The organism is Clostridium thermopalmarium DSM 5974 (genome assembly GCF_002995795.1).
GTDB lineage: Bacteria > Bacillota > Clostridia > Clostridiales > Clostridiaceae > Clostridium_H > Clostridium_H thermopalmarium.
In genome coordinates, this window is sequence record NZ_PVXN01000010.1 from 1 (window position 1) to 57,671 (window position 57,671).

Here is a 57,671-nt window from a genome sequence, read left to right on the forward strand (position 1 = left end):
AGATTAGATTTCCCATAGTTTAACTAGTAAGATCCCTGGAAGACTACCAGGTTGATAGGTCAGAGGTGTAAGTGCAGTAATGCATTAAGCTGACTGATACTAATAGATCGAGGACTTGATCAAATAAAATACACTGTGCAATTTTGAGAGAACAAATTTCTCTTAAAATAATATCTGGTGGTTATAGCTTGAAGGTAACACCCGTTCCCATTCCGAACACGAAGGTTAAGCTTCAAAGCGCCGATGGTACTGCACTGGAGACGGTGTGGAAGAGTAGGTCGCTGCCAGGTAAGAACAAAGCACTAAGAAATTTCTTAGTGCTTTTTTATGTTATATTATATTTACAAATCCCTTTCCTTGTACTTCTGAGGTGTCAGTAATAGATATAAAGGCATTTTCATCAATTCCTCGAATTAGTTGTTTGATTTTTGGCAGCTGTGCTGGAGAAACAATACAATATATTATATTTATTTTTTCTTTTGTATAAGCACCTTCACCGTATAGTATAGTAACTCCTCGATGAAGCTTATTCATTACAGCAGAAGATACATCTTCTGCTTTTTTTGTAACTATTATAAGCATTTTTTGTCTGCTAAATCCTTTAAGAACCTTATCGATTACAGAAGAAGATAGGTACATGACTATAAGAGTGTATAATCCTACTTCAAGTCCAAAAAATATAGCTCCAATAGAAATAATAATAAGGTTTACAACAAAGCTTGCTGTGCCGATGTCCATGTTATACTGTTTTTTGGCTATCATACTTATTATATCTATACCACCAGTAGAGCCGTGATTTGAAAAGACAAGTCCTATTCCTAAGCCGCTTAGAATTCCTCCATAGATACAATATAGTAATCTGTTTATTTCAGATGAAGAAGAAAATACTCTTGTTAGAGGAGATGTAAGCATGATACCAAATGAAAGAACTAATGTTCCTATAATAGTAAACACTGTAAACTTTTTGTTTATTTTTAACATGCTTAAAATAAGAAGAGGAATATTAAGCAGGAGTAATGATAAACCTACAGGAATGTTAAATAGGTAGTGAAGAATAAGGCTTACTCCAGATAAACCTCCGCTAAGTAATTTACTTGGTATTATAAAAAGATTAACACCTATAGCATTTATAAAACTGCCAAGAGTTATCATTAAGCTTTTTTTAATAAACTCTGTTTTAGACATACCTAAAAAATCCATGTTTATACTAATCCTCCCGCTAAAAATCTAATGTTTAGTATTCCCATCAAGCAAAACTTAATTCTATTTTGAATAATATGAAAGGATTAGAGAAAATATAATAAAGAAAAATAAATTGTTAAAAAAGATAGGAGAAGCTCCATGGTGAAATTGACTTCAATTCACTATATATATGTGATAATCATTATATGTATAATTACAGCGATTATTAAAAAAAGAGATGTATCTCTGATTTGTATTTTAGGTACAGGAATAATTGGACTTGTGGCAACGGGGAATCCATTGAAGGCTATAGTGATTATATATACAGCTATAATTGTTTCTGGAAGAGAGTTTATAGACATTATACTTATTATTTCATTAGTCAATGCTATGTCAAAGGCTTTAAGCGATATAGGAGCAGATGAAATTATGATTTCTCCTATAAAAAAGCTTATGTTCAATAAAGCAATAGCTTTTATTATACTTGGAATAACTATGATGATAATATCTTGGTTTGTTTGGCCAACAGCAGCTGTGGTATTTATAGGAGCGATAATGGTTCCCGCTGCAATAAAAGTGGGTCTTCCTAGAATTTGGGCAGCTGTTGTATTGTGCTTATTTGGAAAGGGAGCGGCTCTATCTAGTGATTTTTTTATACAAGGAGCTCCAGCTATAACTGCAAAGAGTGCTGGAATAAAGGATATATCGGGGATAGTTAAGGCTAGCATACCATTTTGGGTTGCCATGTGTGTATTTTCTGCTTCAACTGCTTTTATACTTATGAAAAAAGATGAAAAGTTATTCTTAAAAAGAGAGGAAGCATATGAGGCAGCTTTTACAGAAGATAAACTTGTTAAGGGAGCTAAAGTTATTTCAATTTTGACTGTAATTATGTTCATGCTTAATATAGTTTTTATGCTCATATTTAATATAAAAGGAGAAGAAGCAACAGCTTTAATTGGAGGAACATCCGTATTGATTCTAATACTTTCAGCTATAACTAAATTTGGGTTTTCTAAAGCCCTTGGAGAATTTACAGGGTATATAAGAGATGGTTTTATGGCTGGAATGAAGATTTTTGCACCTATAATCATAATAGGAGCATTCTTCTTTCTAGGAAGTGAAGAAACTGCTCAGAAAATATTGGGATCAGAAGCTACTGGACTATTGACAGACATAAGCATATATGTTTCTTCTAAAATAAAATTATCAAGAATTAGTGCAATAGCCATGCAGGGACTTATAAGTACTTTAGTAGGAGTAAGTGGTTCAGGCTTTGGTGGAATTCCACTGGTTGGAACTTTGGCAAGGGCCTTTTCAACATCAGTAGGTGTAGACATAAAAAGAATAGCAGCCTTTGGTCAAGTTATAACAGTATGGATTGGTGGAGGAACTATAATTCCTTGGAGTGTAGTTCCCGTTGCAGCTATATGTGAAGTAACACCTATTGAACTTGCTAAAAAGAATTTAATACCTGTAACTGTGGGAGTAGTAGCTACATTTATAGTTGGAATGCTTTGGGTCTGAAATTTAAGCTTAGCAATGAAAAAAGGATATATAATCTAGGAGGTGAAAGCTTTGAATAATGAGGTTACAGGAAAAAAATTAAATTTACTTCTTTTTAGTGGAGAATATGATAAAGCCTTAGCAGCTTTAACTATAGCAAATGCTGCAAGGGAGATTGGAGTAGAAGTTACTATGTTTTGCGCTTTTTGGGGTTTATTCCTACTAAGAGATCCAGAAAAAATGACATTAGAGGATAAAACAGCCTATGAAAAAATGTTTCACACCATAACACCAAAGGGACCAGAGCAGCTTCCGCTATCTAAAATGAATATAGCAGGTGTAGGTAAAGCCATGCTTGAAGATATGATGGAAGATTCAAAAACTCCACCACTTATTGCATTTTTAAAAGGTGCAATAAAAAATGGAGTTAAATTTTATGGCTGCAAAATGTCCATTGAGGTTATGGGATTTAAAGAAGAAGAGTTTATTCCTGAAATGAAAATAATGACTGCAAAAGACTACTTAAAAGATGCACTGAATTCAGATATGCAGTTATTTGTTTAAAACAGAATTGAAGTATTTTAAGCGTAAAATACTTTTAAGTGGAGAAAAAGGAAGTTTAGAGAGTTTATAATAATATATTGATTAGGTATTTAAACATCACTTATGGAATTTGCATTGTAGAAAGTATTGAACAAACAATAGAAGCTTTCCTAAATGCAAATCCATAAGTGATGTTATATATCTTGAAGGAGCTTATTTAGCTTATCTGGATAGTTTGTTGTTATTCCATCTACTTCAAAATCTATAAATCGTTTCATAAATTTCCCATCATCAATAGTATATGGGACTATTTCTATTTTAGCTTTTTTTATTCTTTTTATAATCTTAGAGCTATTTACTGCAAGGAAATAGGGATGAAGAGCTTCAGCACCTAAAAATTTTGCATATTTTTCTGGGTGAACAAGTCCAGTCATATATAAAAGCCCTATTTTTATCTTTTTAGAAATTTTCTTTATCTTCATCAAAGAATAATGATTAAAACTAGAAACTGTAACTCTATTATTCATATTATATTTATTTATCAAATCTACAGTTTTTTTTTCAATATTCTCATACTGAACAATATTATTCTTTAATTCAAGATCTAGTTTAAGTTCGTTATGAGATGCAAATTGAAAAAGCTCCTCTAAAGTAGGCACTTTCAACCCTTCGAACTCCTTAGAAAAATAAGAACCAGCATCTAATTTTAAAAGCTCTTTGTAGGTATAATCTTTTACAAAGCCAGTTCCGTTTGTAGTTCTATCCACTCTTTCATCATGAATCAACACCAGGACGCCATCTTTGGTCATGTGAATGTCGGTTTCTATACCTGTTGCACCGAGAGAAACTGCTTTTTCAAAAGCCAGCATAGTGTTCTCAGGGAAATATCCACTAGCACCTCTATGGGCATAATTTATTATCATAAATAAGCTCCTCCTTTTATGACTTATTAAATTTGGCATAAGGTGTGATAGAAGACAGAATTCTGTTCATATTGAATATATATTATAGAATTATATATTATAGAATATCTTTAAATGACACTGTTATAGAAAGGATTTTAATAAATGTTAAAATTAGTAAGGTGCAAATATGATAAATATTAAAAAACTAAAATATGAATTTAATAATAATTATTTAAAATTAAAATCATCTTATAGAAGAAAGTTTAAGTATAGTTTGTCTAAGTAATACAAACAATATTAAAGAAGAGTTGTATACAAGATAATATTAGTTAGTAATACAAAAATAAGAGTCATTAGAGGTGATATAATGAACGAAAATCTAAGGAATATTAGAATAGAAAATGGTGAGACAGAGGAGAATATTGCAGAGCTTTTAAATATACCAGTTTCAGAATATATAGATAAAGAAAAAGGAATTATATCAACAACTAATGGAGAAAAGAAAATACTAGCAGAATATTATGGTGTTGATATTAATAAATTAATTTGATAAAGAGGCTTATTCGGGCCAATATATGCTCTGAATAAGCTTTTTTTTATAATAAATTCGTTCATAGAGGGAAAAATAAATTAGTAGTAACTATTTTAGAGGTGATGGATATGAAAAAAAAGATATTACCTGAACTATTAACATTAGTCTTTATTTTTTATTCAGCGATTGGACTAACTGGGTGCCGCCTTTTAAGCATTATATATAGAAAAGAGCCTATAAATAAAGAAAATACTGTATTTACATTAGAAACAACTCAGGCTAATGGATGGGGCTCAGGTGCTGCAAATCAAGATGATAATTTAACCTTCGAAAAGATGTTGAGATATGCTATTGAAGATGAATATATTAAGAGGACCAGATATGAGTTGATCTCAGAAAAATTTAAAATAGATGAGCCTTTTTATAGTATGGCAAAGTGTGAAACAGGGAATATATTAGCTCTTATAACCTTATTTTCTAAGCATAACATACCTGTTCCTCAAGATAAGTCTTTAGAATATATAAAGACTCCTAAAACCATTGAAGATGCATATAATCTATCTATAAAAGGTGAGGAAAATAATATCATTATGTATGAAAAATTTCTTAAAGATGAATCTTTAGATGAAGATGCAAAAGCAATATTTTCGAAGCTTAGAGATATATCAAAAGAAAATCTAAATAAATTAAGCAAAAGAGAAAATAACTAAATCTATATATACAATACTAATGAAGAAAGGGTGCTTCTCATGAGTACAAGATTATTTATTATTGCTGTAATTCCTGGAATAGCCTTAGCTCTTGCAGCTTATTTAACAGATAGATATGACAGAGAACCTATTAGCCTACTTATGAAGGTGTTTATTTTAGGATGCTTATCAGTAATTCCAGCGGCAATTGTAGAGAATTTTTTAATGTCCTTTAATATTTTTAGATGGCTTTTAGGACCAGCTTATCAAGCTTTTATAGTTGCTGGCTTGACAGAGGAATTTTTTAAAAGAGAAGTAGTTTTAAGGACTGCCTTTAGAAGCCATGCTTTTGATGAAAAATTAGATGGAATAATATATGCAGCCTTTTCAGCTTTAGGATTTGCTACAGTAGAAAATATAATATATGTAGTTTTTAGATTTACTACCAATCCTCATATAGGGATATACAGAGGAGTATTTTCTGTGCCTGCTCATATGTTATTTGCAGTAACCATGGGATATTATTTATCTTTAGCAAAGTTTTCACAAAAAGATATAACTAATAGACATTATCTAAGAAGATCCTGGTTGATTCCAGCAATTCTACATGGAACTTTTAACTTTATTTTAATGTCAAATTTGCCTAGGCTAATGACGCTATTTATACCTTTTGTAGTATATTTATGGGCCATAAATTTAAGAAAGCTTAATAGATTTTATTTAGAATCCAGAGATTTGTTTAAAGTAGAGTATAGTAAAAGGAAAAAAGTTTGACAAAAGAAATTACAATAAATACTATAACAATTATTTTAGTTCTAAAGATATGATTATGCTTATAAAAATATTACAGTAAGTATTTTTGGGGAGAGGCTTTTAGTGGTAGATAATAGAGCCATTATACCTTTGTATGCTAATGAAAATTTGTTAAACAACTTATTTACTGTAGTGGTTCAACAATTTGCTCAAATAAGAACTGTAAGTATTAGAAATCAGCAGACTTTAAGAATTACAACACCATTAGCTAATGTTGTTAAAGGATCTTATATTCAGGGAACATGTGACATAGAATTAATAAATGAATTTGCAAATCAAAGGACAGAAGAAAGAGTTTCGAAGATAATAGTAGTATTTCTTGAAACTAGAGGAATACTAGAAAAGAATAATTTATTAAAAAGGCTGGATAGTAGTGATGATATAAATAAACTACAGGAAAATGACTATGTAGAGTTTAAGTGTATATTAAATAAAAGTCCTCAGATTAAACAAATGGAAGATATTATAAGGTATATGGAAATGGAACATACTTTTTGTCCTAATAATACATCTATTAATTCAGAAATCTTATCTAGAATGAAAAATAGCCTAGAGGCGTGGAAAAATTCGAATAGCTTAAAATTTATTACAGAAGGTCTTGCTGGGACTAACACAAGAGCAATAGTTCCACTGCAATTAAAATATATGCACGACAGTTTAGATGATATTTATAATAATTATGTTACTGTAATGGGAAAAGTAGTAAAAGGCAAAGATAGAGTAAATAAAAATGTAGACTTATCCAGCCACACATACTACGATTTTTTAGACGATATTCATTTTAAAGAGTTTAAGGAGAAGTTTTTAAAAAATGCTCCTATTGATGGAATGTATAGAAATGAATTTGTAAATAATAGCGACTCTTTTATAGAAGTACTGCCAATTGCTATGTATATTTAAGAAATAAATTGTGACAATTCTTAATATTGAACATTCCATATGAGATTTGTATTTAGGAAAGCTTCACTACGCAAAGAAACTCTAATATTTCTGATTTTAAAACCCTTAAACTTTCTAACCTCGCTGTTGCTCAAATAATAGAAGGTTCTTTACGGTGTTTTAAATCTATAAATAAAGAGCTTTTAATGTAGTTCAACGCCTTCTACAATGCAAATCTCATATTCCGGTTCAATATTGAAAAGATTATCCATATTTATTGAACAAAAGTGTTTTTGTAAAAGTAAATACACATACAGACAAAAATAATATTAGATTTACAATCATTAGCGTTTATTTAAACTTGAGATTCAGGTGCACTTAAAAAATGGATTTATAATTACAGTAACTGATAAATTCTTATGTTAGAAGGTTGATTTTTTGAAATTATATAAGACGTACTGGTACAAGCATGGGTACTGTGAAGATCGAAGTAGAAGATCCAAGAGAACTTGTAGATATTAAAACAGCTTTAAAGCAGTATAGAAAACAGTTAGATAAAAAAACCAAACAAATTATGTTATAGAACAAAAATATAAAATTGATAAATTAATAAAAAAATTGGAATTTCAAAATTCATTAGAACTAGAATAAAACTATAAAGATTAGAGAGTGTCTGGATAGATTAAGATTTGACAGATACTCTTTTTGTTTTATAGAAGATATAGTAACCTGGTTTGGATTAACTTACATTTTATAAAAAAATAAAAATGTGTTATAATCTCTATGCAATATATATCATCTGAGGTGTATTAATATGAAAACATGGGACAAGCAAAAGTTTATTATAAAGCATGGAATTTTAGAGTGGGGAATACCTGTTGCCATAATGTATGCTTTTATAATAACTTTGCATGAAAAAGACTTAAATAAAATAATGCTTATATCAAACTACTTTTTAACTAATATATTAATATCCTCTATAGGTTTTTCCATAGGAGGATATTTTTTGGGCTATTTTATGTGGAGAAGACACAAGAAGAATTCAAATAAGATGGAGTAATTATTTAGTTTAGTGTTGATATGGGGGTGGAGGAGAACAAATGAACAATAAGAAAAAGATTTTCAAGAGACTATCTATTGTAGTTTCTATAGTTTCAATTTTTTTCTTCGCAACTATATTAACAGAAGCTAGTGGTATAAAAAGTGAACAAACTATTTATGTAAATAAAGATATTGATAAAGAAGTAACAGAAGATTTTTCTACTGAATCTAATGATAAATCAATTGTAATGGACAAGCTAATAGTCCTACCAGAAGAAAAATACGATAAATTAGAAGCAGAAAAGATGATAGATAGATTAAAAAAGATACCTTATCCTATATTAGAAGAATTATTCCAAAATGATGTTAAAATAATACTTTCTAATACCAATATTACAGATGTAGATGAATATGCACATTTAAAAGGGGTAACGCCAAGAGGATGGGAAAATACAGGAAAGACCTGGGACGATGTGCCAGGGGCAGGAGGAAAACCTGTTGTAGCAAGAATAGGGTACAGCGATCCAGGGGAGGCACACGGTGCTATTAATTTAGAACTTCACGAGACTGCCCATGCTATAGATGCTTATGTCTTCCATAATATATCTTCAAGCGAAAACTATAAGAATATATGGAATCAAGAGGTTTATAACTTATTTGGAAATGATCCTTACTTTGTAAACTATCCAGAAGAATATTTCGCAGAAACCTTCGCTATGTATTATTTAGATGAAGAACAAAACCAAATATTAAAGGAAAAAGCACCTTTGACTTATGAGTTTATTAAAAATCTACAAAGTTAAAGTGAAGCTTTCCTAAGATAAACTTTCCATGCGTAATTTTGCATATAAGAAAATTGATTTGCAATTTTATCATAGTACGTAACTAATGTTACTATATTAATTTTGAAGTTGTGGTATGATTTAGAAAAGGTTATTTAAAAAGAAATTGCTGAGTAGATATTTCAAACATAACAAATACTAATACAAATAGATTTTTGGCAGTGATAAATTGCAATAAAATAAATTATGAAATGGAAAGGAGAAATAAAGATGGATGCTATAGATATAATGGTTCAGGAACACAGCAATATTGAAAGAATGTTGAAGGTTATAAGAAAGATGTGCATTAAGGTGTTAAACCATGAGGAAATAAACTATAATGACTTTTATAAGGTAATAGATTTTGTAAGAAATTATGCAGACAAACATCATCATAGCAAAGAGGAAACTATTCTTTTCACTAAACTATCTCAGGGAGAAGGCAATCATATAGGAAAGATTTCTGTGGAAGGAATGCTAGTTGAACATGATCTTGGAAGACTATTTATGATGAATTTAGAAAATGCCCTTAAAAAATTTGAAGAAGGAGATAAGGACTCAAGAGTTGATATTATATCTAATTCTATAGGATATGCAGATTTACTAAAGAGGCACATATTTAAAGAAAACAATGCATTGTATAAGTTTGCTAGAAAAAATCTATCAGAGGAAGATTTAAAAGAGATTAATGAAAAGTCTAATGAGGTAGAAAAAATTGCACTAGATAAAAAGATTCAGGAAAAATATCTTAATATTCTAGAAGAATTAGAAAGGAGCATCTAGCATTGGGTTTTTATGAAGAATTTAGTAAGTACTATGATATAGTTTTTCCTTTAGGAGAGGCTCAACTGAAGTTTATAAATAAGAGAGCAAAGGGTAAAAAGAAGATCCTTGATTTAGCTGCAGGCACAGGTAATTATTCTATAGCTTTAGCTAAGGAAGGATATGATGTAACAGCTGTAGATTTAGATAGTGAAATGATAAAAAAGATAGATGAAAAGGCTAATAAGGAAGAAATTAAAGTAAAAGCTATAGCTATGGACATGAAGGAAATTGATAAAATAAATAGCAAATTTGATTTGATATTTTGCATAGGAAACTCCTTAGTACATCTAGACAATAAAGATGAAATAAAAGGTGTTATAAATAAACTATACAATCTTTTAAATGAGGATGGAGTATTAATTATACAGATAATAAATTATGATAGAATAATACAAAACAATATAAAGGGTCTTCCTACTATAGATAGAGAGGAAGAAGGGGTTAAGTTTATAAGAGATTATGAACAGAAGAATGGTAAAATTCTATTTAAGACTAAGCTCATGATTAGCAAAGAAGAGAAAGTATATGAAAATTGTGTAGAACTATATCCTCTTTTAGCCGAAGATTTAAAGGACATATTGATATCTTCTGGATTTAAAAACGTAGAGCTTTTCGGAGGATTTAATGAAGCAGAATATAATATAGATTCCATGGCAGCAGTAGCTGTTGGAAAAAGAAATTAGAGGGAAAATTGCACATCAATTTTCCTTTTTTGTTATAAATAATTGTAACATATATGCAACTTTTTAATATTATGATATTAGGCAAAAGATAAGTCACTAGATTTACAAAACACCAATGAAGAGGGACATGCACTATACGAGGAAAACTTTAGGATAAATATGGTTTATATACAGAGAGGAAGGTGATAATGTGAGATACGCTGATGACTTAAAAAAAGCTTGTAATCGTAATGAAAACGATAGAGATGTAGCTGTTATTACACTTTCTTATAATATCGCAACTAATGAGGTTACTGACTTTGATCTTTATCCAAGTGCACCATTTGAAGCTACTCAATGCGATATTGAAGTTGGTCAAGATCTTGCTGATGTAGTTGCTTGCCTACTTCGAAATGGATTTGAGCTTGTTTCTAATGTAGCAGCTACTGCAGGAACTACTACAACCGTTACAGCTTTAGGACACTACACTTTTGTAAAAAGATAGACAAGCTATAAAGCTTTAACTTTGATATAGAGTTTGGCATAAGCTATATTCTTATGCCAAACTCTTATTTTTTGATTAAGTTAAGTTTTTTAATGATATTCTTATGATTTTTGTTTTTTAGATTTTCTGAGGTAACAATAAATATACAAAAATAAGAAAATATATACATTAACAAATATACTATTGAAATTTAATTTAAAGTCTATTATGATATAATTACAATATGTTAACGTGAACAATACTTAAAATTCGAAAAATTAGCAAATAGCTTATTGTTTTCAGTAAAGAGTGCATTTATAATAAATAATTAAAACTTATTATAAATAAAATGCATTTCATAGCTATAAAAAGACAAAAAAGTGTTTATATATTCAACAAAATTCTACAAAACAATAAATAAATTTAAATAGCAATATTGACATACTAGTATACCAATGATACAATAATTATTGTTAACGTTAACAATTCGTCGGTCTAAGCCGTGACCGAATAGGAATGTGAGTTTTTCTAATAATATGATTATGCAAGGCAAGAAGGAGGAAAAGTTATGTTGAAATCTATAAAAAAGGGTATTGCTCTTCTATTGTCTTCAGCTTTAGTTTTTGCTTTAGCTGGATGTGGTGGGGCTGCTGGTGGAAAGAGAATTATCCGTATATCTCACTCACAATTAGAAACCCATCCTCAACATTTAGGATTAGTAGAATTTGAAAAATATGTAGAATCAAAATTAGGAGATAAATACGATGTTCAGATTTTCCCTAATGAATTATTAGGAAGTTCTGTAAAAGCGATAGAATTAGTACAAACAGGAGCAATTGACTTTGCTATTGCAAGTACAGGTAACCTTGAAACTTTCGATAACATTTATCAGGTATTTAGTATTCCTTATCTATTTGATAGCGTAGAGGCTTATCATAAAGTCATGGAAGATAAAGAATTAATGAACAGTATATATAAATCTACAGCAGCAGCTGGTTTTGAAGCAGTTACGTGGTTTGACGCTGGTACAAGAAACTTTTATGCTAAAACTCCTATAAAAACTCCAGAGGACTTAAAAGGTAAAAAAATACGTGTTCAACAAAGTCCTACTAATGTAAAAATGATGCAAGCTTTTGGAGCTGCAGCAGCACCTATGAGTTTTGGTGAAGTGTACACAGCTATACAATCAGGAGTCATTGATGGAGCTGAAAACAACGAATTAGCATTAACTAATAACAAACATGGAGAAGTTGCTAAGTACTACACTTATAATCAACACCAAATGGTTCCGGACTTATTAATAGGAAATCTTAAATTTTTAAATGACTTATCACCTGAAGAAAGACAGGTTTTTGATGAAGCAGCTGAATTAGCAACAAAGGTTGAACGTGAACAATGGAGTGTTGCTACAGATAAAACTATTCAACAGGCAAAAGAAATGGGAGTTCAATTTATAGAAACTGATGTACAAGCATTTAAGCAAAAGGTATTCCATTACATGAAGAATTATTAACAGCAAATCCAAAGCTAAAACCTATATATGATAGCATTCAAAAAGTGAATGATGAAGTAAAGGAGATGAAGTAATATGCAAAGTCTCAAAAATGGATTAAATAAGGTACTAGAAGTAATTTGTATAGTTTTATTTGCATTCATAACTATCGTAGGAACATACCAAATTGTAGCAAGATACGTATTTAATGCACCAAGCACAATTTCTGAGGAATTATTAACATACTCATTCACATGGATGTCATTTCTGGCTGCGGCATTAGTTTTTGGTAAACGTGAACACATGAGAATGGAATTTATTGCAGACAAGTTTAAAGGAAAAGCTGGAATAATGTTAAGTATTATTTCTGAGATAATAGTTTTAGTTTTCGCACTTTTAATACTTGTTTATGGTGGAAGTGCAATTACAAAACTTACAGTATTACAAGTTACAGCATCATTGGGAATTTCAATGTCATATATATACGCTATAGTTCCAATAAGCGGGGTTATAGTATTAATCTATAACGTTATTAATATAATTCAATTTGTTTCACAACTAAATGGAGAATCTAAATAAAAGAGGGGGAGCATATTATGAGCATAGCACTAACATCGGGGCTAATAATAGCTGTAGTTTTAGTTATATTATTGCTTGCAGGTATTCCTATTTCAATTGCATTAGGTGTATCTTCATTATTAGCCATATTACCAACATTAAATTTTAATGCTGCCGTTTTGACAGCTGCACAAAGAACTTTTTCAGGAATATCTGTGTTTACATTAATAGCAATACCGTTTTTCATTCTAGCTGGTAACATAATGAATAAGGGTGGAATAGCTGTACGTTTAATAAACTTTGCAAAAGTTTTATCAGGTAGAGTGCCAGGTGCAATGATGCACACAAACTCAGTTGCAAACATGATGTTTGGAGCTATTTCAGGATCAGGTGTTGCAGCAGCATCAGCTATGGGGACTATTATAGGACCTATTGCAGAACAAGATGGATATGAACGTGATGATATGGCTACTATAAACATAGCCACTGCACCAACAGGATTATTAATACCTCCAAGTAATGTGTTAATCACATATTCTCTAGTAAGTGGTGGAACTTCAGTAGCAGCTTTATTCATGGGAGGATATATTCCAGGAATCCTTTGGGGCCTTGGATGTATGGTAATTGGCTTCTATATAGCACGTAAAAAAGGGTATGTAAGTAAGGAACGTGTTACTGCAAAAGTAGCATTAAAGACAACTCTTGATGCTATTCCAAGTTTATTGCTTATTGTAATAGTTATAGGTGGAATTACAGCTGGTATATTTACAGCTACAGAAGGTTCAGTAGTAGCAGTTGTTTACAGCTTGATATTATCTTTATTCTTCTATAAGACTATAACACTTAAAGAACTATATACTATATTCAAGGAAAGTGCTGAATCTACAGGATTAATAGTATTCTTAATAGGTGTATCAAGTATCATGGCTTGGGTTATGGCGTTCACTGGAATACCTGCTGCGGTTTCAAATGCATTATTAAGTGTTAGCAACAATAAATATGTAATATTATTAATCATCAATATAGTATTACTATTCATAGGAACTTTCATGGATACTACACCTGCAATCCTTATATTTACACCTATATTCTTACCAATATGCCAAGGATTTGGAATGTCAGCAATTCAATTTGGTATAATGATAACATTTAACTTATGTATAGGTACAATCACATCTCCAGTAGGAAACATCTTATTCGTTGGTGTTAAGGTTGCAAAGACTAAGATTGAAAATGTAATTAGTAAGTTAATACCTTACTATGTAGCAATAATCATTGTATTATTACTTACAACTTATGTACCAGCACTTTCTATGTGGCTACCTACATTGATGGGATACAGTAAGTAATAACTTAATAGCAAAATATCAGATAAAAATAAAATAATATTCCCTGTAGTATACTTTAAAAATATTCTACAGGGAATATTACAATAGCGGTATAGGAGGAAAATCTTATGAAAATGACATTAAGATGGTTTGGAAAAGACCATGATTCAGTTACTCTTGAACAGATAAAGCAAATTCCTGGTGTTACAGGAGTTATTACAACATTATATGATATTCCAGCAGGCGAAGTATGGCCTATGGAGAGAATTTTAGAATTAAAGAAAGAAGTAGAAGAAAGCGGCTTAAAGATAGAAGGAATAGAAAGCGTAAACATTCATGACTCTATTAAAATAGGATCACCTGATAGAGAACAATACATTGAAAATTACATTGAAACTTTAGAAAACTTAGGTAAAGCTGGTATTAACATAGTTTGCTATAACTTTATGCCTGTATTTGACTGGACTCGTTCAGATCTTGCTAAAAAAAGAGAAGATGGTTCTACTGTTTTATCTTATGACCAAGATCTAATAGACAAAATTGATCCTGAAAAAATGTTTGCTCAAATTGATAGTGAGAGTAATGGATTTGTAATGCCAGGTTGGGAACCAGAGAGATTAGCAAAGGTAAAGGAATTATTCGAAAAATATAAAGATGTTGATAATGAAAAATTATTTGACAATCTTGTATATTTCTTAAATAGAATTCGTCCAGTTTGTGAAAAGTATGGTATAAAAATGGCCATACACCCAGATGATCCAGCATGGCCTGTATTTAATCTTCCAAGAATTATAAACAATAAAGAAAATATATTAAAACTTTTAAATGCAGTAGATGGAGAATTTAATGGACTTACTCTATGCACAGGTTCATTAGGATCAAATCCTAAAAATGACCTTTGTGATATAATCCGCTCTGCAAAGGGAAGAATCCATTTTGCTCATGTACGTAACATAATTCATCTTGCACCAGGTAAATTTGATGAAGCTGCACATTTATCAAAAGATGGTTCTTTAGATATGTATGAAATAATGAAAGCTTTATATGAAATTGGATTTGATGGACCAGTACGTCCTGACCATGGTCGTGCTATTTGGGGTGAAGTTGCAATGCCTGGATATGGATTATATGACCGCGCATTAGGTGCTACTTATCTAAATGGATTAATAGAGGCTATTGAAAAGTCAAGTAAAGAAAAATAAAGTATTGAAAATATATACAAGGAGGAGAATCCCTTGAAGCTTAGACAAGAAGAATTAAAGAATGTAGAAGTTTGGGAAAAGGCTGGCTTTGAATTACCTAAATTCAATAGAGAAGAAATGATAAAAAACACTAAAGAAAATCCTGAATGGATACACTTTGGTGCAGGAAATATATTTCGTGCTTTCCCAGCAGCTGTTTGCCAAGAACTATTAAATAAAGGAATATTAAATACAGGTATAATAGTTGCTGAAGGATATGATTATGAAATAATCGAAAAAAGCTATAAAAAATTTGATGATTTAAGTGTTTTAGTAACTTTAAAAGCTAATGGAAGCTTAGAAAAAAAAGTAATAGGAAGCATGGCAGAATCTTTAACTGTTGATACAAGCAATTCACATGACTGGAATAGGTTGAAAGAGATTTTTAGAAGTAAGAGTCTAAAAATGGTATCTTTTACTATTACAGAAAAAGGATACAGTCTAGTAGATGCAAAGGGAGAATTTTTAAAAGATGTAGCTAATGATTTTACTAAGGAGACTTCTGCTGCAATAAGCTATAATGGACAACTGCTCTCATAATGGTACTAAACTTCAAAATGCTGTTACTACATTCGCAGAAAATTGGGTAAATAATAAAATAGTAGAACCTGAATTCTTAACTTATGTTAAAGAAGACATATCTTATCCTTGGTCTATGATAGACAAAATTACACCAAGACCTGCTGAATCTGTTATAAAGATGTTAAATGAAGTGGGATTTGAAGACACAGAAGCAGTTGTAACATCAAAGAACACATATGTTGCGCCATTTGTTAATGCGGAAGAATCTCAGTATCTAGTTATTGAAGACAACTTTAAGAATGGTCGTCTTCCACTTGACAAAGGTGGTATTATTTATACAGATAGAGATACTGTAGACAAAGTAGAAAAGATGAAGGTTTGCACTTGCCTAAATCCTCTTCACACGGCATTAGCTGTTTATGGATGCTTGTTATCTTACTCTAAGATTTCAGATGAAATGAAGGATAAGGAGCTTGTAACTCTAATAGAAAACATCGGATATAAAGAAGGATTACCTGTTGTTGTAGATCCAGGCATTATATCACCTAAGGACTTTATTGATCAAGTATTGCAGGTGCGTTTGCCAAATCCATTTATGCCTGATACACCACAAAGAATTGCAAGTGATACTTCACAAAAGCTAGGAATACGTTTTGGAGAAACTATAAAAGCATATGTTAAAGATCCTAATTTAGATGTTAATTCATTAAACTTTATACCTCTTGTTATAGCAGGATGGTGTCGTTACCTAATGGGTATAGATGATAATGGAGATACATTTGAATTAAGTCCAGATCCATTGCTTTCGGTATTAATTCCAATAATGAATGATGTAAAGTTAAGCGAAAATAATGATATCCACAAACCTTTAAGCAAAATCTTATCTAATAAATCAATCTTTGGTGTTGATTTATATGAGGTAGGTTTAGGAGAAAAAGTTGAAGCTTACTTCAAAGAGCTAAATAGTGGAAAAGGTGCAGTTCGTTCAACTCTACAAAAGCATTGCACTCTTTAAATTTAATGCCATATATGATAAAATAAAAAAAGTAATTAACTGCATTAATGCAGTTAATTATTTTTACAATAAGAATATAGTATGGAGAAGGATATGCAAATTACACAACGATTAGAAAAGGAAACTGCAAGAGAATATGCTTATAGAATAATAAAAGATAATATAATATCATTGGAACTACCGCCGGGAAGTAAGGTAAGTGAGAGTATGTTATCAGTAGAGCTTGGAGTTAGCCGAATGCCAGTTCATGAAGCCCTTATTATACTGAATGAAGAAGGATTAGTAGAAGTGTATCCTCAAAGAGGAAGCTTTATTTCATTAATTGACAGCGAACTGGTGGATGAAGTGAGGTTTTTTCGGCTTGTCCTTGAAAAAGCTATTGTGGAATTAGCCTGTGATATTGCAACAAAAGAAGATTTGTTGCCAATAAAAGAAAATTTAAAGTTGCAAGAATTATACTCAGAAGGAAATCTATTAGCAAAAAACTTATGTCTTGATAACGAATTTCATAGGTTGCTGTTTGTAATTTGTAAAAAGGAAAATATATATAGAAGACTGAGAAAAATGACTCCGCATTTTGACAGAGCAAGAAACTTGAGCCTTACAGTAACTGGAGGCAAAAAGAGTATTTCTGAGCATAAAGCTATAGTTGATGCTATCGAGAAAAAAGATAAGAAATTAGCAGAAAAATATATAGTTGAGCATCTTTCTCGTTATAAGGTAGATGAGAAATTATTAAAAGAGAAATATCCGCAATATTTTAAAGAAAATCCTCATTTGTAATATATACATATGAGGATTTTCTTTAATATAAAGGGCTTTTGTGTTGATTTTATAAATTAACCTATTTCTTTTAAAAATCTAAGGGCATTTTTGTAGAATAATTTTTCTATATAATCCTCAGAAAAATTATTGTGTTTTAGAGCATCTATTAATTTATTAGTCTGACCTATATTTTCTATTTCGAGAATAGAGTCTATTCCGTCAAAGTCTGAACCGATACACAACACTTCTATGCCGCCTATATTTACAATATGCTTTATATGAGCCAGCATATTCTCAATCTTACTAAAATTACCACTACCTAAGAATTCTCCATAAAAGTTTAATCCTATAACACCACCCTTAGAAGCTAAAAGCCTTATCATATCATCTGTAAGGTTTCTTGGATGATTAGTTATAGCTCTTGCATTGGAATGAGAAGCTATAAATGGAGCTTTTGAATATTTAGCTACATCATAAAAACCTTTATCAGAAAGATGAGACACATCTATTATCATTTTTAGATTGTTCATCTCTTCTACAACATCTAAACCAAAAGGGGTAAGACCTTTATCATAATATTTATAATCTATATTAGGATAACCTATTTCATTTGGAAAGTTCCAAGTTAAAGTTATAAGCTTAACTCCAAGCCTTTGAAAGTTTCTAAGATTAGAAAGCCTTCCTTTAAGGACGCCGCCTTCTTCTATAGTTAAAAATGCTGATATTTTTCCTTGAGACTTATTAGATATCAGTTCATTATAGTTTCTAGCGATAGCAATAGAATCTTTATTTTTATCTAGTTCTAAATAAAACCTATCTAGCATATTAAGACATTTTTGAAGAGGATCATTAGTGCTTTTTAGATCCACAAATAAAGCAAAAAATTGAACTAAGGAGTTTCCAGCCTTTAGCTTATTTATATCAACACTAAAATTATTATTCTTTAACTCAGAATTTTCTTCATATATTTTTAAAATTGTATCACAATGAAAGTCAATTATATCCATGTATTCCACCTCGTTTATAAATAATAACTGTCATTATACTATATTATTATATAATTTTATTATGCAAAAGTGGCGACAACTACTACAACAAGCTTGACATATATAATTTTTAATAATATAATCTTCTTTGAATAAAATTTTGATATAGTGATAAAATATGTATGAATACATATATTTAAAGATAATGAAGAGGAGAGTAAATATAGAAATTCAATCCTAGCGAGCTGACGATGGTGAAAGGTTGGCATTGAAACTATATGGAAGAACACCTCAGAATCTCTAACCCAAATTGTGACATTAATGGCACGAAAGTAGGCTTAGACGGATCCAAACCGTTAAGAATTGGAGAGTATACAATTGATTGTGCTCGTTAAAGTGGTCATGTTTTTATGACAAATTAGGTGGTACCGCGAATATTTAACCTTCGTCCTGATATTAGGATTGAAGGTTTTTATATTTTAAATTATACAAAACTAACTAGTTGATAATTACTGATTAATGGTTAATCTCTTATTTTAATTTAGCTTCTTTTAGAAAACAGTGATTAGAGACTAGAGATTATAAAACTAGGAGGTAGGCAATGGAAAGCGTATTAATTAAGAAACTTTATAGAGAGACAGACAAGTTTTTAGGCAAAGAAGTAAAGATTAGTGGTTGGATTAGAACAATTAGATCTTCTAATAAGTTTGGATTTATTGAAGTTAACGATGGAAGCTTCTTTAAAAATCTTCAAGTAGTCTTTGATGAAAAATTAGAAAACTTTAAAGAAATTACAAAATACTCTATAAGTTCAACTATAAGTGTAGAGGGAGAGGTTGTAAAAACTGAGGGGGCAAAACAGCCTTTTGAAATACATGCTAAGAAGGTAACTTTAGAAGGTAAATCTCACTCAGACTATCCTCTTCAAAAGAAAAGACATACATTTGAGTACTTAAGAACTATAGCTCATTTAAGACCAAGAAGCAATGCTTTCTCAGCAGTATTTAGAGTACGTTCTATAGCAGCTTATGCAGTACATAAGTTTTTCCAAGAGCAGGGCTTTGTTTATGTTCATACTCCAATAATAACAGGAAGTGATGCTGAAGGTGCAGGAGAAATGTTTAGAGTAACTACTCTAGATCTTGAAAATCCACCAAGGGATGAGAAGGGAAATATAGACTATAAGAAAGATTTCTTTGGAAGACAAACTAACCTTACAGTAAGTGGTCAGCTTGAGGCTGAAATATATGCTCTTGCTTTTAGAAATGTATATACCTTTGGACCAACTTTTAGAGCAGAAAACTCAAACACATCAAGACACGCATCAGAATTCTGGATGATAGAACCTGAGATGGCCTTTGCAGAATTGGATGATTATTTAGAAGTAGCTGAAGCTATGGTTAAATATATAATAAACTATGTGAGAGAAAATGCTCCAGAAGAAATGGAGTTCTTTAATAAATTTGTAGATAAGGGATTATTTGAAAGATTAGATAACGTAGTTAACTCTGATTTTGGAAGAATTACATATACTGAAGCTGTAGAGCTTCTTAAAAAGTCAGGTGAAAAGTTTGATTATCCAGTAGAGTGGGGAATAGATTTACAAACAGAGCATGAAAGATATTTAACAGAGAAGATATTTAATAAACCAGTATTCGTTACAGACTATCCAAAGGATATCAAAGCCTTTTACATGAGATTAAATGATGATGGTAAAACTGTTGCAGCAGCAGATCTTCTAGTTCCAGGAGTTGGAGAAATCATAGGTGGAAGCCAAAGAGAGGAAAGAATTGATGTTCTTGAAAAGAGAATGGAGGAACTTGGGCTTAATAAAGAAGATTATTGGTGGTATTTAGAGCTTAGAAAATATGGAGAAACTAAGCATTCTGGATATGGCCTTGGATTTGAAAGAATGATAATGTATCTAACAGGAATGAGTAACATTAGAGATGTAATTCCATTCCCAAGAACTCCAGGAAACGCAGAATTTTAGAAAAAAATAAGCAATATTTTTATTATGTTATCATGTGCACAATTGAAATTTTAGCTATTATAAAGAGGCGCAAAAATTCTTTGTTAAAAAGGTTTTTGTGCCTTTAATTTTTTTATTCTATAAAATGTTATTTCCGTTCTGTTTTGTGTCAATAATACAAGATAAGATGGCATGAAAGGATGGTAGTATGTTCAAGATTATAGGAAGGTTATTAGGATTTGCTCCTGAAGAGATAAAATATGATAAAGAAATATTAAGCTTTATGCTAATAGGTACAATTATATTTTTATTCTTGGGAATAATTCATACTGAAAAAGGTGCAAAGTTTTTATATACCAATAGATTAACTGTGAGTATAATGTCAGCAGCAGAAAAAGAAGGAATAACAAATGAGGCTGTGGATAAGTTTACTTATAGCTTTAAAGAGTATATTCCTATAAATGCAAGAGAGTTTGAGCTGTATGATATAAAAGATAGATTACAAAACTATATAAATGATTTAAAAAATGAAAATAACTCTAGTTTTGATAATATAATAGATACCTTAGAAAACATATATAAAATAGATGATAAAGAAAAACTACTTAAAGAATTAAACGATATAAATATAAAAGATATGCTAACAAATATTAGTAAAGAAGAAATCGTAAAAAAGGATCTAGAAGAGACAGTGGAATGGCAGACTAGCATATTTTTATCAAATTTTTACTTTGCTTTAGGTACTTTTCTTGGATTTTCAACTATTGTAGTAAAGGTAATATGTGAAATTGAACTTGTAGAAAAAAAGAATAAAAATTTAAAGAAGAAAGAGCAGATATATAAATAAAAGTATAGATAAATTTTAAGCTATCTATACTTTTATTAACTATTTTGCTAGATTAAATATAGCTATAATATCTTCCTTATTAAGTTTTACAAAGTTACCTAAAGGCCCGTTTTCTATTGCTTTTTTAGCCATTTCTTCAAATCTATCATCTGGTATATTAGCTTCACTTAAAGAAACAGGCATTCCTATTTTCTTAAAATAAGCTTTAGTTTTTTCAATGCCTTCTAAGGCAGTTTTTTCAAGGTTATTTATATCGATTTCTACGTTCCATACTCTGTTAGCAAATTGGGCAAATCTTTTTATATCCTTTTTATATACATATTTCATCCAAGCAGGAAATAATATTGCAAGGCCAGCACCATGAGTGATATCGTAAATTCCGCTTATCTCATGTTCTATATCGTGAGTTGCCCAATCTTCAATTCTTCCTGTTCCAAGGAGACCATTATGAGCTATAGTACCAGCCCACATAATTTCGGCCCTAGCTTCATAGTTTTTAGGATCCTGTAAAACTATAGGTATATTCTTGATTATAGTCTTAAGAGTAGCTTCACTTAGTCTATCAGTTAAATCCACATTAGATTCATTTGTAAAATATCTTTCAAATATGTGTGCCATCATATCTACAGCACCAGCAGCAGTTTGATATGGTGGTAAAGTATATGTAAGTTCAGGATTCATTATTGCAAATACTGGTCTTATAATATTGTCTCCAACTGATCTTTTATACCAACCGTCTTCGTTTGTTATAACAGAACTAGTACTAGATTCGCTTCCAGCTGCAGGTAAAGTCAAGATTACACCAACAGGTAGCGTAGATGATACTTTAGCTTTTCCAGTATAAAAATCCCATACATCACCTTCATAAGTTACGCCTATGCCTATAGCTTTAGAAGAGTCAATAACACTTCCACCGCCTACAGCTAATATAAAATCTATGTTATTTTCACGACATATTTTTATTCCTTCTTTAACTAAACTTAATCTAGGATTTGGTTTAACACCACCAAGTTCAAAAACTTCAAGTCCAGCATCCTTTAGAGATTTAATGACTTTATCATAAAGGCCAAATTTTTTTATACTTCCTTCACCATAGTGAAGCAAAACTCTGTTACCAAATTTTTTTATTTCATCTCCTACTTGGCTTTCAGTATCCTTTCCAAAGATAATTTTTGTAGTATTGTGGTAAGTAAAGTTAATCATTTTTTATGCCTCCCTAGGAATATTTTTTATATAAGTTTATTGTACTACACAAAAAAAGTTTTAGTTAAAAACTTATAAAAAGATTAAGAGGCGACTCAAAGGCTTATTTCCTACGCTGACTTTAGAAAAATAAGTGTAAGCTTTCTTGGCTTTTTTACTCTAATCTTTCCACTCCTCCACTCTCCACTGGCGCTTCAGCGTCCTCACTTCTCCACTCTCTAAGCTAAGAAATAATGATTAGAAATTAATAGGTATACAGAGTTAATTTTTAATAAAAATCATAGTAATTTTCTATAGGTTCTTCATCCGCATCTTTAAATCCTCTTTTGCTTATTTCAACATCATCATTGTAAGCAATTTCAGCGCTGTAGTCATAATCATATCCGTCATAGAATCCAGTTTTGGCTTTAGTTATAAAACGGTAAGGAATCTCTTCAATGGACATAATTTTCACCACCTTTATAATATAAAGATTTGTGGAATTATATAATTAGATTGTCCTTATAAAGAGTTTTTATTCTATTCATAGTTTTTCAGCTATAGATTCTAAAACCTTTATGGAATCGGCGCTGGAGGAAGATAGTTTTTTATTTCTGAGGCTACTACTCCAAGAACTCTTCCTGAGTCTCTAGCTCTTAGCGGCTATCTGAATAATTCATAATTTGATGTCTTTATTGAAATTTAGTATTTTTAAACTAAAGAGCTTAGCTTTTTCAATTAAAAAAATGCGTCGCATTTTACTCAAGTTATGCTATAATGTAGGGGAATAGGTGTTCGATAAAATTTGTTAAAAAGTTGGTGAGAATATGAGTTTAAGATTTATATATGGTAGAGCAGGAACTGGGAAGAGCAGATATTGTGTAGATGCTATAGAAAAGAATTTAAAAGAAGGAGAGAAAGGTCCTTTAATATTAATTGTACCTGAGCAGTTTTCTTTTCAAGCAGAGAAAAGTGTGGTAGAAAAGGTTAAGGGAACTGGAATTGTAAATGTAGAAGTAACAAGTTTTAAAAGAATGGCTTACTCAGTGTTTAATGAAGTTGGAGGTGCAACGCGTAAGTTTATAAATTCTTCAGGAAGGCTTATGCTTATATTTAATATAATAAATAAGCTAAAAGAAGAATTAATAATTTTTAAGACAGCTGCTGATCAACAGGGATTTGTTAATACTATCGGAGATGTAATAACTGAGCTTAAAAGATATGATATAACTCCGCAGGAGCTTAAGTCATCCATAAGTTTAATGGAAGAAGATGAGTTTTTAAAGGAAAAGATTTTGGATATAAGCAATATATTTGAAAAATTTGAAGAGAATCTTCATAAAAATAAAGAATATTTAGATAGTGAGGATGAGTTAGCCCTACTCTATAGTAAGTTAGATAAGTCTACTATGTTTGATAATGGGGAAGTTTGGATTGATGAATTTAGTTCATTCACACCTCAGCAGTATAATATAATTGAAAAACTTTTAAAAAAGACAAAAAGAGTAAATATTACCTTATGTATGGATCATAGTATGGAAATACAAAACGGAGATGTATTTGCGCTAATAAAAAATACGAGAGATAAGCTGCTAGAATTAGCAAGAGAGAATAATATCCCAGTTGAAAATGATGTCATATTAAAGCATAACAAAGAGGATAGATTTAAGGATAGTAAAGAAATGCGATATGTGGAAGCGAATTATTTTAAATATCCATATAAACAATATAAGGGTAAAACAGAGGATTTAAAAATAATTAGAGCTTTAAACCCATATTCAGAAATTGAGAAAGTAGCAAGAGAAATAGTAGAAATGGTAAGAAGTAAAGGTCTAAGATTTAGAGATATTGCGGTTATAAGTAGGGATTTAGAAGCTTATGAGAAAATAGTAAAGACTATATTCACTGAGTATGAGATACCTTACTTTATAGATAAGAAGAGAGAAATATACGATAATCCTCTTATTGTGCTTATAACCTCAGCCATAGATATATTTAACAGAAATTGGTCCTATGAGACTGTATTTAGATACTTAAAAACTGGACTTATAAATATACCTAAAGAAGACATAGATATTTTAGAAAATTACGTTATGGCATACGGTATAAGAGGTAAAAATAAATGGTCGTCTATGTGGAAATATGGAAGTGAAGAAAATTTAGAAAAAATTAATGATGTAAGACTTAAAGTTGTAATTCCACTAATAAACTTTTATTCAAATCTAAAAGGTAAAAAGAGTGCAGAAGAGATCTGCACGGCTTTATATAACTTCTTATGTAGCATTGGAGCTAATGAAACTGTAGAATCTTGGGTAAATAGATTTAAGGAAGAAGGAAATCAAGACTTAGCAAGGGAATATAGTCAAATTTGGAATATGGTAATCGAACTTTTGGACCAAGTAGTAGAAGTATTTAGGGGAGAGAAGATAGAACTAAAAGAATTTGTAAAGATTTTATCCTTAGGATTTGGCGAGTATAAAATGGGACTTATTCCACCTTCTTTAGATCAGGTTTTAGTTTCAGATGTTGAGAGAGTTAGAACTCATGATATTAAACTTTTATACATAGTAGGAGTAAATGATGGGGTTTTTCCAGCAGTAGAAAAGGATGAGGGAATACTCTCAGATGCGGATAGAGATAAGCTTAAAAAGATAGGAATAGAAATTGCTGAAAGCACAAAATCAAAGACCTTTGAAGAGCAGTATTTGATATATAGAACTCTTACCACAACGGGTAAGTATCTTAGAATATGCTATCCTATAGCTGATTTTGAAGGAAAGGCTTTAAGATCATCTATTATAGTATCAAGATTTAATTCTCTTTTCCCTAATATTCAGATTGAAAGTGATTCGTTAGAAATAGAGGATGAAGGAGAAAACTTAGAATTGGTATCTAGAAAAATACCAACTTTTAATAAACTGATATCAATTTTAAGAAAAGACCAAAAAAACATAAGAGTAAGTCCATTTTGGACAGATGTATATAGATGGTATAGTGATGAGAAGAATGGATTTAAATATAGATTAAAAACAGTATTTTCTGCTGCAGCTTTTACGAACTCAGTAGAAAACATAAGCCAGGAAAAAGCAAGAAAGATATATGGAGATAGGCTTTACTTGAGTGTTTCAAGAATTGAAAAATATGTGTCGTGTCCTTTTGCATACTACATTCAGTATGGATTAAAAGCAAAGGAAAGAAAGACTTTTGCACTTACTCCACCAGATTTAGGCACATTTATGCACAATGTTATTGATGAGTTTTCCGCAGTTGTGGATAAAAATTCTTTAGAATGGTATGAGATAGATGAAAAATGGTGTAAAGACAAGGTCTCAGAAATAGTGGATAAAAAGGCTGAAGAAGTTTCAGGAGGAATTTTTAGCAGTTCTCCAAGATACAGATACTTTACCGAAAGGTTAAAGAGAGTGCTTGTAAAAACCATACTTATAATTGTAGAACATTTAAAAAGAAGTGGGTTCCAGCCTATAGGACATGAAATTGGATTTGGAAGTGGAGAAAGTTATCCTCCAATAGAAATAGAACTTTCAAGTGGAGAGAAAGTAAGGCTTATAGGAAGGATAGATAGAGTTGATAAGCTGGACTTAGAGAAAAAAGACTATTTTAGAGTAATAGATTATAAGTCAGGAAATAAGGATTTTAGTCTTTCGGATGTTTATTATGGATTACAACTTCAGCTTTTAACCTACCTAGATGCAATATTAACAAATGAAGAACTAAGAGGAGAGGATCAAGTGCTTCCAGGAGGAGTTCTGTACTTAAAAATTGATGATCCTATAATAAGAGGAAGTAGAAATCTTTCTGATAAAGAGATAGAAGAGGAGATAATGAAGGCATTAAAGATGAAAGGACTTCTTATTGCAGATCCTGAAATTGTAAAAGAAATGGATAGGCAAATAGATGGATCATCATTAATAATTCCAGCAAGAATTAATAATGATGGAACTCTAGGCAAGTCCTCTTCAGTAGGAACAGAAGAACAATTTAAAATGCTTAGAGAACACGTTAAGAAAAAGTTAGTTGAATCATGTGAGTCCATGCTAAGAGGAGAAATAAGGATAAATCCTATTAAGAGTAAGAATTTAGATGCTTGTACTTATTGCGTATATTCTGCTATATGCCAATTTGACAGCAGTTTTGAAGGAAATGGATATAGGACTATTAAGGATGAAAGTGATGAAGAAATATGGAAGAGATTAGAAAAAGAAAAACAAGAAAAGTTAGATGAAAGTTAGCGGTGAGTAATTAAACATAGGGAGGGCTAAAGTTTGGAAGATACAAAATGGACTAAAGAACAGCAGGATGCAATTGATACTCATGACTGCAATTTGCTAGTGGCGGCTGCAGCAGGTTCTGGAAAAACTGCGGTTCTAGTTGAAAGAATAATAAAGATGATAACGGATTTTAAAAATCCTATAGATATAGATAGACTGCTTGTTGTGACTTTCACAAATGCGGCAGCATCTGAAATGAAGGAAAGAATAGCAAAGGCTATAAGTGATGAGCTAACAAAGCATCCAAAATCAAGACAGCTTCAAAGACAGCTTACCCTTATTAATAGAGCTAGCATTACTACAATGCACTCTTTTTGCTTAGAAGTTATAAGGAATAATTTTCACTATATTGATTTAGACCCTAACTTTAGGATTGGTGATGAAACTGAAACTATACTTCTTAAGGGAGAAGTTATAGAGGAAATGTTTGAAGAGATGTATGAATCTGAAAAGTGTAGTCCTGAGTTTTTAAGTTTAGTGGAGTTCTACAGCAGCAATAAAAATGATTTAGAGCTTCAAAATATAGTATTAAATTTATATAATTTTGTAATGGCATCTCCAAATCCTAGAGATACATTAATTAAAATGGCGGAAGATTTTAATGTAGATGAAGATTATGACTTTGGAAAGTCTAAGTGGGCAAAGGTTTTAATGGAAGGTGTTAAGATTGAGGCTATTGGATTAAAGAAGAAGATGGAAAATGCCATTAAAATAATAAATGAAACAGAAGGATTGGAGCCTTATTTAGAAAATTTTCAAAGTGAATTAAATATGATTAAAGAAGTGATAGTGAGTACAGATATATCATGGAGTTCTCTCTTTGATTCACTTGAAGGAGTAAAGTTTGGTAAATTAAAGCCATGTAAAAAGTGTCAGGATAAAGATGCTCAAGATAAAGTTAAGAAGATTAGGGAAAAGGTAAAAAAACGGCTGCAGAATGACATAAAAATGAGGATTATATCATATTCAAGTAAAGAAACAGCTTTAGATTTAAAATCTCTTTACCCTGTAATGAAAGCACTTTCAAATTTGGTGTTAGAATTTATGGATAGATATGCTAAGGCTAAAAGGGATAGAGGTATAATTGATTTTAATGACTTTGAGCACTTTTGCATTGATATTTTAAAACATCCTGAGGTATCCTCAAGGTTAAGGGAAAAGTATGTGGAAATACTTGTAGATGAATATCAAGACAGTAATGATGTTCAAGAAGCTATTATTGATTTTATAGCTAGAAAAGATGAGGCCACAGGTAAGAATATAAATGTGTTTATGGTTGGAGATGTAAAACAGAGCATTTATAGATTTAGACAGGCAAAACCTGAATTATTCCTTCAAAAATATAATACTTATTCTACAGAAGAAGGAGCAGCAGAGAGAAAAATTAAATTATTTAAGAATTTTAGAAGTAGAAAAGAAATATTAGATGGCACTAACTTTATTTTTAAGCATATAATGTCTGAAAGTGTAGGAGAATTAGAGTACGATGAAGATGAAGCTTTAAATCTCGGAGCAGATTATGAAGAATATGAGGGAGATAAGTCCTTAGTTGCAGGACCTATAGAAATAAATATAATTGAAAAAAATTATGAAGATTTAGGAAGTGACGACACAGAGGAAAAGGAAGAAGAATTACTTGATAATATACAGATGGAAGCAAGATTTGTGGCAAAGAGGATAAATGAGCTTGTAAATCCAAAGTATGGTGAACCATTTAAAGTTTATGACAGAGATTTAAAGGCCTATAGAAATATAGAATACAAGGATATAGTTATACTTTTAAGAAGTACTTCAAAGTGGGCTCCTGTATTTATGGATGAGCTTAAAGAAAACTTAGTGCCAGCTTATGCAGATGTAGGAAGTGGATATTTTGAAAGCTTAGAGATAAAAACAATATTATCTCTGCTTCAGATAATAGATAATCCCAGACAAGATATTCCTCTTATTGCGGTATTAAGGTCTCCTGTTGCTTCTTTTACTCCAGAGCAGCTTATAGATGTTAGAATGGCAAGCAAAACTGGAGACTTTTATGAAGGTATTTTAAATATTGCAAATAATGAATATAATGATGGAATACAGAATGAGCTTAAAGAAAAATGCAGTGTATTTTTAGAGAAACTGAAAATATGGAGAGATAAGTCTATTCATATGCCTATAGATGAATTCATATGGTACTTATATACGGATACAGGATATTATGGTTATGTAGGTGCTTTAAATGGAGGAATACAAAGACAAGCAAATCTTAGAATACTCTTTGAAAGAGCTAGACAGTATGAGAAAACTAGTTATAAAGGACTATTCAATTTTATCAATTTCATAAACAGACTAAAGGTAAGCAGTGGAGACATGGGAAGTGCTAAGATATTAGGAGAAAATGATAATGTAGTTAGAATAATGAGTATCCATAAGAGTAAGGGGTTAGAGTTTCCTGTGGTATTTTTAAGTGCATTAGGAAAGAATTTTAACATGAAGGATTTAAACAGAAGAATTTTATTTCATGGAGAATTAGGTTTTGGTCCAGATTATATAGATCTTGAAAAGAGGTTATCTTACTCCACTGTGGTAAAAGAGGCATTGAAAGATAAAATAAAGATAGAAACTTTATCAGAAGAAATGAGAATTCTTTATGTTGCTCTGACCAGAGCTAAGGAAAAGCTTATAATGACAGGATCGGTAAAGGACATAGAAAAGAAGTGTAAGGAATGGAGTTATGGACTTTACGATGATGATGAAAAACTTTCTCAGCATGAGATACTTAAAGCCAAAAGTTATTTAGATTGGATTTGTCCTGTGGTTATGAGACATAAAGATGGTGAGCCTCTCCGAAATAAATCAGGTATACAAGAATATGAAAAAATTACCCTAATAGAAGATGATTCTAAATGGAATGTAGAGTTCTATAATATAAGCAGTGTTATTAATGAGAAAAAAGAAGATATAGGACAGATCGAATTAGAAAGCATAGAAGATATTGAGAATATAAGATTAAATAGTATATATTATGATGAAATCAATGAAAGGTTGAACTGGAAATACTCATATATGGAAGCTTCAAAACTTCCAACTTTGCTTACAGTTACAGAACTTAAAAGAATGCAGAATAGAGATATGTATGATGATTATTCAACTAATATATATACTCCAAGTCTAGTAAAAAGACCATCTTTTATGGAAAAGGACAGAAAGCTCACAGGAGCTGAGAAGGGAACAGCCATACATGCTGTAATGCAAAAGATTGACTATAAAAGAGAGTTAAACAGAGAAGAGATAGAAAAACAAATTAAAGAATTAGTAGAAAATGAGTTAATCACTGAAGAACAGGCTAAAAGTGTAGATATTTCAAAAATACTAAACTTTTTTAATTCAAATATAGGAAAGAGAATGATTAAATCAGAAAAGGTCTATAGGGAAGTTCCTTTCCATATGGAAATAAAAAGTACAGAAGTTTATAGGGACCTTCCTAAGGATAAATATATGAATGAGAATATAATGGTTCAAGGGATTATAGACTGTTACTTTGAAGAGAATGGAAAGGTTATTCTTATAGATTATAAAAGCGATTACTTTAAAAAAGGGGAAGAGAAGGCTATAATAGATAAATATAAGATTCAAATAGAGTTTTATGCAAGGGCCATTGAGAAGATTACGAATAAAAAAGTTAAAGAAAAGTATCTTTACTTATTTTATGGTGATAAAGAAGTAGAGGTAAAATGAAAGGAGTTTTAGTATGGAGATCATGGTAAAATCCATACAGGATTTTCAGGTTAATGATAGAATAGATGGCTTTTTTATAATAAAGAATGCTGAATGCAGAACAGCCAGCAATAGTAAGAAATATTTAGACTTTACTATAGCTGATAAAACTGGGGAGATAAATGCAAAGTACTGGAATTACAATGAAGGTGATGAAGAAATTTATAAACCTAATATACTTATAAAAGTAAGAGGTAGCGTTACTCAATGGCAGAATAATGTGCAATTTAAGATAGACAGGATTAGGCTTACTAATGAGCAGGATAATGTAAATATAGCTGATTTTGTTCCATCAGCTCCATATTCACCAGAATATATGTTTAATGAAATACTTTGGTATCTTAACAAGATAAATAACAAGGATATTAAGGGAATTGTTCAAACTATTATCGATGACAATAGAGATAAAATAATGCATTTTCCAGCGGCTAAGAAAAATCATCATGCTGTAAGGTCAGGACTTTTATACCATACTCTTACTATGCTTAGGGCTGGAGAAAAACTTTGTGAGGTATACACATTTATAAACAAAGATTTGCTCTATGGAGGCATAATACTTCACGATCTTGCGAAGATGGATGAAATGGATTCTAGTGAACTTGGTATAGTTAGTGATTATACTGTAGAAGGTCAGCTTTTGGGACACATAATTCAAGGCATTAAAAATATTGAAGTTGCAGCTTTAAGCATAGGAGCCGATAAAGAGATTACAATGTTATTACAGCATATGGTCTTATCTCATCATTATGAGGCGGAATTTGGAAGCCCTAAAAAGCCAATGTTTCCAGAAGCTCAGATTCTGCACTATTTAGATGTAATGGATGCTAGTCTTTATGATATGCATAAAGCATATAACGAAACGAATAAGGGAGAATTTTCAGAACCTATATGGTCTTTGGATAAAAGAAAAGTATATAAATTTAATACTGAATTTTAAAGGCAATAAAATTTATTTTTTGTTGCCTTTTTTATATATCATTAAATTTTATAAATTTAAATATACTAATAAAGTAAACTTTGGTTTTTTTACATTTGTAAGTTTATTTTTTTAATAGGGGAATATGGATAATATTATATTTGTTTGAAGGAAAAAAATTCTATTTATAGAATATTATATATAATACTAAAGGAGGAAGGGATTTAACTATGAAGATTTTATTTGCAGCTTCTGAAGCCTATCCATTTATGAAAACTGGCGGTCTTGGAGATGTAGCTTACGCACTTCCAAAAGCATTAGTAAAGTTAGGAATTGATGTAAGAGTTATTATACCAAAGTATTCAAAGATACCACAAGAATATGTCAGCAGGATGGAAAAGGTTGGAGAATACAGTGTGCAAGTTGGATGGAGAAATCAATATTGTGGGCTTTTACACTTAGAATATGATAATATTCATTTTTATTTTATAGATAATGAATACTATATGAAGAGAGGAAGCGCCTACGGAAATTTTGATGATGGAGAAAGATTTTCTTTCTTTTCAAAAGCAATTTTAGAAGCTATAAAGTATTTTGGAGATTTTGTTCCAGATATACTGCACTGCAATGATTGGCATACGGCTATTGCAATACCACTTTTAAAGGAACATTACAAGAATGATTCAAGATATAAAAATATAAAAACTGTATATACTATACACAACTTAGAGTATCAAGGAATTTTTCCAAAAGAAATGCTTGGAGAACTTTTAAATCTAGGTATGGAATATTTCTCAGAGGACAAACTTAAATATTATAATGCAATATCTTTTATGAAAGGAGGTATAATTTTTGCAGATATAATAACAACGGTAAGTCCAACCTATGCACAGGAAATAAAAACTGAATACTATGGAAAAGGACTTAATGGACTTTTAAGAAGCAGAGAAAATGATTTATATGGAATAATAAATGGAATTGATACAGATTTAAATAATCCAATGACAGATAAAAACATTTTTCAAAACTATGATGAAAATAATCTTTATGGAAAGGAAAAAAATAAACTAGAGCTTCAAAGGTATTTAGGATTACCTCAAAACAAGGATATACCTATGATAGCTATGGTAACAAGACTTGAAGAGCAGAAAGGATTGGACTTAGTAAAAGAAGTCGCAGAAGAATTGTTTAGAGAAAATATTCAGTTTGTAGTCCTTGGAACGGGAACGCAAAGATATGAAGATATGTTTAAGTTTTTTGCGTGGAAGTATCCAGATAAGGTTTCTGCAAATATTTATTTTGATACTTCTCTAGCTCAAAAGATTTATGCTGGTTCTGATATGTTTTTGATGCCATCAAAGTTTGAGCCTTGTGGTATAGGACAGCTTATAGCCTTAAGATATGGAAGTGTTCCAATAGTTCGTGAAACAGGTGGATTAAATGACACCATATATTCTTTTAATGAATTTACAGGAGAAGGAAATGGATTTAGCTTTAAGAATTATAATGCTCATGATATGCTGTATACCATAAAGAGGGCTATAGGATTTTTTTATGATAAGGGTGCATGGAATTATTTAGTTCTACGCTGCATGAGAGATGATTATAGTTGGAGTAGATCAGCACAACAATATATTAATATATATAATAAGCTATTATGAAGTAATATATAGGAGTGGAATAAATGAAATTAGATAAAGACACAATAAAGAAAGATTTTTCTAGAAAGCTTATAACTATGTTTTCAGAAGATGTAGAGGAAGCCTCAAATCTGCATAAATATTTAGCTTTTGGAAGCTTAATAAAAGAATACTGTGCAGAAAATTGGATGATGAGCAATAAAGCATATACAAAAGGTGAAAAAAAGCAGGTTTATTATTTTTCAATGGAATTCTTAATAGGAAAGCTTCTTAGAAGTAATTTATTAAATTTAGGCATAGAAAAAGAAAGTGAAGAAGCTTTAAAAGAATTGGGTATTGACTTAAATGAGCTCGAGGAATCAGAAATGGACGCAGGTCTTGGAAATGGGGGCCTTGGAAGATTAGCTGCTTGTTTTTTGGATTCTATGGCATCTCTTGAGATTCCAGGACATGGTTGTGGAATAAGATATAAATATGGGCTCTTTGAGCAAAAGATAGTAAACGGATATCAAGTTGAGATACCAGATAATTGGCTAAAGGAAGGAAATGTGTGGGAAACAAGAAAGGATGATAAGGCTGTAGTTGTAAAATTTGGCGGTAATGTTACACCGGTTACGATAAATGGTAGGTTAAACTTCATCCACGAAAATTATCGAGCAGTAAAAGCAGTACCTTATGATACTCCAATAATAGGATATAAAAATAAAACTGTAAATACCTTAAGGCTTTGGAGTGCAGAGACATTTGAAAAGGATAAAGAATTAGATTTCTCATCTTTTAAATATGGAAATTATTCTAAGGCTGTAGAATATAAATCTTCAGTAGAATCTATATCTCAAGTGCTCTATCCAGATGATTCCCAAATAGAAGGAAAAATATTAAGACTAAAACAGCAATACTTCTTTGTTAGTGCAGGAATACAAAGCATAATAAGAACTTATAAAAAGAGAAATAAACCAATAAATGAGTTAGACAAATATGTAGCGATTCATATCAATGATACTCATCCTGCTATAGCTGTACCAGAGCTTATGAGAATACTTATGGATGAAGAAGGCTTAGGGTGGGATGAAGCTTTTGAAATAACTAAAAATGTTATATCATATACAAATCATACTATAATGGCAGAAGCACTTGAAAAATGGCCTATTAATATATTTAAGGAATTGCTTCCAAGAATATATATGATTGTAGAGGAAATAAATAGAAGATTTATTGAAGAGCTCAAGTTAAAATACCATGAAGATTGGAACAAGATAAATAGCATGGCAATAATAAGTTCGGGGCAAATTAAAATGGCTAATTTAGCTATAATTGGTGGACATTCAGTAAATGGAGTGGCAAAACTTCATACTGAAATATTAAAAAAGAGAGAACTTGCAAACTTTTATGAACTCTATCCAGAAAGATTTAATAATAAGACTAATGGTATAACTCATAGAAGATGGCTGTTGCAAGCTAATCCCAAGCTTGCTGAACTTATAACAAATACTATAGGAAATGACTGGGTTAGAAATCCTATAAAACTTGACGAGTTAGAAAAGTACGCTAAAGATAGCGGTTTCCAAGAAGAATTATATAATATAAAGAGAAATAATAAAATTAAGTTTGCAAAAGAAGTAGAAAACAAGTATGGAATAGTTGTAAATCCAGATTCTGTTTTTGATGTTCAAGCAAAAAGACTTCATGCATATAAGAGACAGTTACTAAACGTAATTCATATAGCTTATTTATATAATAATTTAAAAGAAAATCCTAATTTAGATATAATACCGCGAACTTTCTTTTTTGCAGCTAAAGCATCTCCTAGCTATTATTTAGCAAAGGAGATTATTAAACTAATAAACACTATTGGAGATAAAGTCAATAATGATAAGTCAATAAGAGATAAGATAAAAGTTATATTCTTGGAAAATTATAGGGTTTCTCTAGCTGAGAAAATAATACCTTGTGCTGATGTCAGTGAACAAATATCAACAGCATCAAAGGAAGCTTCGGGAACAGGAAATATGAAATTTATGATGAATGGTGCTGTTACTATAGCTACTTTAGATGGTGCTAATATAGAAATTAGAGATAGGGTAGGAGAAGAAAATATTGTGACCTTTGGGTTAACTGCAGAAGAAGTTATGAATTATGAGAAAAATGGTGGATACTGGTCAAAAGAATTATATTACAAGGACAGAAGAATTCATACAGTAATAGATCAAATGACTAATGGATATTTTGGAGTGCCAAGTTCTGAATTTAAAGATATTTATAATCACTTAGTTGAGCAGAATGACGAATACTTTGTATTTAAAGATTTTGATTCTTATGTAAAAGCACAGGAAAAGATAGATTTTCTATATAGACAAAGAAGTAAGTGGATGGAAATGTGCGCAATAAATATTGCAAAATCAGGTGCTTTTTCTAGCGATAATACCATTTTGCAGTATGCAAAGGAGATATGGCACAACATATCCACTAGAGATTAGAAATTAAAAAAGAACAAACCCCATTTGGGATTGTTCTTTTTTAGCTAGATTATTCTGTGTCTTTATCTTCTGAAGTGTTAGGGCTGTTAGCTTCATTTTCCATGTTATTAGAAGAGTTATTATCAATTGAATTTGAGTTTACTGTACTACTTTCAGAATTAGGTATATATATTTCTAAGCCTACGCTTAATGCTGAAGGGTTGCTTATATTGTTTTTGCTCATAATTAAATTAACTGCAGAATTAATTTCTATGTTAGGAAGATATTCTTCAGCTATAGTATAAAGGGTATCGCCTTTTTGAACTATGTACTTTGTGCAGTTAGATGTATCTATGTTATTAACTGGTATCATTAATTTAGAACCTACAGTAAGAAGTTCGCGATTTTTGATATTATTTATGGTTTCTAATGTTTTAACAGCATCTTCTTGGCCTTTCCAAGGCATAGTTTTTCTTGCAATGCTAAATAAAGTGTCTCCTTCTTGTACGGTATAATCTATATACCTTTCAACAGAATTATTATTTGTAGTTTTGCTTTCTTCAATATTGAGTGACACATTGTTGTTCTGCTTATTATGTGAAGTAGTATCTTCTGATGTGTCAGTATTTATATTGTTATCATTTTTATTTGAAGAAGAAGTATCTTCAACACTAATAACATTTTCTTTATCTGAGCCATCTATTAAGTTATTTAAGCTTCTTGCCATGAAAAATACTGTTAGAAATAATACTACTGATGATGAAATTATTATTAATGTTTTTTTAATTTTAGAATTCATATACTAAAATACCCCTTTCATAATATGTACTTATCTTGATTATTGACACATATTATTTTTTTAAACTTGTCTAAGCCAATTTTTTTATAAAAAATTTTACATATTTTAATGCTTTTTATGCAAACTCTTATATATAAATATGTTTTTAAGGAGGTATTTCTATGGATTTACAGAGAGTTCATGAAATTATAAATAGTCCTGAAAAGATAACAGTATTATATAAGGAGCATCCAGTATGGATTGAAGAAGTAGATAATAATTCAAAAACAGTACAGGTTAGGACATTAGATACAAAAAAAGTTATGGGAGTATATGTAGAAGATTTAATAGATACAGGAGAAGTTTATGGAGATATAAACCAATAAGGATCTAGGAGTGAATTGAATGTTTATTAGGAGAGATGTGTACGAAACTAAGATAGGAGATTATTTGTTTGTTATGAATGAAAGTAGAGGAGGAATAGAGGTTTTTGATAATCATAATAATATGATAAAAAACATAAATGAAGTTCCAGAAAATTTTAGAGAGTTCAAAGCAAAAGCACATAAAATATATAAAGAAATACAAGAGGAAGAGTAAAGGTTAGAGAAAAATGTTTGGAAGTTTAGTAGCCGCGTTGAGTTTAGAAGTGAAGAAGGCTAGAGAGGAGTATAAATATGGGGAAAATAATAGGACATTATATAATGCCGCACCCGCCAATCATAATTAAAGAGATAGGAAAAGGAGAAGAAAATAAAGCTATAAACACAGTAAGTGCTTGTAATAAGATAGGAGAAGAAATAAGCAAACTTAGACCAGATACAATAATAATTATAACTCCTCATGGACATTTATTTAGAGATGCATTATCTATCTCTATGCTGCCAAAAGTGAGTGGAGATTTAGGAAGCTTTAACGCTCCAGAAGTCAAGTTCAATATTGATGTGGACTTAAAGCTTACAAAAAAGATAAGAGATAAGGCGTATAAAGAAGGAATAATAACTGTTCCAATTGATGAAAAGGCATCTATGCAGTATGGAACATCACCAGAACTTGACCATGGCAGCATGGTGCCTCTTTATTTTGTAAATAATTATTATATAAATTATCAGATAGTCCATATAACTTATGGAATTCTATCCAAAGAGGAGTTATATAGATTCGGAATGATAATAAAAGAATCTGTAGAAGAAAGCAACAGCACAACAGTAGTAATTGCTAGCGGAGATTTATCCCATAGATTAAATAATAAAAGTCCTTATGGAGTCGCAGAGCATGGAGAAGCCTTTGATAAAAAGTGCATGGAATTACTGCAAAATGGAGATATATTAGGCTTATTTAGTCTAGATAGAAAGATTGTAAAAGACGCTGGAGAATGTGGGTTGAGATCCTTCTATATTCTGTCAGGAACTATGGATGGGTGTGAAGTTAAGGGTGAGACTCTATCTTATGAAGGGCCTTTTGGTATTGGGTATGGTGTTATGAAATTTTATACAAGGGAATGCGAAGAGAGAAAACTTCTAAGTAAAATATCAGATATTAAGAAAAAAGAAATGAAGAGAATCAGAGAATGTGAAGATATATATGCAAAATTGGCTAGAAGTAGCCTTGAACATTATGTGAAAACGGGTAAATACATACATGTGCCAGTACTTTATGAAAAGATGCTTACCGAAAGGAATGGAGTTTTTGTGTCAATAAAAAAAGATGGAGAACTTAGAGGATGCATAGGTACTGTTTTTCCTACTACAGATTGTGTAGCAAAAGAAATAATAAAAAATGCAGTAGAAGCAGGACAAAGAGATCCTAGATTTTTACCAGTGGAGGAAAGGGAACTTCCAGATCTTGAATATTCAGTTGATATATTAATGCCTCCAATAAAAGCAACTAAAAAAGAATTAGATCCTAAAAAATATGGAGTAATAGTAAGAAAAGGCTCAAGGATAGGAATTTTGCTTCCAGATTTAGATGGAGTAGATACAGTGGAAGAACAAATATCAATAGCTTTAGAGAAAGCAGATATAGATGAAAATGAAGACTATGAAATAGAGAAATTTGAAGTCATAAGAAAAGGAAGTAAGTGTTAACAACTAATTGTAAAAATAAGGAAAGATGGTATAATTAAATTATAATCTGTACTAAAGTGATAGTAATTAATGTATAAGTTTAAAAAATATTTTAAAAGCTTAAACACAAGAAGTGGGGTGGGGCACAAGAATATGGATATCAAGCTAAGGCAATATATAGACTCTTTGGATGAAGATGTGTTAAGACTTCAAGTAATTGATATGTACAGAATTTTTCCAGAGGTAAAAAAATACTATGATTTAAAGATAAACCCTGATTTAGAAAAAAAACTTTTAGATCAGTATAAAATGTTGATAAAGAAGAAATTCTTTTTTCATAAAGGAAAGGTAAAAGTTAAATATTCAGATATTAGTAAAATTATAAGAGAATTTAATGATAAAGCAACTATGCCTGATAATGTTGTAGAACTAATGCTTTATTATATTGATTTAGGAATAGAACTTGCCAATACTTATGGTATGGTGGAAGAAGAATTCTATATAAATATTGAAGCTACTTTTGTTAAGGCTTTAAAACACATTTTTAGATACGATTTAAAAGATATATTTAAGGATAAAGTGAAGAACATAGTAGAAAGTATTTCAATTACGCAAGGTGATTTTAAAGATAGTATGAGTAATATACTTTTCTCCTATTATTAACCATTTATGTAAATATAAAAATGACTAATAATTTAAGAAAAAATAGAGAAATATAAATTATGTAATATATATGCCAAAAATATAGGAGGAAAAGTACATATGGAAACACAACAAACTATAACAGTTACAAATGAATTTGGAAAAAAAGTAGAACTAGAATTAGTTGACAGAATAAGTATTGGAAAGGATACTTATGTAATAGTAGCTCAGCCAGGAGCAGATACTGCCAATGCTTATAGAGAAGTTAGCAGAAAAAATGGAATGATAGAATATGCATCAATAGGCTCAGGAGCAGAATTCCAAAGAGTTTTAAAAGCTTATAATGAAAAGAATAGTTAGTAATAGAAGCCACCTTAAGGTGGCTTCTATATATACATATAGATTAATTTTCTAAAACTTCTATGTCTTTAGGCATATCAGATTCTATTAACATTTTTCCCTTTTTAGAAAGACTATATATTTTCTCAGGCTTATCCTTGCTTTGACTGCTTTGTAATAATGAACATTTTTCCAAATCCTTAATTGAAGCTCTAACGATAGCGTGGTACTTTTTTACGAAGTTAGAACATATGCTATTAGCATCTAACTGTTTATCTGGGTATAACGTATTCAGTATTTTCTTTGCATAAGGCCTGTGACTCTTTTTTAATTTATCAAGCATAGTAACACCTTCCTATTTTCATATAGTTAAACTTGATAAATAATATGAAAAAGCATGATATATTATTCTTAAAAAAGAAAAAATTTTACATATACATAATAAACTTATATAATTAAGTTGAAAGAGGTACTAGTTATGATGAGATATGTTATAGTATGCTTATTAAAAGGGCAAGTGCTTGATTTTCATGAGACCATAGTAAATCAGGTATGCAAAAAATTCGATGTTAGAAGACAGAGGCTTTCTGCTCATTTTACGATTAAAGCACCTTTTGAAACTGATAATATTAAAGAAATAGAAAAACTCACAGAAGAATTTTGCAGCAAAAATGTAAAAACTTCAATCAAGATAGAAGGCTTTGGACATTTTAGAGATAATGTCATTTTTATGGATATTCATCCTTCAAGAGATGCTTTTAAGGTTCATGATAAATATATTGATGAACTGAAAAAGTTAAGTTGGTTAGAATGGAAGCAAAATGAAGGTGAGAATAAAAAATTTCACTGCACTATTGTCTCAAAAAGAATAAGAGAAAAGTTCAATGATATATGGAAATATGTTTTAAATTATGAAGCAAATTTTGAGACTTATTTTGATAATATATCTATTTTAATATGGAGAAACTATAGATGGGAAACTTATAGAGAATATAAGTTGAGCTAGGTTATACTAACTTATAAATATATCTATAATTAAAAATGTATAATATAAATAAGATAAATGGTAAAAATAAAAGAGTAATGTATCTTAAAAAAGAAAGGATGAAAATTTATGAAAGCTTTTGTAGACCAAGATACTTGTATTGGATGTGGATTATGTCCTTCAATTTGCCCAGATGTTTTTGATATGGGTGATGATGGCAAAGCACATACAATTGTTGATGAGGTTCCAGGAGATGCGGAAGATTGTGCAGTAGAAGCACAAGAATCTTGTCCAGTAAGTGCAATAAAAGTAGAAGATTAATTAAGTATCAAGTTTTATTAAAATTATAAAAGCCGCGATGTTGTATACGCGGCTTTTATATTATACTTCTTTATGGCCACTTTTTAAATCCTTTATTATGTTAAATAGATTATCTATGTGATAATTATATACAATATCTAAGTCAGAATTAGAAGGTTCTAATTTCTGCTTATCTATATCAAATAAAGCCTTTGCCTTAACAAGGTTTTTCTCATTAAGAAAACATGTAGAATTTAATGAATTAAGCATAAATAAATGGCTATAAGCTTTTTTGGAAAGCTTAAGAACTCTTTGAATATCAGCTATTTTATCATAATTATTTTTCTTAGGTATAATCTCATCCATATAAGATTTTATTAGGTTTTCAAGAGAAGATATTTTATTATTTAAAACTGATAAATCTACATCTTTATTATGGCAGAGTTTATCGCAAAAAAGGTTATCTATTATAGATATTATTTCTTCTTTAAACTTATATAAATTATCAAAATACTTAGGCGGATATATAAAATAATTTACTAAAACCGCAAAAAAAATTCCTATAAAGGTTTCTATAAGTCTGTGTATGCTATAAGAAAGAGGAGTTGTATCGTCTAAATTAACCATAATGGCAATAAAAACAATGCAAGCTATAGATATAGATTTATTATATCCTAGTATATAGCATATGTGAATTAAAATAACAATGCCTATAGCAACAAGGAATGAATTTCCCGGCTGGATTAGAGCAAATATAAATCCTATCAAAGCTCCAATGAAAGTTCCTATCATCCTATTTTTCCCGGTTTTAAATGTTTCATAAACGGAACTTTGCATACATATTACTGCAGCTATACAGGCATAAAATGGAGAATCGAAAGCACGAAACATTCTTATAATCAATATGCATAAAAAAACAGAGATAGCTGTTTTCAGGTTTCTCATACCCACTTTTTTCATGTTAAAATAGTCCTCCCTTAGTAAAGTGAATTGCATTATTAGTATATCATACATAATTGATTAATTATAGTAAATGGCAAATAGAGTAATACTATTGCTCCTTAAAATTATGTATAATTCAATGCTTATAAGCTAATATTAATATTAACGTATAAAAACACTAACCTTTGGTAACTATATGTGAAGTTGTTAATAGTTTCTAAATACTTGGGGGTGCTAATATGGTAAGATCTATTGAATTTATGAATTTTAAAGCTTTTAAGGATTCTGGTAAAGTGGATTTAAAGAAGATAAATATACTAGTTGGTCCTAACAGTGGAGGAAAGTCTAGCTTTATAAAAGGAATACTCTTATTAAAAAATACCATGGAGAGCAAGTATAAAGAAACTGCCATAGATATGAACAAGGAAATAGGAGATTATACAAGTTTAGTTTACAATCATGATTATAATAATAAAATAGGTTTTAAAATAGAATTTAATAAAGATTCTTTGAAAAAAAGCTTAAATACAGAATACATACTATTTAAAATGGCTTATGAAATTAGAAATAAAGCAAAAGAAGATGTAAAAGATATCTTAGACGAACTAATTAAAAAAAGTGAAAGCTATTCTTTAAATGAAATAAGCTTTTTCTTAAATAAAAATGAAAAGGAAAGGATAGTTGTAGATAAATTTAAAGTAAAATATGAAGGAGACAAGGAACTAGAAATATACTGGAATGGGCAAGATTATTGTGTGAATATAAATGACATTATTATAAAGATTCCTAACTTAATAGTCCCTGATAGGTTTTGCTTTAAAATAAATGAAGAACATTTAACAGAGGCAACTATAGATGAGCTTAAAAACATTGCTATAGTGTATGTTACATTTGAAATTATAAAAATAAAATTAAAAGAATTTACGGAAAATATAATTTACATATCTTCTTTTAGAAATAAGCCTGAAAGAGTTGAATACATAACTAAGCTATCCTGCTTTGATACTGTAGGAAGCAGAGGAGAAAATATGATATCTACTCTTATGAGTGCAGAAAACAATACAAGAGAAAAAATAAATTTTTGGCTAAAGGAATTTGATTTAGCTGAAAGCATAGAGGTTAAATCCTTTGGGAATGGAACATATTCTCTATTTATAAAAGATAAGTCTACAGGTATAACAAATAATTTATTAGATGTAGGTGTAGGTACATCGCAGTTGTTGCCTATTATAGTTGAATCTATAAATTCTAAAGATAATAGCACCATTATTATTGAAGAACCAGAGGTACACATTCATCCAGGTGCTCAATCGAAATTAGGAGATTTATTCGTTGAATGCTGTAAAGAGGGAAATAAACAATTTATAATAGAAACTCACAGTATATTTCTAGTGACTCAAATTGAAATATTAGTGGCTCAAGGGAAAATAGATGCTAAGGATGTAGGAGTGTATTACTTTAGATATGGTGAAAATGGTGCCATAGTGAAAGATATGAAACTAAGTTCTAATGGACAATTTGAGGAATCTTGGCCTACTGGCTTTTTTGATGTCAATTATAATTTAGGAAAGACCTTATTTGAATTTATGTAAGATAGGTGAAAGTAATGAGACTAGATATTATTTTAGACAAAAATATTATAAAAAATAAGTTTAATATAGATACAAAATATGATATTCTAAGAAACCGGATAAATAGGCATAGATTAGTGGTAAGCAATGAACTGAAAGCTATATGGGATGAGGATGCTGAAAAAAATAACTATAAAAAGGCTTATGATGAATGGTTTTTATCTATATTAAGAGAAAAAACAAAAGTTAAGAAAGTAAATATAGAAGATCTAAAGAAGGGTGATGATGGAACTTTAGATGAAGGAGAGATATTAATAAAAACAGCTCTTTTATCAGAGGATAAAATATTGATAGGGAACTATTATAATAGCAACATAAAAGGAAGGTATAGTCAAATTAAATTTATATCTGAAGAAATATTCATGAAGGAGGATAAGCAAACTGTAAAGCTTAGCAATATAGAAGATGTTCTTGTTAGGAATAAATATGATATATTATTTGATATTTATGAAACTCCTGTAAGAATAGAAGTAACTTATGGAAATGCAGATATATTAGCAAAGTATTTATCTAAATTTTATAAAAATACAAAGAGTATTACAATAAAAGATAAATATCTAAACAATACAGAAAATGAGAGAAATCTCAATAAATATATATTAAAATATATAAACAAAAAAGACTGCAAAATAAAATTTATAACGTATTGGGATAAAAAAACTAAAGATAATTTAAAGGAAAAGTTTACAAACTATGAAGGATATAATAGTGAGGTCATTTTATCAAAAAAAGAGATGGCTCACAGCTCATATATTGAAACGGATGAATACATAATAGATTTAGGATATAGATTAAAGGTCTTTGGAGGATCGGAAAATGATGGAGAGACTGAATATGAGATAATCAATATAACAAGAAAGTAGAATTTAACAATAATAAATTTTAAGCTCTAGGACACTCTAAATAGTGAGGTTATATTTTAACCAAGAAATTGGAGGTGTCCTATATTGAAAGAGGAGCTAATGAATAATAGAGAAAGTCATGATCATAATAGAAGATTGTTCAATAAAAAGGGATATAAATCAACAGAAAATCAGTTTGCTAAAAATCAAATTGTGCAAACTATAGAAAGTAATGTTTATAACAAGAGTGGAATAGAAGCGAAGAAAAAATATGAGTTAGATTGATAATGTTTTAGGTTTAAAAAGGTAATTACGCTATAAGAATTTATAAGGTGTGATTACCTTTTTTATTATATGCAAAAAGGTATCTATATGTGAAAGAAAATTTAAAAAATTAAAAAAATTATAAAAAAACTTTGTTAAATGATTGACAATATATAAAAAAGATGATATATTATATACAAAGATAAATTAATTATTTTGAAAGTTGATTTAAAACTATAAAAATTAAGGTCATAAAGAAATAAGGTTACAGGGGGTTGGGAAAATGAAAGAAATAAAAGTAAGAGATATTTTAGGAACTAATTTTACACCAGAGGATATTATAGTTTTGAAGCAAATGATGGATTCGCATATAGATGATGATGTGGTATTAGATTTTGAAAATTTTGAACAAGTTTCGTGTTCATTTTTCGCAACATTATTAGTAAATCTTTTTTTCAAAAAAGGAAGAGAACATGTTTTATCACATTTAAAAGTTAAAAATTTAACCAATACTGAAGCTTTCAAGAGAGTTGCTTATGGAACATCCATTTATAAAAACTAAGTAAATAATAATTGCCCACATTAAATTAATAATAAATCCCAAACAAAGAGTGCTTGTTAAAAAGCACTTTTTGTTTGGGATTTAGTTATATAAAGGATAAGTTTACAAAAAATTAAATATACAACTTACTTTACTTTTACAATATTTATGAGATAATAATAGCAATTTCATGCAAAAAGGAGTATGTTGTTATGGGGAAAGAATTCTTAAAGGCGATGCTTAAAGCAACTTCTGAAGGAATTATAATCACTGACGACAGTTTAAGAGTTGTAGAATATAATGATGTAGCTTTAGGAGCGTTGGGGGTTACACGGAATGAACTTAAAAATAAAAATATTAAGGAATTTATAACTAATATTGATTTGATAAATAAATGTATTAAATCGAGAAAAGTTTATAAAAGTGAAGAGTGTATTTTTACTATTAATGAAAATAGAATTAGATGCATTACCAATATAGTGCCAGTAGAAAATGAAGAAAAAGTAATAGGAATTATTATTACATTTAGAGACACAAGACATATACATAGAGTAGTAAATAATGTGGTAGGATATAGTGCCACATTTACTTTTGAGGACATAATAACTAAAAATCAGAATATGAAAAAGATAATTCGATGTGCTAAGAAGGCAGCAAATACAGATTGTAATATTTTGCTTGAAGGTAGTAGTGGTACTGGAAAAGAAGTTTTTGCTCAGGCTATTCACAATTATAGCAAAAGAGCAAGAGGGCCTTTCGTTGCTGTAAACTGTGCTGCTATACCAAGAGATCTTGTAGAAAGTGAACTTTTTGGGTATGAGAAGGGAGCCTTTACTGGAGCTAATAAGGGAGGATATCCTGGAAAATTTGAATTGGCTGAGGGTGGTACCATATTTTTAGATGAGATAGGGGAATTGCCTCTAGATATTCAAGCTAAACTTCTTAGAGTTTTAGATAATCATAAGATAGTAAGGGTTGGTTCCACCTATGAAAAAAAGGTTAATGTAAGAGTTATAGCTGCTACTAATAGAAACTTAATCGATGAAGTGGAAAAAAGAAATTTTAGATATGATTTATATTACAGATTAAACGTAATCGGCATTAAGCTTATGGATCTTAAAGATAGAAAGGAAGATATTGAACCATTAATAAAATATTTTATTTATAAGCTAAATAAGCAGAATATGAAAAATAAAGAAATAGAAAAAAATGTTATAGAAGAATTAAAAGAATATAAATGGTTAGGAAATGTAAGAGAACTTAGAAATTTAGTAGAGAAAGCATATTATCTTTGTGATGATATAATAACTAAAGATTTCATCAATAATTTATTAAGTCATAAACCAAGATTTATGGAGAAAATAAAAAGCAATGATAATGAAGTGGCTTTAAGTAAGGATGATATAATGCCTCTTAAACTTATTGAGGAACAGAGTATAAGAAAAGCTTTGATATGCTGTAAGGGCAATGCTGATGAGGCTGCAAAAATTTTAGGTATAAGCAGAGCTACTATTTATAGAAGAATAAATAAATATGGAATAAAGATTAGCTGAAATATGACATTAAAGTTATAATAAGCGAAGCTTTTAACGTAAAAACTGCAGCATAAGAAAGCTGCAGTTTTTAGCTATTGGATATCTATTTTTCTTCTGTTTTCCTTTCCTTTATTTAATTTAGGAAGCATAATTTTTAAAACACCATCATTAAAAGTTGCTGTTATATTATTTTCATCTACATTGTCTATATAGAAGCTTCGCTTTAATTCTCCATAGCGTCTTTCACGTCTGACGTAATTTTCATTTTTGTCTTCTAAAGATTCATCACGTTTTGCACTAATTGTTAGGTAATTGTTGCTAAAGTCTATATCGATAGCTTCTTTTTTAACTCCAGGTAAATCCGCTTCTACTAAATAATTTTCATCGGTTTCTTTCAAGTCTACTCTAAAACTTCCTTGAAAGTTAGCTACAGCATTAAAGAAGTCATCATCAAAAAAGTTTCTAAATAATGGAGAAAAGAAATCATCTCTTCTAGCTAAGTTATTTCTTCTAAAAGGAATCATATCAAACATTATTAAATCCCTCCAATACATATTTGATATATTTTTAATTTATATCTATATATTAGAACAAAGGTCAAAGAAAGTCAAAGTCTAAAATTGATAGCTTCTTCAACCTATATTAAAAAAAATAATGAAACAGTTTCATAAATTATTTTAAACAAAATTTTAAGAAATAAACTTGGTTGTTTTAAGGAATTTTCAAAATTAAAGTTAAATTTTTGAAAAAATTTTTTGTGAAATTATATTGACAACTAACTATAAAGTTTTTATAATAATAAGAAAATTTATAAACTATTTTATATTTGAAAGCTAAGACGGAGAGAAAAATACCATGTTTTTATCTAAAGAGAGCTAATATTTGGTGAAAGTTAGTGTTAAAAAGGTATATAATGATCACTCCAGAGCTGCTGAACTGAAAAAGCTTCTTTTAGTAGGTGAGGACGGTAGTCACCGATAAATGACTAGGGGCTAAGTAAAAATACTTCGGCCTGATAATGAGGCATTTTTCTGAGTGCAAATTAGGGTGGTACCACGAATATTAATCCTTCGTCCCTATGAATAAATGTTCATAGGGACGAAGGATTTTTTGTAAAAGAGTCTTAAAAGACTGTTCTTACTTGATTAAAGTATGGCACAAGTGTTCAAGGGTAAGGAGGTGTAAAGTTTTTACAAGGGGCATAATCCTTTATGGTTTTTATTTTAAAATAATAGAATTAAATAAAAGGGGGAAATAATGTATGAAAAGAGATAATTTTGCAACTAGATTAGGGCTTTTAGCTGCAGCAGCAGGTTCAGCGGTAGGTTTAGGGAATATATGGAAATTCCCTTATATAACAGGTAAGAATGGTGGAGCAGCATTTATATTAGTTTATTTAGTATGTATTGTTCTTATAGGAGTACCGGTTATGCTTTCAGAATTTGCATTAGGAAGGAAGACACAAGCTAATGCAGTGGGAGCATATAAAAAACTGGAACCTAAAAAGTCATGGTATTTGACGGGAATACTAAGCGTTTTAACTGCATTTATAATATTATCATACTACGCTATAATAGCAGGATGGGTGTTTTCATATATATCTAAAGCTATAACAGGAAAATTAACAAGTGTAGCACCATCTGCTTTAGGGGATTACTTTAATGGAATTATATCTCAAACTGCACAGCCTTTATTCTGGAATTTCGTTGTATTAGCAATAACAGCTTTTGTGGTAATTGCAGGTGTAAAGGATGGAGTAGAAAAGTATAGCAAAATGTTGATGCCAATTTTATTTGTATTATTAATTATACTAATGGTTAGGTCAGTGACTTTACATGGGGCATCAAAAGGCTTGGAATTTTTATTTAAGCCTGATTTTTCTCAACTTACTCCAGCATCTATTTTAGAAGCTGTAGGACATGCGTTTTACTCCCTTAGCTTAGGAATGGGAATAATTATGACATATGGTAGTTATATAAAGAAGGAAGAGAATCTAGTATCCTTATCTCTTCAAGTAACAGTATTAGATACCTTAGTTGCATTAATGGCAGGAATAGTTATTTTTCCAGCAGTATTTGCCTATGGATTAGAGCCAAACTCTGGACCAGCACTTATATTTGTTACCTTACCTGCTGTATTTAAATCAATGCCATTTGGGTCATTTTTCGCAACACTCTTCTTTGCATTAATTGCAATAGCAGCTATAACTTCAACTATATCACTTTTAGAAGTTGTAGTAGCTTGCTTTACAGAACAATTTAGCATTGAAAGAAAAAAAGCTACTATTCTCATTAGCATAGCTTTATTTATAGTAGGAATACCAAGTACTTTATCTTTTGGAGTATGGAGTGACGTTTCAATATTTGGCAAAAGTATATTTGATGCTTTTGATTTCCTAACATCTAATATATTCTTGCCTTTTGCAGGAATATTAGTTTGTATCTTTGTTGGATGGATATGGGGGTCTAAAAATGCAGCAAAAGAAATATCTAGTTATGGAGCATTTTCATTTAAGTTAGAAAAAGTATATAGTTTCGTAGTTAAGGTACTTGCACCAGTGGTTATAGGGATGATCTTTTTATACTTTACAGGAATAATGGATAAATTAAAGAGTGTAGGAACTATGTTACCTAATATAGTTTTAGGAGTAATAGGATTGTTAACTATAATTCTTGCACTTCTACACTTTAAAACTGAAAATTCAAATGCATCAGAAGTATAAAGAAAATGAATTCAAATGCTGAATTGGGAAAATCTCAATTCAGCATTTATTTTTTAATTTAGCATTAGATGCTACGTATTTTAGACTGGAGAATGAGTGGATGGGAATTTAGGAAAACTGAATAGGGAAATAAACTAGAATTGACAAAAAGTCTATTGTATTATATATATTATATTTTTATGTAAAGAAGGGAGAAAAAAAATGATTAAAAAGTTTATAGGATATTATAAACCTCATATGAAACTTTTTATATTGGATATGGTGTGTGCATTTTTGGCAGCTGCTGCAGATCTTTTTTATCCAATGATATCTAGAAAGATTATAAATGATGTAATACCTAATAGGCAATTAAGCCTTTTATATAAGTTAATTATATTCTTAGCAGCATTATATATATTAAAGCTTATATTTAATTATATAGTTGAATATTGGGGACATGTGGTAGGAGTAAGAATGCAGTATGATATGAGGAAAGAGATATTTTCTCATCTTCAAAAGCTGCCTTTTAGTTATTTTGATGATAACAAGACAGGACATATTATGTCTAGAATAGTGAATGATTTAATGGAGGTATCAGAGCTTGCCCATCACGGACCAGAAGATTTATTTATATCTTTAGTAATGCTTGTAGGAGCTTTTGTAGCTTTATGCACTATTGATTGGAGACTTACATTAATAGTGTTTGCTTTTGTACCAGTCATGATCATATTTTCTATAAAGAAAAGGGTCAAAATGACTAATGCTTTTAAAGAAGTTAGAAAAAAGGTTGCTGATGTAAATGCTCAGCTTGAGAACAGTATATCTGGAATAAGAGTTGCAAAATCTTTCACTAATGAAGATTATGAGATGAAAAAGTTTAATGAAGGAAACGATAAGTTTAGAATATCAAGAGAGTTTGCGTATAAAGCTATGGCAGAGTTTTATTCTGGAATACATTTTTTAATCGATGTATTAAATGTAATTGTAATTTGTGTAGGGGGAATATTCACATATAAGGGAATAATAACTTCTGGAGATTTAGTAGCCTATCTTTTATACATTAGTATATTCATGCAGCCTATTAGAAGGCTTACCTCATTCATAGAGCAATATCAATCAGGAATGGCAGGTTTTGAAAGATTTATGGAAATAATGAACATACAACCTGACATAAAAGATAGAGAAGATGCCGTAGAGCTTAAAGATGTAAAGGGAGACATTGAGTTTAGAAATGTTGCTTTTAACTATAATGATAAGAAATCTGTATTATCAAACATTAATCTTAAGGTGGAGGCGGGTAAAACTCTAGCCTTAGTAGGACCATCAGGAGGCGGAAAAACTACTCTTTGCCATCTTATACCTAGATTTTATGAAGTTACAGAAGGGGGTATATTTATAGATGGTAAAAATATAAAAGATTTAACTTTAGAATCTCTTAGAAAAAATATAGGTATTGTGCATCAGGATGTATTTTTATTTACAGGAACCATAAAAGAAAATATCCTTTATGGAAATCCAGATGCTACAGATAAAGAAGTAATAGATGCGGCTAAAAGGGCTAACATTCATGATTTTATAATAAATCTTCCAGATGGCTATGATACTTACGTAGGAGAGAGAGGAATAAAGTTATCAGGAGGACAGAAGCAAAGGATATCAATAGCAAGAGTATTCTTAAAAAATCCTCCAATACTAATATTAGACGAAGCTACATCAGCCTTAGACAATGCTACAGAGATAATTATTCAAAAATCCCTTGAAAAATTATCAGAAGGCAGAACCACCATAGTTGTTGCTCACAGGCTTTCTACTATAAAAAATGCAGATGAAATAATAGTTCTAACAGCTAATGGAATTGAAGAAAAAGGATCTCATGAAGAGCTTATAAAGAAAAACGGAATATACGCTAAACTTTATAATTCACAATTTAAAGGTTATATTCCAGACGAAGTGGAATAAAATGAAGCTTATAAATTTAGAAATAGCAGTTTGCGACTGAAGAATATTATGTTAATTAGAATATTAAGTTTTGACAGTATCATGTTTGATTTGGTCATAGTATAAGCAAATTAAACTCAGTATACTATAGATATGGTAAATGATATAAACATAAATGTTGAATAGATAGAGGGGAGAATTTGAGATGTCAAATATATTGGAACAGTTTTCAATGGACTTCTTTTCTTTAAAAGGAAAAGTAGCAATAGTTACAGGTGGAAATACAGGATTAGGTCAAGGGTATGTTGTTGCATTAGCAAAGGCAGGAGCAGATCTGTTTGTCCCAACTTATGATAATAACTGGGATGAAACACGTGAATTAGTAGAAAAAGAAGGAAGAAAAATTGAATTTATACAAGGTGATTTAACTAAAGATGAATTTAGGAATGAAGTTGTTAATAAATGCCTAGAGAAATTTGGAAAAATAGATATATTAATTAATAATGCTGGAACTATTAGACGTGCACCATTGTTAGAATATAAAGATACAGACTGGGATGCAGTAATGGCAATAAATATTGATGCTGTTTATAAATTAAGCCAGAGAGTTGCGAGAGTTATGGCAGAACAAAAGTCAGGGAAAATTATTAATATTGCCTCAATGTTAACTTTCCAAGGAGGAAAATTCGTACCGCCATATACAGCAAGTAAGCATGCAGTTGCAGGGATTACAAAAGCTTTTGCTAACGAATTAGCTTCTTATAATATTCAAGTCAACGCAATCGCACCAGGATATGTTAAAACTGCTAATACTGCTCCAATCCGTGCAGATGAAACTCGTAATAAGGAAATTTTAGATCGCATTCCTGCAGGACGCTGGGCAGAACCATTTGATTTAATGGGAACAGTAGTATTTTTAGCAAGTCGTGCTTCTGATTATGTTAATGGGCATATTTTAGCCGTTGATGGCGGATGGTTGGTTAGATAGGTTATTGGTGGCTGATTTGTTTTAGCCACCAATAAAAAAAGTATCAAAGAAAACGCTTTCTTAATGATTAATAATTAATATAGAGGGGGTTTAGAAATGCAAATAACAAAAGAAGCTTTGATGGATAAACTTGAAAAGGTAGTAAATAAGTTAGTTAATTTAGATGAACCAAACTTTGATAAAAAGTTGCTAGATGAGGGGGATGCAGCAATTTCAAAAGGTGTAATTGCGCGTGACTTTGGAATAAAAGAATGGGATTGGCCACAAGGTGTAGGAATTCATGGATTATGGCAGCTTGGAAAGTATAAGAAAACAGGAGAATACAATGAATTTTTATATAAATGGTATGTAGACAATATCAATTTTGGACTACCTTCACGTAATGTTAACACAACAGCCCCATTATTAACTTTAGTTGAATTATGTGATGTGTATAATGAAAAAAGATTTGAAGACTTATGTTTAGACTGGGCAAATTGGTTAATGAATGATTTACCACGTACAAAAGAAAATGGATTTCAACATGTAACAACAGACATTAAAAATCGAAATGGCGTAATTTTAAATGAAAGTCAATTATGGATAGATACCTTATTTATGATGGTATTATTCTTAAATAAAATGGGAGTTAAATATAACAAAAAAGAATGGATTGAAGAATCCATTTACCAAGTATTGATCCACATTAAATACTTATATGAGAAGAAAAATGGGTTATTTCATCATGGATGGAGTTTTAAAGAAAATAGTAATTTCGGTGAAGTGTTCTGGTGCCGTGGGAACTCGTGGTTTACAAATGGAATAATGGATTTTATTGAGAATTCAGGAGAGTATTTAGATGAAGGTACAAAAACATTTATCATAAACACTTATAAAGCTCAAGTTGATGCTTTAATTAAATTACAATCTGAAAACGGTTTATGGCATACAGTTTTAGATGATCCAACTAGCTATGTAGAAGTTTCAGGATCATCAGCTATAGCAGCAGGTATTTTAAAAGGCGTAAGAAGTGGCATTTTAGATGAGTCTTATAGAAAGTATGCATTAAAGGCAATTAAAGCTATTTTAAATAATGTTGATGAAGATGGAACAGTATTAAATGTATCTGGTGGAACAGGAATTGGATATAATAAAGAACACTATAAAAATATTATCGTTGCACCTATGGCTTATGGACAATCATTAGCAATTATAGCTTTAACTGAAGCCTTATATCATATCTAGATTTTGTGAAGTTTAGAAAAGTTAAATATATGAAAATAATAGAGGTGAAAGTATGAAAAGAGTAAAATTAATAGGTGTTGCATTGTGTGTGGCAGCAACTTTATTTACAGGATGCGGAAAAACTACTTTAGCAGAAGAAAAAGTAACTCTAAGATTAGCTCATACACAGACACCGGACTCAGAAGTTGCTCAAATAGTAGACAAGTTTGCAGAAGAAGTAAACAATTCAAGTGTTAATTTAGAGATGGAGATTTATCCAAGTGGTACTTTAGGCTCAGAAAGAGATACAATTGAGCTTGTAAAAGCTGGAGTTTTAGATATGGCTAAGGTTGGAGCTTCTTCATTAGACCAATTCAATAGTGCTTATTCTATATTTTCGTTACCATATGTTTTCCAAAGCACGGAACATTATTATAATGCTTTAGAAAACAGTGAGGCTGTAAAGGATATTATGATGAGTGGAAAGGAAAAGGGGTATATAGCTTTAGGATTTTATGCATCTGGAGCAAGAAACGTTTATACAACTAAAGATGAACCAGCTATTGATCCAAGTAAATTAAAAGGTTTAAAAATACGTGTAATGGAAAGTCCAACTGCTAAAAAGATGATTAGTTTAATGGGAGGATCTCCAGTACCAATGGCTGTAGGGGAGGTTTATACGGCATTACAACAAGGATTATTAGATGGTGGAGAGAATACAGAAATGGCACTTACAGTAAATAAACATGGTGAAGTTGCTAAATCATATACATATACTGAGCACCAATATACACCAGATGTAGTTATTATAAGCACCAAGGTTTGGGATAAACTGAATGATAAACAAAAACAAGCTCTACAGGATGCAATGCATAAAAATAGCGAAGAGTATAAAAAATCTTATAATAATATGATTAATAATGCAGTAAAAGAGGCAGAAAAAATGGGCGTTAAATTCTATCGTATAGATAAGAAGCCATTTATTGAAGCTGTACAGCCAATGCATGAAGAATATAAAGCAAAAGGACCTAAGTTTGCAGAATATTACAATGATATACAAAAATACATTCCTGCTAGTACAGAAACTTCAGAGGAAAAAAGCAATTGAAATGCTGTAAAGGAGTTGAAATAATGATAAAAGCATTAAATAAATTCATTGAGTGGATTACAGCTATTGGTATGGGTGCATTAGTAATAGCATGTGTTTGGCAAGTTGTCTCTAGATATATAGTAGGTAAACCAAGTACTATTACAGAAGAATTTATGAGATACGGGTTAATATGGATAACTATGCTTGCTTCGCCTTATGCATATGGAAAAGGTAAGCAGTTGATGATTACATTTGCAGTAAAAAGAGGTTCAGAAAGATTTCAAGCAATTATTGGAGTCCTTGTTGGAGTTATCACTGCGGTATTTTCTGGTGGTGTATTAATTATCGGTGGAACTAGAGTTGCAAATAACGCTGTGGGCCAAGTATCTTCTTCAATGCAAATGCCTATGCAGTTTTTATACTATTCATTAGTTCTTAGTGGCATATTAATGTTGTTATATGCGATTATAGGAATTAAAGATGATATTATGAAGCTACAACACGGAGGCGCAAAAATTGAAAAAGATTATATGAAGTTGAAGAAAGTTTAATAGCAAAAGGAGGTTAAATTTATGGCAGCACAAGCAGGGATTTTATTAGCAATTATATTCTTTGGTATGTTATTCTTTAGCATACCAATAGCAATATGTATTGTAGCAGCATCCTTTGTTACACTTACGGCTTTATTAACATTGGATTTTGGAGTGTTTGTTTCAGCACAAAAATTAATAACAGGTATGGATAGTTTTACATTACTAGCGGTACCATTTTTTATACTAGCAGGTCTTTTCATGAGCAATGGAGGTATTGCACAGAAATTAATAAATTTAGCTCAAATTTTTGTAGGACGTATTCCTGGTTCTTTAGCATTAGCTAATGTTGCCGGAAATGCTATGTTTGGATCAATATCTGGTTCTGGTATTGCGGCTGCAACTGCTATTGGCGGCGTATTAGGACCAATAGAAAAAGAAAATGGATATGATAGAGCTTATTCAGCTGCTGTAAATATTTCAACTGCACCAGTAGGACAATTAATCCCTCCTACTGCAGCATTTATAGTTTACTCCTTAGCAAGTGGGGGAACATCTATAGCAGCACTATTTATAGCAGGTTGGATTCCAGGTTTATTATGGGCTTTTGCTTGTGCACTTGTAGCATGGTACTATGCAAAAAAACATAATTATGTTGCTAGAACTTCAGGATTTAATACAAAAGAAGCTTTTCATGCTTTTATTGACGCTATACCAAGCTTGTTTTTAATAGTTATTATTATAGGAGGTATTACTGGTGGAATTTTTACTGCTACAGAAGCTGCAGGAGTAGCAGTTGCATATACATTTATATTATCAGTATTCTTCTATAAAACAATCAAAGTTTCAGATATACCAAAATTATTAACAGAAACTGCTGTTATGACATCAGTAATTATGCTTATCATTGGAGCATCATCAGTTATGTCATTCGTTATGTCCTTTACAGGAATTCCAACAGCAATTAGTAAGATGATTTTAAGTATATCAGATAATCCTATAATTATATTACTAATTATAAATATATTACTATTAATTATAGGAACTTTTATGGATGTGGCACCAGCCCTCCTGATATTTACTCCAATCCTATTACCTATTGCAGTACAATGCGGAATGGATTCAGTACAATTTGGTGTCATGATGGTATTTAATCTAGCCGTAGGAACAATTACACCACCAGTTGGAAGCGTATTATTTGTTGGATGTAGCATAGCCGACTTAGAAATAGAAGATGTCTTGAAGAAGATTATACCATATTTTGTAGCAATATTAATAGTATTGCTAATGGTAACGTTTATTCCAGGAATCAGTATATGGCTTCCTAAGACCTTTGGTTTGATGTAATAATGATAATATATTAAGTATTAAATTAAGTGAAACTAAATATCAAGTAGAATTTATTCTGTTTGATATTTAGTTCAATTTATTAATCAATCATTTGACTAACTATAAACTTATTATATGAGGAGGAATAAGTATGCAAATAAGATATTCACATCATCCACAATATGTAAAAAGAATGACAACTGAAGAAATAAGAGAAAACTTTTTAATAAAAGAGGTATTTTTAGCTGATGAAATAGCTTTAACTTACTGTTATGATGATAGAGTGATTGCAGGAGGTGCAATGCCTGTTAAAGAAATTTTATCTTTAGAAGCTGGAGATAAAATGGGAGTTGATTACTTCTTGGAGCGCCGTGAATTAGGAGTTATTAATATTGGTGGACCAGGAGTTATAATTTTAGATAGTACAGAATATGAACTAAGCAAAGAAGACGGTATGTATGTTGGAATGGGAACAAAAGAAGTCAAATTTAAGTCTGTAGATGCAAATAATCCAGCAAAGTTTTACTTAAATTCAGCTCCAGCACACCATACATATCCAACTGTTCAAATAACACTAGAGAAAGCAAACAAGGTACATTTAGGTTCAAATGAGGAGTCAAACAAAAGAACAATTAATCAATATGTACATCCATCAGTTTGCAAGTCATGCCAATTAGTTATGGGACTAACTAAACTTGAACCAAACAATATTTGGAATACAATGCCATGTCATACTCATGACCGTCGCATGGAAGTATATCTATATTTTGATTTAGATAATGATTCAAAAGTATTTCATTTTATGGGAGAACCTAATGAAACACGACATATCGTGGTTTCAAATGAGCAAGCTGTTGTTTCGCCATCTTGGTCTATTCACTCAGGAGTAGGAACAAAAAATTATACATTCATATGGGGTATGGCTGGTGAAAACCAAACTTTTGACGATATGGACCATGTGCCAATGAATGATTTAAGATAATGCGAGGTATTTTCATATGATACGATTAGGATTAAGAGCCCATGACTTAGGTGCAGGTACTGTGGAGGAATTAGCGGATAAACTAGAAAAGACCAACTTGAAGTGCATACAATTGGCTTTACCTAAGGCTATTAATAACATTCCTTTTACTCCAGGGACCTTTTCTCCAGGATTAGCACGTCATGTTCGAAAAACATT

General features: G+C 30.4%; 53 protein-coding genes, 2 rRNA genes, 1 pseudogene and 2 other annotated features (1 of these 58 running past the window's edge). Of the genes and pseudogenes, 47 read left to right on the forward strand and 9 right to left on the reverse strand.

The features are described 5' to 3' along the window. Together CPAL_RS02420 and rrf are read left to right on the forward strand one after the other, a co-directional pair. Positions 1-123: ribosomal RNA gene (locus tag CPAL_RS02420) — 23S ribosomal RNA — on the forward strand; the annotation flags it as partial. A 50-nt stretch (positions 124-173) separates the two neighbouring features. Further along, positions 174-290, forward strand: a 5S ribosomal RNA gene (rrf, locus tag CPAL_RS02425). 40 nt (positions 291-330) lie between these two features. Here rrf and CPAL_RS02430 read toward each other — a convergent pair. After that, on the reverse strand, positions 331-1,200 hold the full coding sequence (locus CPAL_RS02430; RefSeq protein ID WP_061858710.1) for a YitT family protein: 870 nt from the start codon (positions 1,198-1,200) through the stop codon (positions 331-333). Positions 1,201-1,341: 141 nt separating this feature from the next. Between CPAL_RS02430 and CPAL_RS02435 the strand changes: the two genes are divergently transcribed. Continuing rightward, complete coding sequence (locus tag CPAL_RS02435) at positions 1,342-2,709, forward strand: TRAP transporter large permease subunit (protein ID WP_061858711.1); 1,368 nt, start codon at positions 1,342-1,344, stop codon at positions 2,707-2,709. A 51-nt stretch (positions 2,710-2,760) separates the two neighbouring features. Then, positions 2,761-3,252: a DsrE/DsrF/DrsH-like family protein gene (locus CPAL_RS02440; RefSeq protein WP_061858712.1), complete on the forward strand. Its 492-nt coding sequence runs from the start codon at positions 2,761-2,763 to the stop codon at positions 3,250-3,252. 173 nt (positions 3,253-3,425) lie between these two features. Here the strand turns inward: CPAL_RS02440 and CPAL_RS02445 are convergent, their stop codons facing one another. After that, entirely contained in the window at positions 3,426-4,154 is a 729-nt protein-coding gene (locus tag CPAL_RS02445; RefSeq protein WP_061858713.1) for a glycerophosphodiester phosphodiesterase, read from the reverse strand. Between the two features lie 349 nt (positions 4,155-4,503). Here CPAL_RS02445 and CPAL_RS02450 point away from each other — a divergent pair, with 349 nt between their 5' ends. From CPAL_RS02450 to CPAL_RS02520, 15 genes and pseudogenes are all read left to right on the forward strand, one after another. Further along, positions 4,504-4,686 (forward strand): helix-turn-helix domain-containing protein, encoded by a 183-nt coding sequence (locus CPAL_RS02450; protein ID WP_106024020.1) that lies wholly within the window; start codon positions 4,504-4,506, stop codon positions 4,684-4,686. 110 nt (positions 4,687-4,796) lie between these two features. Then, positions 4,797-5,378: a ferritin family protein gene (locus CPAL_RS02455; RefSeq protein ID WP_106024021.1), complete on the forward strand. Its 582-nt coding sequence runs from the start codon at positions 4,797-4,799 to the stop codon at positions 5,376-5,378. 39 nt (positions 5,379-5,417) lie between these two features. After that, entirely contained in the window at positions 5,418-6,131 is a 714-nt protein-coding gene (locus CPAL_RS02460; RefSeq protein ID WP_106024022.1) for a PrsW family intramembrane metalloprotease, read from the forward strand. A gap of 102 nt (positions 6,132-6,233) precedes the next feature. Further along, positions 6,234-7,070 carry a DUF6414 family protein gene (locus CPAL_RS02465; protein ID WP_106024023.1) on the forward strand — a complete coding sequence of 279 codons (837 nt, stop codon included), beginning with the start codon at positions 6,234-6,236 and terminating at the stop codon, positions 7,068-7,070. A 793-nt stretch (positions 7,071-7,863) separates the two neighbouring features. Further along, positions 7,864-8,109, forward strand: coding sequence for a peptidylprolyl isomerase (locus CPAL_RS02470; protein ID WP_106024024.1), 246 nt, complete (start codon positions 7,864-7,866; stop codon positions 8,107-8,109). A 40-nt stretch (positions 8,110-8,149) separates the two neighbouring features. Continuing rightward, complete coding sequence (locus CPAL_RS02475) at positions 8,150-8,893, forward strand: anthrax toxin lethal factor-related metalloendopeptidase (protein WP_207654912.1); 744 nt, start codon at positions 8,150-8,152, stop codon at positions 8,891-8,893. A 249-nt stretch (positions 8,894-9,142) separates the two neighbouring features. Further along, positions 9,143-9,694 (forward strand): hemerythrin domain-containing protein, encoded by a 552-nt coding sequence (locus CPAL_RS02480; protein WP_106024025.1) that lies wholly within the window; start codon positions 9,143-9,145, stop codon positions 9,692-9,694. A 2-nt stretch (positions 9,695-9,696) separates the two neighbouring features. Further along, complete coding sequence (locus CPAL_RS02485) at positions 9,697-10,419, forward strand: class I SAM-dependent methyltransferase (protein ID WP_106024026.1); 723 nt, start codon at positions 9,697-9,699, stop codon at positions 10,417-10,419. 190 nt (positions 10,420-10,609) lie between these two features. Further along, positions 10,610-10,903 carry a hypothetical protein gene (locus CPAL_RS02490; RefSeq protein ID WP_106024027.1) on the forward strand — a complete coding sequence of 98 codons (294 nt, stop codon included), beginning with the start codon at positions 10,610-10,612 and terminating at the stop codon, positions 10,901-10,903. Positions 10,904-11,450: 547 nt separating this feature from the next. Next, complete coding sequence (locus CPAL_RS02495; RefSeq protein WP_341458483.1) at positions 11,451-12,395, forward strand: TRAP transporter substrate-binding protein; 945 nt, start codon at positions 11,451-11,453, stop codon at positions 12,393-12,395. Between the two features lie 75 nt (positions 12,396-12,470). Next, complete coding sequence (locus CPAL_RS02500; RefSeq protein ID WP_106024028.1) at positions 12,471-12,953, forward strand: TRAP transporter small permease; 483 nt, start codon at positions 12,471-12,473, stop codon at positions 12,951-12,953. 17 nt (positions 12,954-12,970) lie between these two features. Next, a complete protein-coding gene (locus CPAL_RS02505) occupies positions 12,971-14,281 on the forward strand; it encodes a TRAP transporter large permease (RefSeq protein ID WP_106024029.1) in 1,311 nt (436 codons plus the stop codon). A 107-nt stretch (positions 14,282-14,388) separates the two neighbouring features. After that, complete coding sequence (uxuA, locus tag CPAL_RS02510; RefSeq protein WP_061858725.1) at positions 14,389-15,462, forward strand: mannonate dehydratase; 1,074 nt, start codon at positions 14,389-14,391, stop codon at positions 15,460-15,462. A 33-nt stretch (positions 15,463-15,495) separates the two neighbouring features. Beyond that, positions 15,496-17,038, forward strand: a pseudogene (locus tag CPAL_RS02515) (mannitol dehydrogenase family protein). Positions 17,039-17,131: 93 nt separating this feature from the next. Then, the gene (locus CPAL_RS02520) at positions 17,132-17,821 is read left to right on the forward strand and encodes a GntR family transcriptional regulator (RefSeq protein ID WP_106024030.1); all 690 of its coding nucleotides are present in this window, start codon (positions 17,132-17,134) and stop codon (positions 17,819-17,821) included. A gap of 56 nt (positions 17,822-17,877) precedes the next feature. On the opposite strand, the gene CPAL_RS02525 is transcribed toward CPAL_RS02520, so the two are convergent. Next, positions 17,878-18,810, reverse strand: a complete 933-nt coding sequence (locus CPAL_RS02525; protein ID WP_061858728.1) for a dipeptidase — start codon at positions 18,808-18,810, stop codon at positions 17,878-17,880. Between the two features lie 175 nt (positions 18,811-18,985). Next, positions 18,986-19,245, forward strand: a binding site (T-box leader). A gap of 145 nt (positions 19,246-19,390) precedes the next feature. Between CPAL_RS02525 and asnS the strand changes: the two genes are divergently transcribed. Together asnS and CPAL_RS02535 are read left to right on the forward strand one after the other, a co-directional pair. Further along, entirely contained in the window at positions 19,391-20,782 is a 1,392-nt protein-coding gene (gene asnS, locus CPAL_RS02530; RefSeq protein ID WP_061858729.1) for an asparagine--tRNA ligase, read from the forward strand. A 187-nt stretch (positions 20,783-20,969) separates the two neighbouring features. Then, positions 20,970-21,608, forward strand: coding sequence for a hypothetical protein (locus CPAL_RS02535; RefSeq protein WP_106024031.1), 639 nt, complete (start codon positions 20,970-20,972; stop codon positions 21,606-21,608). A gap of 39 nt (positions 21,609-21,647) precedes the next feature. Here CPAL_RS02535 and CPAL_RS02540 read toward each other — a convergent pair whose 3' ends face one another. Together CPAL_RS02540 and CPAL_RS13830 are read right to left on the reverse strand one after the other, a co-directional pair. Further along, entirely contained in the window at positions 21,648-22,811 is a 1,164-nt protein-coding gene (locus CPAL_RS02540; protein WP_106024032.1) for an iron-containing alcohol dehydrogenase, read from the reverse strand. Between the two features lie 268 nt (positions 22,812-23,079). Then, positions 23,080-23,256: a hypothetical protein gene (locus tag CPAL_RS13830; RefSeq protein WP_156473391.1), complete on the reverse strand. Its 177-nt coding sequence runs from the start codon at positions 23,254-23,256 to the stop codon at positions 23,080-23,082. A gap of 361 nt (positions 23,257-23,617) precedes the next feature. Here CPAL_RS13830 and addB point away from each other — a divergent pair, with 361 nt between their 5' ends. From addB to CPAL_RS02565, 5 genes are all read left to right on the forward strand, one after another. Next, positions 23,618-27,040 (forward strand): helicase-exonuclease AddAB subunit AddB, encoded by a 3,423-nt coding sequence (addB, locus tag CPAL_RS02545; RefSeq protein WP_106024033.1) that lies wholly within the window; start codon positions 23,618-23,620, stop codon positions 27,038-27,040. Positions 27,041-27,073: 33 nt separating this feature from the next. Beyond that, entirely contained in the window at positions 27,074-30,796 is a 3,723-nt protein-coding gene (addA, locus tag CPAL_RS02550; RefSeq protein ID WP_106024034.1) for a helicase-exonuclease AddAB subunit AddA, read from the forward strand. A gap of 13 nt (positions 30,797-30,809) precedes the next feature. After that, positions 30,810-31,772, forward strand: a complete 963-nt coding sequence (locus CPAL_RS02555; protein WP_061858733.1) for a 3'-5' exoribonuclease YhaM family protein — start codon at positions 30,810-30,812, stop codon at positions 31,770-31,772. 209 nt (positions 31,773-31,981) lie between these two features. Then, positions 31,982-33,412: a glycogen synthase GlgA gene (gene glgA / locus CPAL_RS02560; RefSeq protein ID WP_106024035.1), complete on the forward strand. Its 1,431-nt coding sequence runs from the start codon at positions 31,982-31,984 to the stop codon at positions 33,410-33,412. A gap of 23 nt (positions 33,413-33,435) precedes the next feature. Beyond that, complete coding sequence (locus CPAL_RS02565; RefSeq protein ID WP_106024036.1) at positions 33,436-35,868, forward strand: glycogen/starch/alpha-glucan phosphorylase; 2,433 nt, start codon at positions 33,436-33,438, stop codon at positions 35,866-35,868. 49 nt (positions 35,869-35,917) lie between these two features. Here CPAL_RS02565 and CPAL_RS02570 read toward each other — a convergent pair whose 3' ends face one another. Next, complete coding sequence (locus tag CPAL_RS02570; protein WP_061858736.1) at positions 35,918-36,646, reverse strand: LysM peptidoglycan-binding domain-containing protein; 729 nt, start codon at positions 36,644-36,646, stop codon at positions 35,918-35,920. 161 nt (positions 36,647-36,807) lie between these two features. Here CPAL_RS02570 and CPAL_RS02575 point away from each other — a divergent pair, with 161 nt between their 5' ends. The 5 genes from CPAL_RS02575 (at position 36,808) to CPAL_RS02595 (ending at position 39,693) form a co-directional block, all read left to right on the forward strand. After that, positions 36,808-37,011: an H-type small acid-soluble spore protein gene (locus CPAL_RS02575; protein ID WP_061858737.1), complete on the forward strand. Its 204-nt coding sequence runs from the start codon at positions 36,808-36,810 to the stop codon at positions 37,009-37,011. Between the two features lie 19 nt (positions 37,012-37,030). Further along, on the forward strand, positions 37,031-37,225 hold the full coding sequence (locus CPAL_RS02580; protein ID WP_061858738.1) for a hypothetical protein: 195 nt from the start codon (positions 37,031-37,033) through the stop codon (positions 37,223-37,225). A gap of 77 nt (positions 37,226-37,302) precedes the next feature. Next, complete coding sequence (amrA, locus tag CPAL_RS02585) at positions 37,303-38,712, forward strand: AmmeMemoRadiSam system protein A (protein WP_061858739.1); 1,410 nt, start codon at positions 37,303-37,305, stop codon at positions 38,710-38,712. A gap of 132 nt (positions 38,713-38,844) precedes the next feature. After that, positions 38,845-39,354: a DUF6155 family protein gene (locus tag CPAL_RS02590; RefSeq protein ID WP_106024037.1), complete on the forward strand. Its 510-nt coding sequence runs from the start codon at positions 38,845-38,847 to the stop codon at positions 39,352-39,354. Between the two features lie 99 nt (positions 39,355-39,453). Next, positions 39,454-39,693: a DUF1292 domain-containing protein gene (locus tag CPAL_RS02595; protein WP_061858741.1), complete on the forward strand. Its 240-nt coding sequence runs from the start codon at positions 39,454-39,456 to the stop codon at positions 39,691-39,693. Positions 39,694-39,736: 43 nt separating this feature from the next. Here CPAL_RS02595 and CPAL_RS02600 read toward each other — a convergent pair whose 3' ends face one another. Continuing rightward, a complete protein-coding gene (locus CPAL_RS02600) occupies positions 39,737-40,015 on the reverse strand; it encodes a winged helix DNA-binding protein (protein ID WP_061858742.1) in 279 nt (92 codons plus the stop codon). Positions 40,016-40,150: 135 nt separating this feature from the next. Here CPAL_RS02600 and CPAL_RS02605 point away from each other — a divergent pair, with 135 nt between their 5' ends. Together CPAL_RS02605 and CPAL_RS02610 are read left to right on the forward strand one after the other, a co-directional pair. Then, entirely contained in the window at positions 40,151-40,678 is a 528-nt protein-coding gene (locus tag CPAL_RS02605) for a 2'-5' RNA ligase family protein (RefSeq protein WP_106024038.1), read from the forward strand. Between the two features lie 108 nt (positions 40,679-40,786). Beyond that, positions 40,787-40,978, forward strand: a complete 192-nt coding sequence (locus tag CPAL_RS02610; protein WP_061858744.1) for a ferredoxin — start codon at positions 40,787-40,789, stop codon at positions 40,976-40,978. A 60-nt stretch (positions 40,979-41,038) separates the two neighbouring features. Here CPAL_RS02610 and CPAL_RS02615 read toward each other — a convergent pair whose 3' ends face one another. Next, positions 41,039-41,917, reverse strand: a complete 879-nt coding sequence (locus tag CPAL_RS02615) for an FUSC family protein (protein WP_061858745.1) — start codon at positions 41,915-41,917, stop codon at positions 41,039-41,041. A gap of 221 nt (positions 41,918-42,138) precedes the next feature. Between CPAL_RS02615 and CPAL_RS02620 the strand changes: the two genes are divergently transcribed. From CPAL_RS02620 to CPAL_RS02640, 5 genes are all read left to right on the forward strand, one after another. Further along, positions 42,139-43,491 carry an AAA family ATPase gene (locus CPAL_RS02620; protein ID WP_106024039.1) on the forward strand — a complete coding sequence of 451 codons (1,353 nt, stop codon included), beginning with the start codon at positions 42,139-42,141 and terminating at the stop codon, positions 43,489-43,491. Between the two features lie 14 nt (positions 43,492-43,505). Then, the gene (locus CPAL_RS02625; protein ID WP_061858747.1) at positions 43,506-44,393 is read left to right on the forward strand and encodes a hypothetical protein; all 888 of its coding nucleotides are present in this window, start codon (positions 43,506-43,508) and stop codon (positions 44,391-44,393) included. An 84-nt stretch (positions 44,394-44,477) separates the two neighbouring features. After that, positions 44,478-44,657, forward strand: a complete 180-nt coding sequence (locus CPAL_RS02630; RefSeq protein ID WP_061858748.1) for a hypothetical protein — start codon at positions 44,478-44,480, stop codon at positions 44,655-44,657. Between the two features lie 262 nt (positions 44,658-44,919). Beyond that, complete coding sequence (locus CPAL_RS02635; RefSeq protein ID WP_061858749.1) at positions 44,920-45,198, forward strand: STAS-like domain-containing protein; 279 nt, start codon at positions 44,920-44,922, stop codon at positions 45,196-45,198. Positions 45,199-45,389: 191 nt separating this feature from the next. After that, complete coding sequence (locus CPAL_RS02640) at positions 45,390-46,730, forward strand: sigma-54 interaction domain-containing protein (protein WP_061858750.1); 1,341 nt, start codon at positions 45,390-45,392, stop codon at positions 46,728-46,730. A 74-nt stretch (positions 46,731-46,804) separates the two neighbouring features. Here CPAL_RS02640 and hsp18 read toward each other — a convergent pair whose 3' ends face one another. Further along, a complete protein-coding gene (hsp18, locus tag CPAL_RS02645; protein WP_061858751.1) occupies positions 46,805-47,245 on the reverse strand; it encodes a heat shock protein Hsp18 in 441 nt (146 codons plus the stop codon). Between the two features lie 293 nt (positions 47,246-47,538). Further along, positions 47,539-47,793 (forward strand) — a binding site (T-box leader). A 180-nt stretch (positions 47,794-47,973) separates the two neighbouring features. Between hsp18 and CPAL_RS02650 the strand changes: the two genes are divergently transcribed. The 9 genes from CPAL_RS02650 to CPAL_RS02690 form a co-directional block, all read left to right on the forward strand. Next, positions 47,974-49,434, forward strand: a complete 1,461-nt coding sequence (locus CPAL_RS02650) for a sodium-dependent transporter (protein WP_082787889.1) — start codon at positions 47,974-47,976, stop codon at positions 49,432-49,434. 201 nt (positions 49,435-49,635) lie between these two features. Then, the gene (locus tag CPAL_RS02655) at positions 49,636-51,372 is read left to right on the forward strand and encodes an ABC transporter ATP-binding protein (protein ID WP_106024040.1); all 1,737 of its coding nucleotides are present in this window, start codon (positions 49,636-49,638) and stop codon (positions 51,370-51,372) included. A 184-nt stretch (positions 51,373-51,556) separates the two neighbouring features. Next, entirely contained in the window at positions 51,557-52,339 is a 783-nt protein-coding gene (gene kduD / locus CPAL_RS02660; RefSeq protein WP_061858753.1) for a 2-dehydro-3-deoxy-D-gluconate 5-dehydrogenase KduD, read from the forward strand. Positions 52,340-52,435: 96 nt separating this feature from the next. Beyond that, positions 52,436-53,563, forward strand: a complete 1,128-nt coding sequence (locus CPAL_RS02665) for a glycoside hydrolase family 88/105 protein (protein ID WP_061858754.1) — start codon at positions 52,436-52,438, stop codon at positions 53,561-53,563. 52 nt (positions 53,564-53,615) lie between these two features. After that, positions 53,616-54,650, forward strand: coding sequence for a TRAP transporter substrate-binding protein (locus CPAL_RS02670; RefSeq protein ID WP_061858755.1), 1,035 nt, complete (start codon positions 53,616-53,618; stop codon positions 54,648-54,650). Positions 54,651-54,673: 23 nt separating this feature from the next. Beyond that, positions 54,674-55,183, forward strand: a complete 510-nt coding sequence (locus CPAL_RS02675) for a TRAP transporter small permease (RefSeq protein ID WP_061858756.1) — start codon at positions 54,674-54,676, stop codon at positions 55,181-55,183. A gap of 21 nt (positions 55,184-55,204) precedes the next feature. Then, complete coding sequence (locus CPAL_RS02680) at positions 55,205-56,509, forward strand: TRAP transporter large permease (RefSeq protein ID WP_061858757.1); 1,305 nt, start codon at positions 55,205-55,207, stop codon at positions 56,507-56,509. Positions 56,510-56,642: 133 nt separating this feature from the next. Then, positions 56,643-57,473, forward strand: coding sequence for a 5-dehydro-4-deoxy-D-glucuronate isomerase (kduI, locus tag CPAL_RS02685; RefSeq protein ID WP_061858758.1), 831 nt, complete (start codon positions 56,643-56,645; stop codon positions 57,471-57,473). Positions 57,474-57,489: 16 nt separating this feature from the next. Then, positions 57,490-57,671, forward strand: partial view of a sugar phosphate isomerase/epimerase family protein gene (locus CPAL_RS02690; protein ID WP_061858759.1) — the beginning only. It continues 664 nt past the right edge of the window; the window shows 182 of its 846 coding nt (coding positions 1-182); its start codon is at positions 57,490-57,492; its stop codon lies beyond the right edge, outside the window.

Coding starts and splice junctions, on each gene's coding strand:
- CPAL_RS02430 (WP_061858710.1), bottom strand. CDS start 1,200: ATGGATTTTTTAGGTATGTCTAAAACAGAGTTTATTAAAAAAAGCTTA.
- CPAL_RS02435 (WP_061858711.1), top strand. CDS start 1,342: ATGGTGAAATTGACTTCAATTCACTATATATATGTGATAATCATTATA.
- CPAL_RS02445 (WP_061858713.1), bottom strand. CDS start 4,154: ATGATAATAAATTATGCCCATAGAGGTGCTAGTGGATATTTCCCTGAG.
- CPAL_RS02450 (WP_106024020.1), top strand. CDS start 4,504: ATGAACGAAAATCTAAGGAATATTAGAATAGAAAATGGTGAGACAGAG.
- CPAL_RS02455 (WP_106024021.1), top strand. CDS start 4,797: ATGAAAAAAAAGATATTACCTGAACTATTAACATTAGTCTTTATTTTT.
- CPAL_RS02460 (WP_106024022.1), top strand. CDS start 5,418: ATGAGTACAAGATTATTTATTATTGCTGTAATTCCTGGAATAGCCTTA.
- CPAL_RS02470 (WP_106024024.1), top strand. CDS start 7,864: ATGAAAACATGGGACAAGCAAAAGTTTATTATAAAGCATGGAATTTTA.
- CPAL_RS02475 (WP_207654912.1), top strand. CDS start 8,150: ATGAACAATAAGAAAAAGATTTTCAAGAGACTATCTATTGTAGTTTCT.
- CPAL_RS02480 (WP_106024025.1), top strand. CDS start 9,143: ATGGATGCTATAGATATAATGGTTCAGGAACACAGCAATATTGAAAGA.
- CPAL_RS02495 (WP_341458483.1), top strand. CDS start 11,451: ATGTTGAAATCTATAAAAAAGGGTATTGCTCTTCTATTGTCTTCAGCT.
- CPAL_RS02500 (WP_106024028.1), top strand. CDS start 12,471: ATGCAAAGTCTCAAAAATGGATTAAATAAGGTACTAGAAGTAATTTGT.
- CPAL_RS02505 (WP_106024029.1), top strand. CDS start 12,971: ATGAGCATAGCACTAACATCGGGGCTAATAATAGCTGTAGTTTTAGTT.
- uxuA (WP_061858725.1), top strand. CDS start 14,389: ATGAAAATGACATTAAGATGGTTTGGAAAAGACCATGATTCAGTTACT.
- CPAL_RS02520 (WP_106024030.1), top strand. CDS start 17,132: ATGCAAATTACACAACGATTAGAAAAGGAAACTGCAAGAGAATATGCT.
- CPAL_RS02525 (WP_061858728.1), bottom strand. CDS start 18,810: ATGGATATAATTGACTTTCATTGTGATACAATTTTAAAAATATATGAA.
- asnS (WP_061858729.1), top strand. CDS start 19,391: ATGGAAAGCGTATTAATTAAGAAACTTTATAGAGAGACAGACAAGTTT.
- CPAL_RS02535 (WP_106024031.1), top strand. CDS start 20,970: ATGTTCAAGATTATAGGAAGGTTATTAGGATTTGCTCCTGAAGAGATA.
- CPAL_RS02540 (WP_106024032.1), bottom strand. CDS start 22,811: ATGATTAACTTTACTTACCACAATACTACAAAAATTATCTTTGGAAAG.
- CPAL_RS13830 (WP_156473391.1), bottom strand. CDS start 23,256: ATGTCCATTGAAGAGATTCCTTACCGTTTTATAACTAAAGCCAAAACT.
- addB (WP_106024033.1), top strand. CDS start 23,618: ATGAGTTTAAGATTTATATATGGTAGAGCAGGAACTGGGAAGAGCAGA.
- CPAL_RS02555 (WP_061858733.1), top strand. CDS start 30,810: ATGGAGATCATGGTAAAATCCATACAGGATTTTCAGGTTAATGATAGA.
- glgA (WP_106024035.1), top strand. CDS start 31,982: ATGAAGATTTTATTTGCAGCTTCTGAAGCCTATCCATTTATGAAAACT.
- CPAL_RS02565 (WP_106024036.1), top strand. CDS start 33,436: ATGAAATTAGATAAAGACACAATAAAGAAAGATTTTTCTAGAAAGCTT.
- CPAL_RS02570 (WP_061858736.1), bottom strand. CDS start 36,646: ATGAATTCTAAAATTAAAAAAACATTAATAATAATTTCATCATCAGTA.
- CPAL_RS02575 (WP_061858737.1), top strand. CDS start 36,808: ATGGATTTACAGAGAGTTCATGAAATTATAAATAGTCCTGAAAAGATA.
- CPAL_RS02580 (WP_061858738.1), top strand. CDS start 37,031: ATGTTTATTAGGAGAGATGTGTACGAAACTAAGATAGGAGATTATTTG.
- amrA (WP_061858739.1), top strand. CDS start 37,303: ATGGGGAAAATAATAGGACATTATATAATGCCGCACCCGCCAATCATA.
- CPAL_RS02590 (WP_106024037.1), top strand. CDS start 38,845: ATGGATATCAAGCTAAGGCAATATATAGACTCTTTGGATGAAGATGTG.
- CPAL_RS02595 (WP_061858741.1), top strand. CDS start 39,454: ATGGAAACACAACAAACTATAACAGTTACAAATGAATTTGGAAAAAAA.
- CPAL_RS02600 (WP_061858742.1), bottom strand. CDS start 40,015: ATGCTTGATAAATTAAAAAAGAGTCACAGGCCTTATGCAAAGAAAATA.
- CPAL_RS02605 (WP_106024038.1), top strand. CDS start 40,151: ATGATGAGATATGTTATAGTATGCTTATTAAAAGGGCAAGTGCTTGAT.
- CPAL_RS02610 (WP_061858744.1), top strand. CDS start 40,787: ATGAAAGCTTTTGTAGACCAAGATACTTGTATTGGATGTGGATTATGT.
- CPAL_RS02615 (WP_061858745.1), bottom strand. CDS start 41,917: ATGAAAAAAGTGGGTATGAGAAACCTGAAAACAGCTATCTCTGTTTTT.
- CPAL_RS02620 (WP_106024039.1), top strand. CDS start 42,139: ATGGTAAGATCTATTGAATTTATGAATTTTAAAGCTTTTAAGGATTCT.
- CPAL_RS02625 (WP_061858747.1), top strand. CDS start 43,506: ATGAGACTAGATATTATTTTAGACAAAAATATTATAAAAAATAAGTTT.
- CPAL_RS02635 (WP_061858749.1), top strand. CDS start 44,920: ATGAAAGAAATAAAAGTAAGAGATATTTTAGGAACTAATTTTACACCA.
- CPAL_RS02640 (WP_061858750.1), top strand. CDS start 45,390: ATGGGGAAAGAATTCTTAAAGGCGATGCTTAAAGCAACTTCTGAAGGA.
- hsp18 (WP_061858751.1), bottom strand. CDS start 47,245: ATGTTTGATATGATTCCTTTTAGAAGAAATAACTTAGCTAGAAGAGAT.
- CPAL_RS02650 (WP_082787889.1), top strand. CDS start 47,974: ATGAAAAGAGATAATTTTGCAACTAGATTAGGGCTTTTAGCTGCAGCA.
- CPAL_RS02655 (WP_106024040.1), top strand. CDS start 49,636: ATGATTAAAAAGTTTATAGGATATTATAAACCTCATATGAAACTTTTT.
- kduD (WP_061858753.1), top strand. CDS start 51,557: ATGTCAAATATATTGGAACAGTTTTCAATGGACTTCTTTTCTTTAAAA.
- CPAL_RS02665 (WP_061858754.1), top strand. CDS start 52,436: ATGCAAATAACAAAAGAAGCTTTGATGGATAAACTTGAAAAGGTAGTA.
- CPAL_RS02670 (WP_061858755.1), top strand. CDS start 53,616: ATGAAAAGAGTAAAATTAATAGGTGTTGCATTGTGTGTGGCAGCAACT.
- CPAL_RS02675 (WP_061858756.1), top strand. CDS start 54,674: ATGATAAAAGCATTAAATAAATTCATTGAGTGGATTACAGCTATTGGT.
- CPAL_RS02680 (WP_061858757.1), top strand. CDS start 55,205: ATGGCAGCACAAGCAGGGATTTTATTAGCAATTATATTCTTTGGTATG.
- kduI (WP_061858758.1), top strand. CDS start 56,643: ATGCAAATAAGATATTCACATCATCCACAATATGTAAAAAGAATGACA.